At 40.3% G+C, this 57,671-nt stretch carries 50 protein-coding genes and 1 pseudogene (1 of these 51 running past the window's edge); 15 read left to right on the top strand and 36 right to left on the bottom strand.

The window, feature by feature from the left end:
- Nucleotides 1-41 precede the first annotated feature (41 nt).
- The 8 genes from SANK73390_RS05745 to SANK73390_RS05780 all read right to left on the bottom strand — a co-directional run bounded on the left by SANK73390_RS05745 (nt 42) and on the right by SANK73390_RS05780 (nt 8,774).
- On the bottom strand, nt 42-1,211 hold the full coding sequence (locus SANK73390_RS05745) for a cystathionine beta-lyase (protein WP_462764573.1): 1,170 nt from the start codon (nt 1,209-1,211) through the stop codon (nt 42-44).
- Between the two features lie 10 nt (nt 1,212-1,221).
- Entirely contained in the window at nt 1,222-2,136 is a 915-nt protein-coding gene (gene nudC, locus SANK73390_RS05750; protein ID WP_462764575.1) for an NAD(+) diphosphatase, read from the bottom strand.
- A gap of 159 nt (nt 2,137-2,295) precedes the next feature.
- Entirely contained in the window at nt 2,296-3,099 is an 804-nt protein-coding gene (gene nagB / locus SANK73390_RS05755) for a glucosamine-6-phosphate deaminase (protein ID WP_462764577.1), read from the bottom strand.
- Nucleotides 3,100-3,356: 257 nt separating this feature from the next.
- Entirely contained in the window at nt 3,357-4,490 is a 1,134-nt protein-coding gene (gene nagX / locus SANK73390_RS05760) for a transmembrane glucosamine N-acetyltransferase NagX (RefSeq protein WP_462764579.1), read from the bottom strand.
- A gap of 58 nt (nt 4,491-4,548) precedes the next feature.
- The gene (gene nagA / locus SANK73390_RS05765; RefSeq protein WP_462764580.1) at nt 4,549-5,673 is read right to left on the bottom strand and encodes an N-acetylglucosamine-6-phosphate deacetylase; all 1,125 of its coding nucleotides are present in this window, start codon (nt 5,671-5,673) and stop codon (nt 4,549-4,551) included.
- Nucleotides 5,673-6,584, bottom strand: coding sequence for an N-acetylglucosamine kinase (gene nagK / locus SANK73390_RS05770; protein ID WP_261592737.1), 912 nt, complete (start codon nt 6,582-6,584; stop codon nt 5,673-5,675). The genes nagA and nagK overlap by 1 nt, the downstream gene beginning before the upstream one ends.
- 269 nt (nt 6,585-6,853) lie before the next feature.
- Nucleotides 6,854-7,696, bottom strand: coding sequence for an isopenicillin N synthase family dioxygenase (locus tag SANK73390_RS05775; protein ID WP_462764583.1), 843 nt, complete (start codon nt 7,694-7,696; stop codon nt 6,854-6,856).
- A gap of 283 nt (nt 7,697-7,979) precedes the next feature.
- A complete protein-coding gene (locus SANK73390_RS05780; protein ID WP_462764585.1) occupies nt 7,980-8,774 on the bottom strand; it encodes a M48 family metallopeptidase in 795 nt (264 codons plus the stop codon).
- 170 nt (nt 8,775-8,944) lie between these two features.
- On the opposite strand from SANK73390_RS05780, the gene SANK73390_RS05785 reads away from it, so the two are divergent.
- Nucleotides 8,945-10,135: a Bcr/CflA family multidrug efflux MFS transporter gene (locus tag SANK73390_RS05785; RefSeq protein ID WP_462764587.1), complete on the top strand. Its 1,191-nt coding sequence runs from the start codon at nt 8,945-8,947 to the stop codon at nt 10,133-10,135.
- Between the two features lie 31 nt (nt 10,136-10,166).
- On the opposite strand, the gene grpE is transcribed toward SANK73390_RS05785, so the two are convergent.
- Together grpE and SANK73390_RS05795 are read right to left on the bottom strand one after the other, a co-directional pair.
- Entirely contained in the window at nt 10,167-10,763 is a 597-nt protein-coding gene (gene grpE, locus SANK73390_RS05790; protein ID WP_462764589.1) for a nucleotide exchange factor GrpE, read from the bottom strand.
- 57 nt (nt 10,764-10,820) lie between these two features.
- Nucleotides 10,821-11,765: an HrcA family transcriptional regulator gene (locus tag SANK73390_RS05795; protein ID WP_462764591.1), complete on the bottom strand. Its 945-nt coding sequence runs from the start codon at nt 11,763-11,765 to the stop codon at nt 10,821-10,823.
- Between the two features lie 85 nt (nt 11,766-11,850).
- On the opposite strand from SANK73390_RS05795, the gene nadK reads away from it, so the two are divergent.
- The 4 genes from nadK (at nt 11,851) to SANK73390_RS05815 (ending at nt 15,503) form a co-directional block, all read left to right on the top strand.
- Nucleotides 11,851-12,735 carry an NAD(+) kinase gene (nadK, locus tag SANK73390_RS05800; protein ID WP_261592731.1) on the top strand — a complete coding sequence of 295 codons (885 nt, stop codon included), beginning with the start codon at nt 11,851-11,853 and terminating at the stop codon, nt 12,733-12,735.
- 65 nt (nt 12,736-12,800) lie between these two features.
- Complete coding sequence (locus SANK73390_RS05805; protein WP_462764694.1) at nt 12,801-13,403, top strand: hypothetical protein; 603 nt, start codon at nt 12,801-12,803, stop codon at nt 13,401-13,403.
- Nucleotides 13,404-13,493: 90 nt separating this feature from the next.
- Nucleotides 13,494-15,167, top strand: coding sequence for a DNA repair protein RecN (recN, locus tag SANK73390_RS05810; protein WP_462764593.1), 1,674 nt, complete (start codon nt 13,494-13,496; stop codon nt 15,165-15,167).
- Nucleotides 15,168-15,356: 189 nt separating this feature from the next.
- Nucleotides 15,357-15,503, top strand: coding sequence for a hypothetical protein (locus tag SANK73390_RS05815; protein WP_462764595.1), 147 nt, complete (start codon nt 15,357-15,359; stop codon nt 15,501-15,503).
- Nucleotides 15,504-16,340: 837 nt separating this feature from the next.
- Here the strand turns inward: SANK73390_RS05815 and SANK73390_RS05820 are convergent.
- From SANK73390_RS05820 to SANK73390_RS05830, 3 genes are all read right to left on the bottom strand, one after another.
- Nucleotides 16,341-17,756: an FAD-dependent oxidoreductase gene (locus tag SANK73390_RS05820; RefSeq protein ID WP_462764597.1), complete on the bottom strand. Its 1,416-nt coding sequence runs from the start codon at nt 17,754-17,756 to the stop codon at nt 16,341-16,343.
- Between the two features lie 8 nt (nt 17,757-17,764).
- The gene (gene gltB / locus SANK73390_RS05825) at nt 17,765-22,219 is read right to left on the bottom strand and encodes a glutamate synthase large subunit (RefSeq protein WP_462764599.1); all 4,455 of its coding nucleotides are present in this window, start codon (nt 22,217-22,219) and stop codon (nt 17,765-17,767) included.
- A gap of 528 nt (nt 22,220-22,747) precedes the next feature.
- A complete protein-coding gene (locus tag SANK73390_RS05830) occupies nt 22,748-23,095 on the bottom strand; it encodes a Grx4 family monothiol glutaredoxin (RefSeq protein WP_261592725.1) in 348 nt (115 codons plus the stop codon).
- A 242-nt stretch (nt 23,096-23,337) separates the two neighbouring features.
- Between SANK73390_RS05830 and SANK73390_RS05835 the strand changes: the two genes are divergently transcribed.
- From SANK73390_RS05835 to SANK73390_RS05850, 4 genes are all read left to right on the top strand, one after another.
- The gene (locus SANK73390_RS05835) at nt 23,338-23,919 is read left to right on the top strand and encodes a Fe-Mn family superoxide dismutase (RefSeq protein WP_462764600.1); all 582 of its coding nucleotides are present in this window, start codon (nt 23,338-23,340) and stop codon (nt 23,917-23,919) included.
- Between the two features lie 202 nt (nt 23,920-24,121).
- On the top strand, nt 24,122-26,044 hold the full coding sequence (locus tag SANK73390_RS05840) for a PrkA family serine protein kinase (protein WP_462764602.1): 1,923 nt from the start codon (nt 24,122-24,124) through the stop codon (nt 26,042-26,044).
- Nucleotides 26,045-26,071: 27 nt separating this feature from the next.
- The gene (locus SANK73390_RS05845; protein ID WP_462764604.1) at nt 26,072-27,355 is read left to right on the top strand and encodes a YeaH/YhbH family protein; all 1,284 of its coding nucleotides are present in this window, start codon (nt 26,072-26,074) and stop codon (nt 27,353-27,355) included.
- Nucleotides 27,356-27,373: 18 nt separating this feature from the next.
- Nucleotides 27,374-28,879, top strand: coding sequence for a SpoVR family protein (locus SANK73390_RS05850; protein WP_462764605.1), 1,506 nt, complete (start codon nt 27,374-27,376; stop codon nt 28,877-28,879).
- 75 nt (nt 28,880-28,954) lie between these two features.
- Here the strand turns inward: SANK73390_RS05850 and SANK73390_RS05855 are convergent, their stop codons facing one another.
- Together SANK73390_RS05855 and SANK73390_RS05860 are read right to left on the bottom strand one after the other, a co-directional pair.
- A complete protein-coding gene (locus SANK73390_RS05855) occupies nt 28,955-29,926 on the bottom strand; it encodes a sensor domain-containing diguanylate cyclase (protein WP_261592720.1) in 972 nt (323 codons plus the stop codon).
- Nucleotides 29,927-29,930: 4 nt separating this feature from the next.
- The gene (locus SANK73390_RS05860; protein ID WP_462764607.1) at nt 29,931-30,935 is read right to left on the bottom strand and encodes a response regulator; all 1,005 of its coding nucleotides are present in this window, start codon (nt 30,933-30,935) and stop codon (nt 29,931-29,933) included.
- 221 nt (nt 30,936-31,156) lie between these two features.
- Here SANK73390_RS05860 and tpx point away from each other — a divergent pair, with 221 nt between their 5' ends.
- A complete protein-coding gene (tpx, locus tag SANK73390_RS05865; protein WP_462764609.1) occupies nt 31,157-31,738 on the top strand; it encodes a thiol peroxidase in 582 nt (193 codons plus the stop codon).
- A 375-nt stretch (nt 31,739-32,113) separates the two neighbouring features.
- On the opposite strand, the gene adk is transcribed toward tpx, so the two are convergent.
- The 4 genes from adk to SANK73390_RS05885 form a co-directional block, all read right to left on the bottom strand.
- On the bottom strand, nt 32,114-32,758 hold the full coding sequence (gene adk / locus SANK73390_RS05870; protein ID WP_261592717.1) for an adenylate kinase: 645 nt from the start codon (nt 32,756-32,758) through the stop codon (nt 32,114-32,116).
- A 155-nt stretch (nt 32,759-32,913) separates the two neighbouring features.
- On the bottom strand, nt 32,914-34,827 hold the full coding sequence (gene htpG, locus SANK73390_RS05875; RefSeq protein WP_261592716.1) for a molecular chaperone HtpG: 1,914 nt from the start codon (nt 34,825-34,827) through the stop codon (nt 32,914-32,916).
- Nucleotides 34,828-34,977: 150 nt separating this feature from the next.
- On the bottom strand, nt 34,978-35,580 hold the full coding sequence (gene recR / locus SANK73390_RS05880) for a recombination mediator RecR (protein WP_261592715.1): 603 nt from the start codon (nt 35,578-35,580) through the stop codon (nt 34,978-34,980).
- Between the two features lie 219 nt (nt 35,581-35,799).
- Nucleotides 35,800-37,566, bottom strand: a complete 1,767-nt coding sequence (locus tag SANK73390_RS05885; RefSeq protein WP_462764612.1) for an endonuclease/exonuclease/phosphatase family protein — start codon at nt 37,564-37,566, stop codon at nt 35,800-35,802.
- Between the two features lie 655 nt (nt 37,567-38,221).
- On the opposite strand from SANK73390_RS05885, the gene SANK73390_RS05890 reads away from it, so the two are divergent.
- The gene (locus SANK73390_RS05890; RefSeq protein WP_462764614.1) at nt 38,222-38,710 is read left to right on the top strand and encodes a DUF1579 domain-containing protein; all 489 of its coding nucleotides are present in this window, start codon (nt 38,222-38,224) and stop codon (nt 38,708-38,710) included.
- 183 nt (nt 38,711-38,893) lie between these two features.
- Here the strand turns inward: SANK73390_RS05890 and SANK73390_RS05895 are convergent, their stop codons facing one another.
- The 7 genes and pseudogenes from SANK73390_RS05895 to SANK73390_RS05925 all read right to left on the bottom strand — a co-directional run.
- The gene (locus SANK73390_RS05895) at nt 38,894-39,220 is read right to left on the bottom strand and encodes a YbaB/EbfC family nucleoid-associated protein (protein WP_462764616.1); all 327 of its coding nucleotides are present in this window, start codon (nt 39,218-39,220) and stop codon (nt 38,894-38,896) included.
- Between the two features lie 57 nt (nt 39,221-39,277).
- On the bottom strand, nt 39,278-41,575 hold the full coding sequence (gene dnaX, locus SANK73390_RS05900) for a DNA polymerase III subunit gamma/tau (RefSeq protein WP_462764618.1): 2,298 nt from the start codon (nt 41,573-41,575) through the stop codon (nt 39,278-39,280).
- Between the two features lies 1 nt (nt 41,576).
- Nucleotides 41,577-42,122 (bottom strand): adenine phosphoribosyltransferase, encoded by a 546-nt coding sequence (gene apt / locus SANK73390_RS05905; protein ID WP_462764619.1) that lies wholly within the window; start codon nt 42,120-42,122, stop codon nt 41,577-41,579.
- A gap of 161 nt (nt 42,123-42,283) precedes the next feature.
- Nucleotides 42,284-42,406, bottom strand: a complete 123-nt coding sequence (locus SANK73390_RS05910) for a hypothetical protein (RefSeq protein ID WP_261625799.1) — start codon at nt 42,404-42,406, stop codon at nt 42,284-42,286.
- 68 nt (nt 42,407-42,474) lie between these two features.
- Nucleotides 42,475-43,221, bottom strand: coding sequence for an HvfC family RiPP maturation protein (locus SANK73390_RS05915; RefSeq protein WP_462764620.1), 747 nt, complete (start codon nt 43,219-43,221; stop codon nt 42,475-42,477).
- Nucleotides 43,221-44,063, bottom strand: coding sequence for an HvfB family MNIO-type RiPP peptide maturase (locus SANK73390_RS05920; protein ID WP_462764621.1), 843 nt, complete (start codon nt 44,061-44,063; stop codon nt 43,221-43,223). The genes SANK73390_RS05915 and SANK73390_RS05920 overlap by 1 nt, the downstream gene beginning before the upstream one ends.
- Before the next feature lie 64 nt (nt 44,064-44,127).
- Nucleotides 44,128-44,352, bottom strand: a pseudogene (locus tag SANK73390_RS05925) (HvfA family oxazolone/thioamide-modified RiPP metallophore); the annotation flags it as partial.
- A gap of 154 nt (nt 44,353-44,506) precedes the next feature.
- Between SANK73390_RS05925 and SANK73390_RS05930 the strand changes: the two are divergent.
- Together SANK73390_RS05930 and SANK73390_RS05935 are read left to right on the top strand one after the other, a co-directional pair.
- Nucleotides 44,507-45,493, top strand: a complete 987-nt coding sequence (locus SANK73390_RS05930) for a tRNA-dihydrouridine synthase (RefSeq protein ID WP_462764622.1) — start codon at nt 44,507-44,509, stop codon at nt 45,491-45,493.
- A gap of 35 nt (nt 45,494-45,528) precedes the next feature.
- Entirely contained in the window at nt 45,529-45,882 is a 354-nt protein-coding gene (locus SANK73390_RS05935; protein ID WP_462764623.1) for a conjugal transfer protein TraR, read from the top strand.
- Between the two features lies 1 nt (nt 45,883).
- On the opposite strand, the gene SANK73390_RS05940 is transcribed toward SANK73390_RS05935, so the two are convergent.
- From SANK73390_RS05940 to SANK73390_RS05985, 10 genes are all read right to left on the bottom strand, one after another.
- Entirely contained in the window at nt 45,884-46,840 is a 957-nt protein-coding gene (locus SANK73390_RS05940) for a hypothetical protein (RefSeq protein ID WP_462764624.1), read from the bottom strand.
- Between the two features lie 99 nt (nt 46,841-46,939).
- Entirely contained in the window at nt 46,940-48,199 is a 1,260-nt protein-coding gene (locus tag SANK73390_RS05945; RefSeq protein WP_462764626.1) for a tetratricopeptide repeat protein, read from the bottom strand.
- Nucleotides 48,200-48,210: 11 nt separating this feature from the next.
- Nucleotides 48,211-48,825, bottom strand: a complete 615-nt coding sequence (locus tag SANK73390_RS05950) for an energy transducer TonB (protein ID WP_261592702.1) — start codon at nt 48,823-48,825, stop codon at nt 48,211-48,213.
- Complete coding sequence (locus tag SANK73390_RS05955) at nt 48,825-49,229, bottom strand: ExbD/TolR family protein (protein ID WP_261592701.1); 405 nt, start codon at nt 49,227-49,229, stop codon at nt 48,825-48,827. The genes SANK73390_RS05950 and SANK73390_RS05955 overlap by 1 nt, the downstream gene beginning before the upstream one ends.
- Before the next feature lie 14 nt (nt 49,230-49,243).
- The gene (locus tag SANK73390_RS05960) at nt 49,244-49,768 is read right to left on the bottom strand and encodes a MotA/TolQ/ExbB proton channel family protein (RefSeq protein WP_261592700.1); all 525 of its coding nucleotides are present in this window, start codon (nt 49,766-49,768) and stop codon (nt 49,244-49,246) included.
- The gene (locus SANK73390_RS05965; protein ID WP_261592699.1) at nt 49,768-51,132 is read right to left on the bottom strand and encodes a MotA/TolQ/ExbB proton channel family protein; all 1,365 of its coding nucleotides are present in this window, start codon (nt 51,130-51,132) and stop codon (nt 49,768-49,770) included. The genes SANK73390_RS05960 and SANK73390_RS05965 overlap by 1 nt, the downstream gene beginning before the upstream one ends.
- A gap of 6 nt (nt 51,133-51,138) precedes the next feature.
- A complete protein-coding gene (locus tag SANK73390_RS05970) occupies nt 51,139-51,909 on the bottom strand; it encodes a DUF3450 domain-containing protein (protein ID WP_261592698.1) in 771 nt (256 codons plus the stop codon).
- A 413-nt stretch (nt 51,910-52,322) separates the two neighbouring features.
- The gene (locus tag SANK73390_RS05975) at nt 52,323-52,952 is read right to left on the bottom strand and encodes a CatA-like O-acetyltransferase (protein WP_462764696.1); all 630 of its coding nucleotides are present in this window, start codon (nt 52,950-52,952) and stop codon (nt 52,323-52,325) included.
- Between the two features lie 77 nt (nt 52,953-53,029).
- Nucleotides 53,030-54,070, bottom strand: coding sequence for a Leu/Phe/Val dehydrogenase (locus SANK73390_RS05980; RefSeq protein WP_462764630.1), 1,041 nt, complete (start codon nt 54,068-54,070; stop codon nt 53,030-53,032).
- A gap of 323 nt (nt 54,071-54,393) precedes the next feature.
- Nucleotides 54,394-55,920 carry a fumarate hydratase gene (locus SANK73390_RS05985; RefSeq protein ID WP_261592695.1) on the bottom strand — a complete coding sequence of 509 codons (1,527 nt, stop codon included), beginning with the start codon at nt 55,918-55,920 and terminating at the stop codon, nt 54,394-54,396.
- Nucleotides 55,921-56,075: 155 nt separating this feature from the next.
- On the opposite strand from SANK73390_RS05985, the gene pabB reads away from it, so the two are divergent.
- Complete coding sequence (pabB, locus tag SANK73390_RS05990) at nt 56,076-57,425, top strand: aminodeoxychorismate synthase component I (protein WP_462764633.1); 1,350 nt, start codon at nt 56,076-56,078, stop codon at nt 57,423-57,425.
- Between the two features lie 9 nt (nt 57,426-57,434).
- Nucleotides 57,435-57,671 carry the start of an NUDIX hydrolase gene (locus SANK73390_RS05995; RefSeq protein WP_462764635.1) on the top strand. 333 nt of this gene lie beyond the right edge of the window, so only the first 237 of its 570 coding nucleotides appear in the window; its start codon is at nt 57,435-57,437; its stop codon lies off the right edge, out of view.

A 57,671-nucleotide genomic window follows, 5' to 3' on the forward strand; every position in this document is an offset into this window, starting at 1 on the left:
ATTAAGTGCGGCTTTTTGTGTAACTCTCTGAATTTGAGTATTTAACAGTTTTGTTCATATACCTTTAATGCTTGAGCTAAATCGGCTATTAGGTCATCCACATCTTCTAAACCGATATGCAAACGGATCACAGGCCCCTCATGCCAGCCTGTTGTGCTACGCAACCCTGACATTGTTTTATTTGCAGTAACCAAACTTTCAAAGCCACCCCAAGAAAAACCCATTTTGAAGTGCTCTAGCGCGTCTAAGAACGCATTAATTGCTTTTTGAGACCCTTTGTTCATGACGAACGAAAATAAGCCATTGCTACCGTTAAAATCGCGTTTAAAGAATTCATGCCCTGGACAGGTTTCCATTGCTGGATGCCTAACATGATCTACCAGTGGATGTGCTTTTACCCAGTTTGCGACTTGCAATGCTGCTTTCTCATGTTGAGCCAAACGCACTGGCATGGTACGAAGACCTCGCAATGCCAAATAAGCATCATCAGCAGATGTGCATTGACCTAACAAATATGAGTGCTCTCTAAGCTCTGGCCAATATGTCTCGTTAGCAACCGCAACGCCCATCATGACATCAGAATGCCCAACAATATATTTAGTGGCAGCTTGAATACTAATATCTACACCATAGTCCAATGGCTTATAGTGCCAACCATTGCCATAGGTATTATCAAGCATTGTGATCACACCGCGCTCTTTGGCAACCTTAACCAAGCTAGGTACATCCTGCACTTCCATAGTGATGGAGCCGGGAGATTCCAAGAACAGTACTTTAGTATTGTCTTGAATAAGTGAATCAATACCAGCGCCAATCATAGGATCATAATATGTGGTTGTAATACCTAAACCGGCTAAAATTTTATCGCAAAAATCACGCGTTGGTTCATAAGCTGTGTCCACCATCAATAAATGATCACCGGTTTTCAAAAATGATAACAATGACTGACTTATTGCAGCGGCACCACATGGGTATAGCGCACAACCTGCGCCATTTTCTAACTCTATAATTGCATCTTGTAACGCATAATGCGTATTAGTGCCACGTCGACCATAAAACAATGTACGGTTACCACGCTCTTTTATCGCCTCATGCATATCAGCAACACTATCAAATACCACTGTTGATGCTCTTTGCACCACTGGGTTTACAACACCTTGAGTATATTGTGCTTTGCGCCCTGCACTTACCAATTCTGTATTTTTTTTCATCTTTTTACCCTTATTGCGCACGCCAATACTCGACTAAATGACGAGAAATTGAATCTGGACGAGTGAGCTTATAGCCTGACGCTGAGTCACCCCACTGCCCAAAAGTGTTCAACTGCTCACGAGAGAACCATTGCGCATCTTCCAAATCATCTTGGTCAATTTTTATTTCTGTAGAGATAGATCTGCCGATAAAACCAAGCATCAGTGATGATGGAAATGGCCATGGCTGTGAGGCTATGTATTTAACATCCTCAACATCAATGTTAGCTTCTTCTTTCACTTCTCGTATAACAGCTTGTTCAAGCGTTTCTCCAGGATCAACAAACCCTGCCAGAGTAGAATAAACTCCTTCAGGCCAACTAGCTTGACGGCCCATTAAACAGCGCTCTATACCATCTTCAAAAATATGTGTGATTAGCATAATCACTGCAGGGTCAGTACGTGGAAAAGTCATATGTTGGCATTGCTCATTTTGACAACGCCTTGCATGCCCAGCCTCTACACTTTCATTGATATAACCACAGCGACCACAAAAGCGATGAGTTTTATGCCAATAACACAGCCCTCTAGCAAGGACGCCTACCGACGCCATATTCAAGTCCAATTGTATGCCGATACGGCGCATATCAACAAACTCTAACCCCGATTTTTTAAGTAAAACTGCAGTACTTGCGCTACTTGATACATCTAAAGCAAAGTAACTGAAATGCTCATCAACGCCCAAAAAAATAGCATTTTTTTTATCAAACTCACTCACATCGTCAAGGCTAAGCAACTGTAATTCAAAAGCTTCTACATTTACTAAGTTTCTATCTTTATCTATGAGCAACCAACGGCTATTGGTATTAATTTGATGTGTGATCCACTGCTGATCTTTGCGTTCATTAGATGCACGATTTAGGTGCATATGCGTGTAATGTAACAAAGCCTGATCCCTGTTGAAAATGTTTGTGTAAAGCTATCATATACCAGCAAAAACCTAAACTATTTACGCTGCATACCACATTTTTAATCACTTATAAGAAGCAATTTAGGAAAGCAAAAAAAAGCCCTTTCGGGCTTAAAGTTATAGTGTAACTCCACACTATACAGAGGCAAGAGACGCGAGGTAGTCTTGAAGCTTTTGGTTCTCAGCTTCAATATGTTGATAAAATTCAATATCCTTAAGCTTATTAGCAGCTTTAAGATCAATAACTACCACTGCATCTTTATGTAACTGTAATGCAGATGCTGGACAAGAAGCTGTTATTGGCCCTTCAACCATTGCTTGGATTGCATCAGCTTTGTTTTCACCCGTTGCAAGTAGCACAACTTTTTTAGCATCTAAAATAGTACCAATACCCATAGTAATTGATAAATGTGGTTGATATTCACCTTCTTCAAAAAAGCGCGCATTGTCTTCTATGGTTTCTTTGGTTAATGTTTTAACGCGAGTACGAGATGTAAGGCCTGATGAAGGTTCATTAAACCCAATGTGGCCATTACGACCAATACCTAACAACTGTATATCAACGCCACCTGCTGCCACCATACGAGCTTCATAATCTTGACATGCTGTGACTGGGTTTTTCGCATCTCCTGGCGGCACATGCGTATTGTCCATATCAATATCAATATGATTAAACAATTGTTCATTCATGAAATAACGATAACTTTGTGGATGCTCACCTTCAAGCCCAAGGTATTCATCTAAGTTAAATGTTTTAGCACTGGCAAAGCTTAACTCTCCATCACGGTTAAGGCGGATAAGCTCTTGATATAATGCAACTGGTGTGGAGCCTGTTGCCAAACCTAGTACTGACTCAGCTTTGCGTTTTAACTGTGTTGAAAATATGTCTGCGCCATAGGCTGCGACTTCAGCGGCATCATTTAAAATAACAATTTGCATAGTATAAGCTCAATGTTGAGTACAAAGAAAAATGGGATCTGAGCCTTACTTCGCGTGCAATCAAAGTAAGGTCAGATCAAACCTAATTGGGATACACTGTATTAGGCATTACCATTATGACAACGCTGTCATTATTATCAGAATAAAAAGTTTTGTAAAGTAAAAGTGAAGGAAATTTTCTCTATTTTGACTCCAAGATCTACAAAGCCCCCGTGAACAGAGGGCTTTGCTAGTTTAAATTTATTTCAGCTACGTTATTAAACGCTGACAAAAACCTTCCGCTTATACATCCAATGCAAAACCAAAAGCTGCACAAATAGCAATGCTAAGACACTCAATAAAGGTTGCCAATCAGAAGAAGCTATAGCAATCACGCCACCAAATACACTACGGCTAATATAGTCCCAGCTTACCAACGATGAGGCCAAATAAATAATGATTGAGTTTGCACCAATGATAATAAATGGGTAGACCAAGCGCTGAGTATTTAATAAATCTACCAACGCATAAAAAATTGCAAACAACATTGCACTCCAGCCAACGGTAACAAGCACAAATGAACTGGTCCATAACTCTTTATTAACAGGAAATTGCAAATCCCAAAGCCAGCCAAGTAATACACTTGCAAGGCCCGCACTAAAAAGCGCTGCAACACTTCGCCATTGCCCAAACTGCTGTGCTTGAGCAATAAAACGACCGACAAAGACACCTGCTAGCGCATTGACTATTGCAGGTAGGTTCGACAGCACCCCTTCTGGGTCTACCACTTTATTTTGATAGCTTATCCCTGGCAAAAAATACTTATCGAACCATGCATTCCAACTACCTGCCCCATTGGCGGCTAAATCTCCAGCGCTACCTCCAGGTACAGGAATAAAGCACAATAACAACCAATAAAACAGTAAAACTCCGATTGCCACAAAAGCCTGCGTACGCGCGCTGGTGTGCCAAACAAGCAAAGCGCAAAAAAACCATGCAATCGCAATTCGCCCTAATACGCTTGTATATCGCACTTCTCCAAGCGCAGCAGGTATACCAGTCCCCCATCCGTGGTTATATAAAATACCCAACAAACACAATAGCAATAATCTTTTTAACGCTTTTTGATAATAAGGCTGTCGCTGAGAAAAAGGTAAATGATCTATTCGTTTTGGCGCAAGACCCATGGCAACGCCTGAAAGGAAAATAAATAACGGGAAAATTAAGTCATAAAATGTGAAACCATGCCATGGACTATGTACTGTATGCGCTTCAAATAACTGCCATCCTTGCCAACCAGTCAATACGAATAAAGCGGCAAAAATTGACTGTCCTCCTAAAATCCAAAACATATCCATACCGCGTAATGCATCAAGAGAAGCTAGGCGTTTTCTTATTGTTTTTGTCGTCATTAAAACCTCATAAAAAAAGCCCCGTTATACTGCAACGGGGTTTTTATTCAGGGAAAAATTAAAGCTTCTGACCTGCAATATAGGTTGATTTTGCATAATAGTTATCATCTAACACAACAAAATCAGCATCTGCGCCTTCTGTTAAATGCCCTTTTCGTGTCAAATTCAAATACTGGGCAGGATATAAAGAGGCCATGCGCAAACTTTCGGCAAGCGACACGTCAAGATCATTCACAGTATTACGTACCGCACTTGCCATATCTAGTACACTCCCTGCTAACTCACCCGTTGTTGAGTTTAATCTGTCGCCAGTTCGGATAACTTTACGACCATCAAAAAAGTCAAACTCCATATCATCAGTGCCAACCGGAGGCATCGCATCGGTTACTAGCATCATCTTGCCACGTTGTTTAGTTCGAATAGCAAGCTTTGCTGATGTACTATGCACATGGTGCCCGTCAACAATTAAGCCACACCAACTGTTATCATCCCAAAGTGCTGCGCCCACAACCCCTGGCTCACGAGAGGTAAATGCAGACATAGCATTAAATAAATGTGTGAACCCATCTACCCCGGCTTGCAAGGCCCGCATGCTTGTATCAAAATCAGCATTTGAGTGACCAATACACACCTTAACGCCTAGCTTAACTAAACGTTCAATATCTTCAATTGGCACGGTTTCCGGTGCAAGAGTGACCATTTTTATTCCTAAGTCTTGACGAGCATAGATAGCAAACTCTTCTTCTGATATGGGGCGAATATACTGCTCACTATGAGTCCCCTTTTTAGGATAAGATAAATGTGGTCCTTCAAAATGAACGCCTACAATACCAGTTTGATTTTGCGCTAACGCTTGTGCCACACAATCAGCTGCTGCAGCCATCACTTCTACTTTGTCAGTAATAAGGGTTGGCATCAAAACAGTAGAGCCAAACTGCCCATGTGCTCGAACCATTTTTTCAAGGCAATTTGTGCTTTGATCTGCATTAAAAAATGCGCCTCCACCGCCATTGACTTGTACATCAATAAAACCAGGTACGACTAAACCATTAAGTTCCTCAACTAAACCGCTCTCGTCACTTGTGTCAAAACTAATTTGACCTTGCGCTATTGAAAAAGTGATATTTTCCTTGAAACGATAGCCATCAAATAATTTTTTTGCTCTGTATAGTTGCCTAGTCATTAATTTACCTTTCCAAGGGTTTGTTCAACATTACGAATAGCAAAATAGATGGCACCCATTTCAGGTGGCTGTTTAGGTAACTCTACATGCTTTGCAATTTCAGGGTCTAACCATTTATTTAATGGTTCAGCTAATCCACCTATCATCGACAAGCGGGGTGGATTATTTTCAAGTAACCTCTTTGCTAAGTGGCTGATATAATCAGCACCTTTAGTAACAATCGACAAAGCAACTTCGTCTTGGTGTTCAGCTGCATCAAATACAAAACGAGCTAACTTTGCATAAACGCTAGACGGTTGACCTGCCATATGCTCAGCAATTCCCATTGCTGTAAGCGTATTAAAATGAGATTTAAATATTGCGCTCATTTTTGTAGCTGGGCCTAGTTCATCTAAATCAAGTAATGCGGCTTTTACAGCTTCTAAGCCCATCCAAGCACCACTGCCAATATCACCTTGTGCAAAACCATGGCCTCCATAGTTTACAGATTGACCATCAACGATAGAAAAACCACAAGAGCCCGTCCCAGTTATAATTACAGCTCCATCTTGCCCTTCATGTGCACCGATGCAGGCGGTGTGTAAATCGGTAGTTAAATACATTTGTTGAAATGGGTGGTCCCATTGCACGATTTTGTCATAAAGTGCTGGTAGGTTTACGCCAGCAAGTCCCATTCCGGCATTTAGTTCATGCACTTGTTCTACTCGTAAACCAGCATCTTGCAAAGCCAGCTGTGTAGATACCATGATTGACTCTAACGTACGTTCAAGACCATGAAGTGGATTTGCTGGACCTCCCAGCCCAGTGCCTAACACACCGTGTTGCTTTGAGAAGATAGTAGCACGGCATTTGGTTCCTCCGCCGTCTATACCTATATATAACTGGTCTTGTTGTACCTGTTTAGCCATCATGTAGCGACCTCTATCGATTGGGGTTGGCTCAATTTTATAATTATTGCTGAGCATTCAGTCGTGTTGAATTAATGTTACACACAAAATGACAGCGTTGTCATTAATTTTTTGCCAATTTTGCTCGACAATGAAAAATTCTAATATTGCATAGAATTTTAAAATTGTCAGCGTAAATTTACTTTTTGTATTTATATAGAGGCAGTTTAAAAATGCTAGAATTAATAGTAACAATATGAATTATAAATAAAAAAGCGGCGTAGCCGCTCTTTTTATTTAACCCCTAACTCTGCCAGTCTTTCTTGTAAGTAGCTATCTGCGGTATAACGCTCTGATAGAACTACATCTGGACGAGGGTGTAAAAACAAAGGTAATGATATTCGAGATTTAGTTGATGCCTTACCTGTTGGGTTAATCACTCGGTGAATGGTCGACGGAAAGTAGCCCCCTGATGCTTCTTGTAACATATCACCGATGTTAATAATCAAAGAACCAAAATCACATGGCACATCTAACCAGCCGCCTTCTTTTGTTTGTACCTGCAAGCCTGGTTCATTAGCCGCAGGTAATACCGTAAGTAAATTAATATCACCATGTGCAGCCGCACGAATAGCACCAGGCTCTTCATCACCTGTCACTGGTGGGTAGTGCAAAATACGCAATAGAGTTTGTTCTGAGTTTGCGATCATATCTTTGAGGTCAATTGAGAATTTAGCACTTACATCTTCAGGTGCTTGTGCTTGCACCCAGCTTAATAATTCAGCTGCAAATTCATTAGCTAACCGGTAATATTCACGGATTTGTGCTCCTAATTGAGCTGGTACACGTCCTTTAGGATATACATGGAAGTATTCTTTAATATCTTTTACTGTAAACCCTTTTGCAACTTCAGAGACATCAGGTGGAAAATACCCATCTTGTGTTTCTTTATCGAACAAAAACTGATGTTTTTGCTCAGAATTAAAAAACACTTGCCAGTTTTCGTAGATAGACTCAACTAATTGCTGCGGGATGGGATGGTTTTTCAAAACACCAAAACCAGTATTTCGTAAAGATTCGACAAACTGTTCCGCTGCGTCTGGCGCACGGTAATCGACTGTAGGTAATTGTTGCATAATGATTCCACTTGATTATTGCTTGAGTTCACTCATAATAAGCAATCGGTATCTAAACCAGCCTATCGTAGTGCTTTAACTCTGTAGATAGCTGGCGAGCATAGTTAAATAAGCCCCTTCAGATAAGGACTTTTGTCCTCTTCGGGCGTTAGTTACGCACTATTTTGAGCCTGATCAAACTTACCAAAGCACTGCTTATATTTTCCACAAACCTAATATAGTATTGCTTGCATAATGTGTATGCCCAAGGTAATAGCATACACATTGAATATGGGCACGTTCGCTATTTACACTGTGGCTTATGCCCTGCCTGCCATGCAAGTTGTTTAAGCTCATTAGCGCTAATCATACCATTTTCCAAATTAGCAATCCGACTTTGCGGTGCAGGGTGCGTAGACATAAATTCAGGTGGGCGCTCACCAGATACAGCCGCCATATTTTGCCAAAGTTCCACTGAGCCTTGAGGTTCAAACCCCGCTTTTGCCATCAACTCTAAACCTATTATGTCCGCTTCACTTTCATGTGAACGGCTAAATGGTAAAGCAACACCAAACTGTGCGCCTACGCCTAAACCTTGCATTATTGCATCTCTATATTGAATATCACCCATTTGCAACGCTACATTACTTGCTTGCAAACCAAACTGCAGCAAACTATTTTGCGATACACGTTCATTTGCATGTTGAGCAATCACATGCCCGACTTCATGGCCCATAACAGCTGCTAGTTGATGTTGGTTTTTAGCAACCTCTAACAATCCAGTATGTACCCCTATTTTTCCACCTGGTAATGCAAAAGCATTGGCACTGTCATCTTCAAATACGACGACTTCCCATTGTTGATTTGCATATTCTGTAGGAAGTTGTGCAATTAGGTTATCAGCAATGCATTTCACATAACTATTGATCGCTTTGTCAGTTTCAATAGCTTGCTGCTCTTTCATCTGTGCAAAGCTCGCCACACCCATTTCATCCATTTTCTGTTCTGAATAGAGAGTAATTTGTGTTCGCCCTGTCGGAGATGTTTTACACCCAGTCAGCACAAGTGTGATTGCCAAGGCAGTTAATATTTTTTTCATGCAGTTAATTCCTAATAACATTAAGCGTATCGCTAGTGTAAAACATCTTAGCTTTGACTCAAATATAGTAATACAGTAATTAAGCTTAAATATTTGCAATTTGCCTATTAACGTAAGCTTATTTTGTTAGATATTGGTACAATATAGAAAAGCTACAATTTTGGAAACTTGTGCAACACTCTCACCCACTTGGTAAATTATTTTTACCACTATTAGCCAGTATCGTGGCCCTCACGCCTTTAGCTATCGATTTATATTTACCAGCCATGGTCGCAATTGCTCAGGATTTAAATACCTCGCTTGAGCAGGTGCAAATCTCCTTAAGTAGTTACCTGGCAGGTTATGCTTTAGGGATGTTAATTTTTGGCCCTCTTGCAGATCGATTTTCTCGTACTCACTTAGCTCGCTTTGGGCTGTTTGGGTTTGCTATCAGTTCAGTACTACTGGCTGTAACCACAAATATTGAGCTCTTCAACTTTTTACGTATCGTGCAAGCTTTTACCGGGGCAGCGGCAAGCGTTGTTGTTCCTGGAATTATTCGTTATTACTATCAAAAAGATACCGCTAAAGGCATGTCATACGTTACGATGATCATGATGCTTGCTCCTTTACTGGCACCTAGTATCGGTGCAGCTTTAATGCTGATGTGGCATTGGAGTGCCATTTTTTGGGTGCTTGCAGCATACGCTTTTGTGGTACTTGCATGCTGTTTGTATAGCAATATCGATGTACCAAGATTTAATACCAGCAAAATATCCATGGCATTTTTTTTAAAGAACTACCGTCAAGTACTATCAAATAAACATTGCCGCATGGATATACTTACTTCCATGGCAGCTTCGTTTGCATTTTTTTGCTTTTTAACTTCAGTCCCTTTTGTCTATCTTGATTACTTCTCTGTATCAGAGCAATTATTTGGCATTTTATTCGCATTAAATGTTATGGCGCTGATGTTTGGTAACTTTCTTAATACCCGCTTAGTGCCAAAGCTTGGGTCAAGACAAATGCTCAATATAGGTTTAGCCATTGGGTTAATTACAGGTACAGCGCTAATTATAGAAAGTATGCTGCCTACAAATATATGGCTATTTGCAAGTACTGTCGCGCCATTGATGATGAGCTTAGGGATCATTGCCAGTAATGCTGACGCACTTATCTTAATCGCTTTTGAAGAACATACAGGCACAGCGACAGCAGTTATCGGCACACTACGTTTTGGCAGTGGTGCCTTAGTCGGGCCTATATTAGCACTGCTTGAACCGACAAACGCACTGCCTTTTTCAGCACTAATGCTCGGCGCCGTTTTACTATGCTGCAGTTATCAATTAATACAAAAGTCACGCATAAAAAAAGCCGAATAATATCGGCTTTTTATTACCTAAATGCAGTGCATTATTCAGCTTCTTTAGATACCATCACCATTGCTGGACGCAACAAGCGACCATTCAATGTGTAGCCTTTTTGCATCACTGCAAGTACGGTATTTGGCGATACATCGTTGCTTGGCTGAATAGACATTGCTTGGTGCAAATCAGGGTTAAATGCTTCACCTTTTGGATTAACAGTCTCAACACCAAACTTAGCAACTGCATCAGAGAAGCTTTTAACCGTCATATCTATCCCTTCAAGCACCGGCTTAAGTGTTTCATTTTCTCTATCAGAAAACTCAATCGCACGCTCAAGGTTATCAATCACTGGTAAAAGCTCATTAGCAAATTTTTCTAGTGCAAACTTATGTGCTTTTTCTACATCTTGAGCAGCTCTTCGGCGTATATTTTCAACATCGGCAGCAGCACGTACAACACCATCTTGTTGATCTTTAATAGTTTGCTTAGCAGCTTCTAGCTCTGCATATAAACCAGCTATTTCTTCTTCAGGGCTTAACTCTGTTTGCGCTTCTTCTTGATTTACTTCTGGTGTTTCTACTGCTTGCTCTACGTGCTCAGCAGCTTCTTGTTCATGTTCAGGGGCATTAGTTTGCTCAGACATGTAAATTTCTCCGATTCTTTACAACTGTGGCTAATTATGGGGATTGAAATTTGAGATTCAAGCCCCTATTGGCGTGATTTGAGAAAATTGTGTAATGATTGCTTCTATTGGCGCATTTGTAGGGCAAATAACACAAAAGCGGCTTTGATATTCACCATTTTGAAAGTAAGGCACACTCAGAACTATCGACTGTTTCACATTTAGCGTACTCAATTCAATACCCAATAAAACCGACACACCATTTTTAAACGCAAGTTTATCCTCTACTTGATGTAAAAATGAAACACCTATATTTAGCCCAGAATCTATATCTAAACTTTGGTATAAAAAACGCTCACCCACAACAATGCTGTTGTCTGTACCTAATTGATGGTGTAACTCACGCGTCCACTGTGCCAATTGATCACGACAGCTCTCAGGCGCACTATGAGCCATAGCTCTCATGCGGTGTAACCCCTCAATTAACGTTTGTTGACTAAATACCGTGTTCATCCATGCAGCAAATAAATAACGATGCTGATCGCTGTCATCTTTGGGTTTATTAATACATATATTTTGAGACTGTCCTGCTTTATCAATAAGCAACACCAACCAAGAGCTACTATCAAAAGCTAACACTTCCACTCTAAACACTAGCTGTGAGCTTGCCTGCGGTAAACCAACACAACAACAAACATTAAATTGCTGACTAACACTGTGAGCAAACTCTATCAATTGATTTTGCTGTGGCTGCCAATAGTTCGCAATTTCAGTCAACGAAAAATACTCATCCAGCCAGTATTTAAGTCCAGAATCAGTCGGCACCCTACCAGCAGATGTATGTGGTGAATACAATAACCCAAACTTTTCTAGTCGAGCCATTGCATTACGCACAGTTGCTGAGCATACAGCCATACCTTTTTGCTTGGCTATTTTGCTAGAAGCCACAGGGTGCCCTTCACCATTACAGTATAAACTCATCACTGCTGAGAAGATTTGTTGGTCGCGTGCTGTTATATTCATATTATTTATGTGGTGACATCATTTGTCAGTTTCAAGTACCGACTTTTTAAGTTAGTCTTACTTTATAATTATCAAGGAACTCGACATGACGACTCCCTTCAAAACCATAGGCCTCATTGGAAAGCCTAACCATGAAGGCGCGGCGTTGACCTTACAACGCTTATACACCTTTTTGCAAGCACTTGGTTATACTGTTTTGGTAGAACAACGCGTGGGCGCGCAAATATCAAATGTTGATAACAATTCACTAACAGAACTCGTTGAATTAGGTAACCAGTGTGACTTAGCTATCGTCGTTGGCGGAGATGGTAATATGTTAGGTGCGGCTAGAGTGCTCGCTCGCTTTGATGTCGCTGTCATTGGTGTGAACCGGGGTAATTTAGGGTTTTTAACCGACTTAGACCCTGAAGGTTTTGAAGCAAGCCTAGAAGAAGTGTTACGCGGTGAGTTTATTGCTGAATCGCGATTTTTATTAGAAGTAGAAGTATATCGGCATGCCGAACTTAAAAGTGCCAATTTAGCAGTTAACGAAGCGGTACTTCACGCGGATAAAGTGGCTCATATGATAGAATTTGAAGCCTTCATTAACGATGAGTTTGTCTTTTCTCAACGTTCTGATGGATTAATTGTATCAACGCCCACAGGTTCTACCGCATATTCACTCTCCGGTGGTGGCCCCATACTCACACCACAACTTAACGCAATGTCACTCGTGCCGATGTTTCCACACACGCTATCTAGTCGACCCTTAGTTGTCGATGCAAATAACGAGATTAGGCTAAAACTTAGTTTAGAAAACACCGATAGTTTGCAAGTTAGTTGTGACAGCCATGTAGTTTTGGCTCTGCTTCCGGGTGACGAAGTGGTGATAAAAAAAGCAAATAAAAAATTGCGACTAATTCACCCAAAATCATACTCCTATTACAATGTACTTAGACAAAAATTAAATTGGGGCAGTAGGCTTTACTAATGCACCTTATATACCGCAGAATAGGCAAAATTATTTTTCTAATTTAGGAAATTTTCGTTGTTATGATCAATTATATTGTTTTTGTCACTTTGCTACTGCTAATCACACTACTTGGAGTGTACTTAGTGATAGAAAATAATCGAAAAAAAGCACGAGAAGCAAAAAAGAAAGTATTTAATGACCGCTTAAAAGAAATCACCGATCACTTTAAGTTCAAAACTGCTGAGTATGTAGATGCTAAGATATTACGTCCCAAATATGCGCCTAAAATTAATTCAATTGTTAGTAACTTTTTTGTTGTTCAGCCTCATACAGAAGAAAACCTAAGCCAACTTGAATTAGTCAGTGAGCAATTTACACGGGCAGTTGGCACTGAGTTAGGTAAAGCTCATATTACAGGAAATAAAGAACTACTTGCAGAACAGTTACAGTACTTTGTTGCAGAGCTACCCTCTTCTGGCATCGCTTACAATAAAGGTTTTTACTATGAGATACTGCCTGCTCTTATCACTTTAATTAAAACCCCAGATGTGCCTGACGCTATTTTGCAAGAAAATGAAGCGCAAGAAGAGAAAAACAATCAGGACGATGATACTGACTTAAACGATAAGACAAACAACATAGAACAACAAATGACAGCTGCAAAAGAAAGGCTCACAACTAGTTAAACTTTTAAATTATGTATATTTAAAATTCAAGTTGCATTTTTAACGCATACTGTATAAATTAACAGTATAACCACTGTTTGGATACACAGTATGCTTATCAACTTAGAAATTAAAAATTTTGCAATCGTTAATGCCTTAAATATTGAGTGGCAAGCTGGCATGACGGCCATTACTGGTGAAACTGGTGCTGGTAAATCAATTGCCATTGATGCTTTGTCACTATGCCTTGGCGAGCGTGCAGACCCTGCAGCCATTCGCCCTGGTACAGACAAAGCCCAAATTAGCGCTCATTTCGATATTTCGAAATTACCCGTCGCAAAACAATTTCTAAAAGAGCATATGCTCAACAATGAAGAGCATGATTGTATTTTACGCCGTGTGATCAGTAAAAGTGGACGCAGCAAAAGCTATATTAATGGTATTGCTGTTACCGCAGGACAACTAAAAGACTTGGGCCAATATTTGATTGCTATTCACGGTCAACACGCTCACCAGTTATTGTTAAAGCCAGAACACCAATTACACCTTCTGGATGCTTACGCGGGCCATCACTCACTGTTAAATGCCGTCACTACACAATACAACCATTTTAACAAATTACAACGCGAATACAGTGAACTACAAAAACAACAACAAACACAGGCTGCAAAACAGCAGTTGCTAGAATATCAGGTAGCGGAGTTAGATGAATTTGCGCTAGAAGACGGTGAATTTTCAAATATTGAGGCTGAACATAGCCGACTTAGCCATAGCCAAACTATTATAGAAACCTGCCAAAGAGAACTTGCTTACCTTTATGAGGGTGACCAAACAGTTCTGAGTCAACTACAGCAAAGTGCGCAACAGTTCAGTGAATTAGCAGGTTATGATAAGCAGTTAAATCCAATTGCACAGATGCTTGAAGAAGCAGCTGTACAAATTGATGAAGCATGCCGGGAAGTGCGAAGTTACAGCGAAAGTATTGACCAAGACCCTATGCGCCTTCAAGAGTTAGAAGAGCGCCTTTCCAAGGCGATGGATTTGTCTCGTAAACATGCCATAAAACCGCATGAAATTTATGCTTTTCATCAAAAATTAAAGCACGAATTAAATGAAATAAGTTCAGATTTTCAACGTCTAGATGACCTTGAACAAGAAATCGCAGATGCCATTCATGCCTATAATATTGCAGCTAAAGGACTCAGTGACAGCAGGCTGACGGCTGCTAAGAAACTCAATTCGCTTATCAGTAAAAGCATGTCGTCACTGTCTATGGAAAATGGTCGATTTGCAATTGAGCTAACACAAAAAAGCCAACAAAAACCCGCAGCAAAGGGGTTTGATGATATTGAATTTTTAGTCACCACCAACCCTGGCCAACCACTACAACCGCTAGGCAAAGTGGCCTCAGGAGGTGAGCTTTCGCGTATAAGTTTGGCAATTCAAGTGATCATTGCACAACGCGTTACAACGCCAACGCTCATTTTTGATGAAGTCGATGTCGGTATTTCTGGCCCTACTGCATCACAAGTTGGCAAGCTACTTAGGCAACTGGGTCTGTCTACTCAAGTTATTTGTGTGACACATTTGCCACAAGTTGCATGTAGTGGCCATCAGCAATTTTTTGTTGCTAAAACAGTAGACGGTGGTGAAACATTCACCTCAATGAAACCACTTCAGCATGATATGAGGGTGACAGAAATAGCGCGCCTTATTGGCGGTGATAAGATAAGTGAAACAACAAAAGCCAGTGCAAAAGAGCTGCTTACTGTGCAAAGTAATTAAAAAACAACTAATTTACTAGTTATAAATGCTTCACTATATCACTGATATATTTTGCTCTGTAGTTTATAGATAACATCTAGATATTTATACATTTGTTACTTTTAAGTTGAAAAAACAAAAACACCTTGCTACTATAAATTTACGGGTACAGACCTGTATTTTAAATCACAAAAAATAGGGAATATTAAAATGAAAAAAATAAAGCTAAACTTAAAAAAGAAGAAAGTAAAAAAATTAGTTAAAAATGATGAGGTTAGTTTAAATCAAACTTATAGAATTGCTGGCGGAAATACAATTGGCTCAACACAAACTGAGTGGGAATGTGAGTCTTATTGATATCTCAAACCCAAATAGACATTGGCTTTAATTAGTGTGTTATTAATTTTATTCTAGCGATGAAAAGCAGCGCCAGTTAATTAATAGATTAATTCTTTCTAATATAAGCAATGTATTTTATTGCGTATCGTTTCATTATTATTAATAGTAAAACGATACGTTATCAAACCCCTGCGTATAAAAATATCAGGCAATGATTAAAACCATCAAATATACTAGTTGATAATATCGCCACTTGATTTTTAACCGTTTATAAAAAGCCTTAAAATCTGACTTTTAATCTAGATCAAAATCACCAACTCTGCCTTGACTCAAAAATATGATTTTATACTTCTTTTCTAAGAGGTACTCTTATGTTTAATACCTAACTTTTAAAATATCAGACTCATTATCTTCATCATGTATATAAAACATTGTTTGGGAGTATTTTTCAGACTTTTGATCAGGCCAATTGTTCATCCCTAAATACACCCGGGCCTAAACTTAAAACTAAGGATAGAACTGATGAAACACATTTCTTACTTTTAATACTAACCCCTTCCTGAAGGTTGTGCTAGTGCCACTACATCAACACCTCTTTAGGTAACTGTCAAGGCTTTGGCTCACCGAGCATCAATATTATAGTAATGGACTCTCTGAATGAGAATGTCCCTTTGAGTGAAGTTCAGGTTACTGTAAACACTTTTATTTTTAATGATTATAATGCACACCAGTCATTGACTCTGTAATTGGTGCAACCTTTACCCTAAAGGCACCTCTTGTCTATAAACTTATTCATAAAAAAGCCCGCTAGTGCGGGCCCGATGGTCTTACTACTTAGTTTGAAATCATTACTTGCTATACATCTAAATAGTCCAAAATACCCTCAGCGGCATTTCTGCCCTCAAATATTGCAGTTACAACAAGATCAGAGCCTCGTACTGCATCACCTCCGGCAAAAATTTTCGGGTTGCTTGTTTGGTGTGTGAATGCCCCTTGCTCAGGTGCTTCAATGCCACCCCAATGGTTAATTTCAACATCATAATGAGTAAGCCAGTCCAGACTATGAGGTTTAAAGCCAAAAGCAATTAATACAGCATCAGCGTCTAGCACATGCTCAGAACCTGGCACCTCTTGGACTTTTTGCCGCCCATTCTCGTCAGGTTCACCAAGCTTAGTTTGTACCATTTCAACACCACTAACCAGCCCATTTGAATCGATTAAGATGCCTTTAGGTTGTAAGTTAAACTTAAACTCAACCCCTTCCTCTTTGGCATTTTTAACCTCCTTGCGTGAACCTGGCATGTTCTCTTCATCACGGCGATAAGCACATACAACCGATGCAGCGTTTTGCCTGACAGAAGTACGAACGCAGTCCATAGCTGTATCACCACCACCTAACACCACCACTTTTTTTCCTGCCATATCAACAAATGGTTGCTTGGTTTCGTCATAGCCCATTACTCGATTGGTATTGCCGATTAAAAATGGTAGCGCATCGTGTACACCTGATGCATCTTCATTAACTAGCCCACCTCGCATACTTTGATAAGTACCTACTCCAACAAACACCGCATCGTATTGGGCTAGTAATTCATCCATGCTGATATCTTTGCCTACTTCGGTATTTAACTTAAAATCCACCCCCATTTCAGCAAATACTTCTCGACGCTTTTGCATCACTGACTTTTCAAGTTTAAATGATGGTATGCCAAAGGTAAGCAACCCACCAATCTCTGGGTTGCGATCAAATACGACAGGCTTTACACCGTTGCGTACCAAGATATCGGCACAACCAAGCCCTGCTGGCCCAGCACCAATAATAGCCACTTTTTTATCGCTCCAAACCACATAAGACATATCTGGCTTCCAGCCTTGCGCAAATGCGGTATCCGTAATGTACTTTTCAATATTCCCGATAGTAACAGCACCAAACTCTTCATTTAGCGTACATGCGCCTTCGCACAGCCTATCTTGAGGACATACGCGACCACACACTTCTGGCAGACTATTGGTTCTGTGAGATAATTCTGCAGCTTCAAAAATGCGTCCATTTCGGATCAATTTAAGCCACTGTGGAATATAGTTATGAACTGGACACTTCCACTCACAATAAGGATTACCACAATCTAAACAACGATCTGATTGTGAGTTAACCTGACTACCCGAAAAAGGCTCATAAATCTCGACAAATGACTGCTTACGAGTTGATATTGGCTTTTTACGCGGATCAACTCTTTGCACGTCAATAAATTGATAAACATTCTCGCTCATACTTCCCCCTACTGAGCCTGCACACGAAGCTCTGCGCTACTGCGCGCCCTATGCCCTAATAGGCCTTTAACGTCACTTGATTTTGGTTTTATCAACTTAAACATCGGTAAATACAAATCAAAGTTAGCAAGTACTTGCTCAGATCTTGATGAACACGTTAAGTCTGAGTGCTCAGCAATAAGACCACGTAAATGCTCTTGATGAGACGCTAACTCTGTAAGCTCAACGACTTCCACTAGCTCTGGATTGATACGCTTTTCAAAATCATTGCTTTCATCCAAAACATAGGCAAAGCCCCCCGTCATACCTGCGCCAAAGTTCACACCAACAGCCCCAAGTACACACACAACACCACCAGTCATATACTCGCAGCCATTATCACCGAGCCCTTCCACAACAGCCTGAACACCAGAGTTTCTGACAGCAAAACGCTCCCCAGCTCGACCCGCTGCAAATAGCTTACCGCCCGTTGCACCATACAAGCAGGTATTACCCATTATAGTGGCTTGATGACTTGCAAAACTAGAGCCCATTGGAGGACGGATAACCAGCTTACCGCCAGCCATACCTTTGCCAACATAATCATTAGCATCTCCCACCAGCGTCATCTCTAAACCACCAGCATTCCAAACACCAAATGATTGGCCTGCAGTACCATGTAATTCAATTGCGACAGGGTCCGCTGCCATGCCTTGATTGCCATATTTACTAGCAATATACCCTGACAATAAAGCGCCTACGGAACGATCTGTATTAGCGATGCGATTAACTAACGAAGTCCCTGATTTTGTATCAATCGCTTGCTTCGCTTTGTCTAACAACCGCTCATTTAGCTCGCCTTGATAGTGTGACGTATTGACTGCACTGCAATAAAACGTTTCACCTGAGGGGTTATTTGGTTTTGCTAATAAGTTAGATAAATCAAGCTTGTTTTGCTTGACTGTACGACCTTCGATTACATCTAATAACTCTGTTCGACCAATTAAATCAACCAACCGTTTTACACCAAGCTCAGCCATTAACTCACGCGCCTCTTGTGCAATAAACTTAAAGTAGTTCATCGCCATTTCGGGTAAACCGTGGTAATGCTTTTGACGTAATGTTTCATCTTGAGTAGCCACGCCCGTTGCACAGTTATTTAAGTGACAAATTCTGAGGTATTTACACCCTAAAGCAACCATAGGGCCCGTACCAAAGCCAAAACTTTCGGCACCTAGAATAGCTGCTTTAATAATGTCTAGGCCTGTTTTTAAGCCACCATCAGTTTGTAAACGAATACGATGACGTAAGCCATTTTCAACCAATGCCTGCTGTGTCTCCACAAGCCCAAGCTCCCAAGGACTACCGGCATATTTTACAGACGTCAACGGACTAGCACCCGTCCCTCCATCATAACCGGCAATGGTAATGAGATCGGCATAAGCTTTTGCGACCCCTGTTGCAATGGTCCCCACTCCTGGTTCAGATACCAGCTTTACGGAAATCATGGCTTTGGGGTTGACTTGTTTTAAATCGAAAATGAGTTGGGCCAAATCCTCAATAGAGTAAATATCATGATGTGGCGGAGGTGAGATAAGGGTCACGCCCGGTACAGAATAACGCAACTTCGCAATATACGGCGTTACCTTTTCACCCGGCAGCTGGCCTCCTTCTCCTGGCTTTGCGCCCTGCGCTACTTTAATTTGGATAACATCAGCGCTTTGTAAATAATGCGGTGTCACACCAAAACGACCTGACGCTACTTGCTTTATTCGCGAGTTTTTTTCAGTACCAAAGCGTTGTTTGTCTTCACCACCTTCACCTGAATTTGAACAGCCGCCCAAACGGTTCATCGCAATGGCTAACGCTTCGTGGGCTTCTGGAGATAATGCTCCAATGCTCATAGCTGCGGAGTCAAAGCGCTTATATAACTCTGTGGCAGGTTCTACTTCATCTATACTGATCGGTGTTTGAGTTTTTAACGCAAGTAAGTCACGTAAATTAGTCACAGGTCTATTATTGACCAATTGCGCATATTTTTGATAATCGTTGTAGTTACCCGAGCGAACCGCCACTTGAAGTGTTTGCACAACATCAGGGTTATAAGCATGGTACTCACCATCATGTACATATTTAAGCAACCCTCCATGGCTCAACAACTTTCTTCGACTAAACGCCAATTTGTGCAACTTGACTTGATCGCTTTCAAACTCCTCAAAACAAGCACCTTGAATGCGATTTGCCACACCTTTAAAACAACAGCTAACCACGGCATCCGATAAACCAACAGCTTCAAACAGCATAGAACAACGGTATGAGGCAATGGTGCTAATCCCCATCTTCGACATGATCTTATATAACCCCTTGTTAATCGCATTGCGATAGGCAAGCGTCACTTCTCGGTAGGTCTTTTTGATAATCCCGTCATCACACATAGCCACTAGCGATTCATAAGCAAGATAAGGATAAATAGCGGTTACACCAAAACCAAGTAACACGGCAAACTGATGTGGGTCTCTTACACTGCCAGTCTCTATAATAATATTTGAGTCACAACGCAAGTTTGTATCAGCTAATCTTCTCTGTACTGCGCCTACTGCCATAGCTGCAGGCACTGGCAATGTACTCTCACTGATATCTCGGTCACTCAATACCACCATTACACATCCAGACTGCGCTTTTTGCTGTGCCTCGTCACAAATGCGGTTTATCGCATTTTCTAGCCCTTCATCGGGAGAATAGTTAAGCGACACTTTGCAAATAGAATAATGTTCATCATCAGCACTGCGAAGCTGCTGCATATCTGAATATGACAATACTGGTGATTCAAACTGCAAACGTTTAGCGTGCCCAGTTGTTTCATTAAATACATTTTGTTCACGACCAATGCAAGTAGCCAACGACATCACATGGTTTTCTCTTAAGGGATCAATAGGTGGGTTTGTGACTTGCGCAAACTTTTGTCTAAAGTAGTCAAATAACGAACGATAGCCTTCTGATAATACGGCAAATGGTGTGTCATCGCCCATAGAGCCCGTCGCTTCTTGACCATTTTGACCCATTACCCTTAGTATTTGGTCAAGTTCTTCATTAGAAAAACCAAACAATTTTTGATAAGTAAGCAGCGCCTGTGCATCTAAATCCCTACCACCCGCTTGCTGTTCGTCAAGCTGCTCAAACGGAGTTAGGCGTTTTACATTTTGCTCTAACCAAGCTTTATAAGGATGACGCGATTTTAAATCTTGATCAATTTCATCTGATTGCCAAATTTTGCCATGCAGAGTATCAATAACTAATAATTCACCAGGCCCTACACGCCCTTTATCTATCACCTCATCAGCTGCGTAATCCCAAATACCCACCTCTGATGCGAGTGTAATAAAGCCATCTTGCGTTAGCACGTAGCGAGCGGGTCTTAAGCCATTTCTATCGAGGTTACATGCGGCAAAGCGCCCATCAGACATAACGACACCTGCTGGACCATCCCAAGGTTCCATATGCATAGAATTAAAATCGTAAAAGGCACGTAAGTCTTCATCCATCGCACGGTTTTTTTGCCATGCCGGCGGCACAAGCATCCGCATTGCTCTAAATAAATCCATGCCACCAGCTAAGAATAACTCAAGCATGTTATCTAAGCTCGATGAATCAGACCCTTCCTCATTGACAAAAGGTGCCGCTGATTGCAAGTCTGGTAATAGCGGAGATGAAAATTTATACGCTCTCGCTTTTGCCCACTGGCGGTTACCGGTAATCGTATTAATCTCACCATTGTGTGCTAAATATCTAAATGGCTGAGCCAAAGGCCAACGTGGCTGAGTATTAGTGGAAAAACGCTGATGAAAAACGCAAATTGCACTTGTCATACGCATATCAGCCAAGTCAAGATAAAAATTAGGCAGATCAGCAGGCATCATCAAGCCTTTGTATACGGTCACCAAACCCGACAAGCTGGAAATGTAAAACTCCTTATCATGAACGAGCCGTTTTTCAATTCTGCGTCTGGCAATATACAGTCGACGCTCAAGATCTTTTGGTCGCCAACCTTCTGGCGCACTCACAAATACTTGCTCAAAGAGCGGTAATTGTTGTTTAGCAATTGGCCCTAACATAGACGGGTCAGTCGGCACCTCCCGCCAACCTACTAGTGTTAATGTTTCTTTTTCTAGTTCTTCATCAACCACTTTTCTCGCGGCTTTTGCAAGCTCACTATCCGTGTTCAAAAATAACATGCCTACGGCATAGTTTTTACCTAAGCGCCACTGTTGCTCTGCAGCAATTGCACGAAAGAAACTATCTGGCTTTTGTAATAATAAGCCACAGCCGTCGCCTGTTTTACCATCGGATGCAATACCCCCTCGGTGTTGCATCCGATCTAATCCTGTTATCGCCGTGCGAATGAGTTTATGGCTAGCTTGACCATTTACATGTGCTATCAAGCCAAACCCACAATTATCTTTTTCTAGTGCTGAGTCATATAACATGGACCCCTCCCCTTGCTACAACTGCCGTTGGTTTCACTTCAAACGAGATTTTTGGCAGATAGTCAAAATTAGCGATGTTTTAAATGCGAGTCAATACAATTATGAATACATATTCATGAACATGAATATTTCTCAATGGTATGACAAGTTAATCCGAAATTAAACCCAACCGAAAAACCCATACAAAAGAACCAAAAATCCAGCATGACACCAGTGTCATTTTTAAATGAAAAGTTAATCACACAATCTATAGATTACAGTTTACGTAAACGTAAACGAGGCGCTTTTTGAATAAAAATTCAAAAAGCCGATGTGAAATAGTGTTATTTTGAGGTAGGTACGTGCATATTATTCAGCCAAGTTTATTATTGGCAGGATAAAATAAAGTATTTTATGCCAACCCAATCACATAATGGCTTACGCTAGCGTCAACTAGGAAGTTAGAGTGAGGTTCGTCTTTTAAATAAAGTAAAAAAAGCCCAACACACGGTTGGGCTACATAACTTAAATTTACGACAAATTTATACGTTATTCAGGCGAATCTGCCTCTTCAGTTTTATATTTTGCAGCGGCTTCTTGAATTAATGGTTGTAATTCACCTCGCTGAAACATTTCAATAATAATATCACAGCCACCTATTAACTCGCCTTCAACCCACAGCTGTGGAAATGTTGGCCAATTAGCATAATGTGGTAACTCTGCGCGGATATCAGGATTAAGTAAAATATCAACGTACGCAAATTGCTCACCACATGACATCAAAGCTTGTGATGCTTGCGATGAAAAACCACAGTTAGGCAATTTAGGAGAGCCTTTCATATATAAAAGAATCGGGTTTTCAGAAATTTGCTGTTTAATTTTATCAATGGTTTCCATCTTTAACCTCAAAGTGACGATAGCATTTGGTCCGTGATAGCAAAGTATGCTTGAAATATCACCATTAAGACCATATTTACGATTAGTATTAAGGCAACGCCATTGCTGTTTGCCAAAACTTGAGTAAAATACTCAGGAATTATAGTATCACTATAATGCCAACTCGTATAGAACAGCACTGTTTAAGTGCAATAGTGTTTGATACTTATATTTGGCATTCACACAACAAAATGGAGATTAAAATGGCATTTGAACTACCGTCACTACCTTATGCAATCGATGCACTTGAGCCTCACATTTCACGCGAAACTTTAGAGTTTCACCATGGTAAGCACCACAACACTTATGTTGTAAAGCTTAATGGTTTAGTCGAAGGCACTGAACTTGCTAACAAAACTTTAGAAGAAGTTGTATGTAGTTCAGAAGGGGGTGTTTTCAATAACGCTGCTCAAATCTGGAACCACACATTCTACTGGCATAGCCTATCACCAAACGGTGGTGGTGAACCTACAGGTAAGGTTGCTGAGCTTATTAACGCAAAATGGGGCTCATTCGCTGCATTCCAAGAAGCATTTAATGATAAAGCAGTAAATAACTTCGGTTCTAGCTGGACATGGTTAGTACAACTTGCAGATGGCTCTTTAGATATCGTAAATACGTCAAATGCAGCTACACCGCTTACTGACTCAGGTGTTACCCCAATTATCACTGTTGACCTTTGGGAGCATGCTTACTATATCGACTATCGCAACGTTCGTCCTAATTACCTAAAAGGTTTCTGGTCATTAGTTAACTGGGAATTCGCAAATAGCAACATTGCTTAACAAAACCCCCGTTATTACGCGATAATATTATTGCAATAAAAGGCACTGTCAGTGCCTTTTTTATTACCTCCCTCTTTTCTCCTAATGCATTAAAATTTTAGAATTTTTAGGCAAATTACTAATATCAAGACTAAGCTTAAAGTAACCTTTTTTCTTTGTAGACAAATCAGCTTTTTGAGTAAGCAGGTTACTGGAGGTCGTTATGACGATATTTGAACACTACCAAGCCAGATATGAAGCAGCACAAGAAGAAGAGTACAGTATCGCCGAGTTTCTTGAGATCTGTAAAAAAGATAAATCGGCCTACGCGAGTGCTCCTGAACGCTTATTGATGGCAATTGGCGAACCACAAATGATAGATACTGCGAGTGATGCTCGCCTAAGCAGGCTTTTTTCAAACAGGGTAATTGCACGTTACCCCGCTTTTAATGAATTTTACGGAATGGAAGATGCAATTGAGCAAATTGTGTCGTATTTAAAACATGCTGCGCAAGGACTTGAAGAATGTAAACAGGTACTTTATTTATTAGGTCCTGTTGGCGGCGGTAAATCGTCAATTGCTGAAAAACTGAAATATTTGATGCAGCAAGTACCCATATACGCCATTAAAGGCTCTCCTGTTAATGACCACCCCCTCTCATTATTTAACCCTATTGAAGATGCTGAATTACTAGAAAAAGAATATGGTATAAAACCGCGTTATTTAAAAACTGTTATTTCTCCGTGGGCGTCAAAAAGATTACATGAATTCAATGGTGATGTTAGTAAATTTAAAGTGGTAAAACGCTTCCCATCAATTTTGGACCAAGTTGCCATCGCTAAAACAGAGCCTGGAGACGAAAATAACCAAGACATTTCGGCTTTGGTTGGTAAAGTTGATATAAGAAAGCTTGAACATTACGCCCAAAACGACCCAGACGCCTACTCTTACTCAGGCGCATTATGCCTATCAAATCAAGGGCTTATGGAGTTTGTAGAAATGTTCAAAGCCCCTATTAAGGTACTACACCCGCTGCTGACTGCAACCCAAGAAGGAAACTATAACGGGACAGAGGGGATTTCTGCATTACCGTTTAACGGTATGATCTTGGCTCACTCAAATGAATCCGAATGGCAAACATTTAAAAACAACAAAAATAACGAAGCATTTTTAGACCGTGTCTATATTGTCAAAGTACCTTACTGTTTACGCGTTTCTGAAGAAGTGAAAATATACGACAAACTAATAGAGAACAGTGAACTTGCTTCTGCGCCATGTGCGCCTGGCACACTCGAAACATTGGCTAAGTTTGTCTCACTATCACGCATTAAAGAGCCAGATAATTCAAGCATTTATTCAAAAATGCGAGTGTATGATGGAGAGAGCTTAAAAGACACCGACCCTAAAGCTAAATCGTATCAAGAGTATCGAGATTATGCTGGAGTAGATGAGGGTATGACGGGCCTTTCGACACGGTTTGCTTTTAAAATCCTTTCCCGCGTCTTTAACTTCGATCATGCAGAAGTGGCTGCTAACCCAGTTCACTTATTTTATGTGCTTGAGCAACAAATTGAACGCGAACAATTTAATGCAGAAATACAAGAGCGTTATCTAAGCCACCTTAAAGGTTACTTAATTCCTCAGTATGTAGAGTTTATTGGTAAAGAGCTGCAAACTGCCTATCTTGAGTCTTATTCAGAGTACGGTCAAAATATTTTTGACCGTTATGTCACCTACGCCGACTTCTGGATACAAGATCAAGAATATAGAGACCCTGATACCGGCCAGTTATTCGACAGGGCCGCATTAAATGCAGAGCTTGAGAAGATTGAAAAACCCGCAGGTATTTCAAACCCTAAAGATTTCCGTAATGAAATCGTTAATTTTGTACTGCGCGCAAGAGCACATCACAATGGCCAAAACCCAGTTTGGACCAGCTATGAAAAATTGCGTACCGTTATTGAAAAGAAAATGTTCTCTAACACTGAAGAGCTGCTACCTGTTATTTCATTCAATGCAAAAACCTCTGCTGAAGATCAGAAAAAGCATGAGGACTTTGTGAATCGTATGGTTGAAAAAGGGTATACGCAAAAACAAGTAAGATTACTCTCTGAATGGTATCTAAGAGTTAGGAAATCACAGTAACACGATTAGAAACTGAGAGGGTGATTTATGGCGCATTTTATAGACCGTCGCCTGAACGGTAAAAATAAGAGTACCTTGAATCGACAACGCTTCATTAGGCGCTATAAAAAGCAAATAAAAGAAGCGGTGTCAGACGCTATTAACAAGCGTAGTGTCACTGATACTAGTAGCGGAGAGAGTATTTCTATTCCGCAGCGAGATATCAGTGAACCGACTTTTCATCAAGGTAAAGGGGGTGATAGGGATATGATCCACCCAGGCAATGACCAATTTAGTACTGGTGATAAAATACAACGCCCTCCTGCTGGCCAAGGTGGAGGGTCTGGACCTGGCGATGCTAGCGATCAAGGTGAAGGCGAAGACGACTTTGTATTTTCTATTTCAAAAGACGAGTATCTGGATCTACTATTTGAAGATTTAGAACTTCCGAACTTGCAACAAAGTCAACTTGATAAACTCGTACAAATGAAAACGCATCGAGCAGGGTTCTGTAACGATGGTATGCCTAGCAATTTAGACATCGTTCGCTCTTTAAGAGGTTCTTTAGCTCGCAGAGTTGCTATGTCAGCAAGTAAGAGAAGAAGATTAACACAAGCGCAAGAAGAACTGGCTGCATTGCTAAAAGAGCCTGTTCCTCCTCAACAAAAAATTACCGAGCTTGAAACTGAAATTGCTGAACTTAAGCAAAAAATTGCTGCGGTGCCATTTATTGATAACTATGATCTTCGCTTTAGAAATTATGAAAAAAAACCACACCCAACGAGCAAAGCAGTGATGTTTTGCTTAATGGACGTATCGGGTTCAATGGACCAAGCGACTAAAGATATGGCAAAACGTTTTTACATTTTATTATATCAATTCCTTACTCGAACTTATAAAGATATTGAGGTTGTGTACATCAGGCATCATACACAAGCTAAAGAGGTAGATGAGCAAGAGTTCTTTTACTCGCAAGAAACCGGAGGCACCATTGTATCTAGTGCACTTAAGCTGATGGATGAAATAGTTAAAAAGCGATATTCGCAAGGCGATTGGAACATATACGCAGCACAGGCATCTGATGGGGATAACTGGGCTGATGACTCACCGCACTGCACAGAGATTATGACGAATAAACTGCTTAAAGCTGTTAGGTATTATGCTTATATCGAGATCACAACGCGTGCACATCAAAGCCTATGGCGAGAATATCAAGCAATTGCGAACACACATGACAATTTTGCTATGCAACATATTCGTTCCGTTGAAGATATTTATCCAATCTTTAGAGAACTATTTAAGAAAAACCGTCAACAACAAGGCGCAGCTTAGCCACATTGGAGGGAGCTTATGAGTTATAACCCAATGAATGATGGGCCTGATTGGACATTTGACTTGCTCACAGAGTACCAAACAGAGATTGCCCGGGTTGCAGAGCATTACAGATTAGACACATACCCAAATCAAATCGAGGTGATAACCGCCGAACAAATGATGGATGCATATTCCAGTGTTGGTATGCCAATAGGTTACAGCCATTGGTCTTATGGCAAAAAGTTTATTTCAACAGAGCAAAATTATAAACGCGGACAAATGGGCTTGGCTTATGAGATTGTCATTAACTCAAACCCCTGTATCGCTTATTTGATGGAAGAGAATACTTTGCCCATGCAGGCGTTGGTTATGGCCCATGCATGTTATGGACACAATTCATTTTTTAAAGGTAACTATTTATTTAAAACTTGGACCGATGCTTCATCCATTATTGATTACTTAGTATTTGCCAAAAACTATATTGCTCAATGTGAAGAAAAATATGGTATCGACGAAGTTGAAAATCTTCTCGATTCATGCCACGCATTGATGAATTATGGCGTTGACCGCTACAAACGACCACAACAAATTTCAATGTATGAAGAGCAAAAAAGGCAAAAAGAGCGGGAAGACTACCTTCAATCACAAGTTAACGAACTATGGCGTACCATTCCAGTTAACCCTCAAGAAGAGCGTATGAAGAAGGTTCGCTTCCCTAGCGAGCCTCAAGAAAACATTCTGTATTTTATCGAAAAGAATGCGCCTTTATTGGATTCTTGGCAACGTGAAATCATTCGTATTGTTAGAAAAATTTCGCAATACTTCTACCCACAACGCCAAACACAAGTAATGAATGAAGGTTGGGCTACATTCTGGCATTACACTATTTTGAATCACCTGTACGATGAGGGGAAAATATCAGATGCATTCATGATAGAGTTTCTGCAAAGTCATACCAATGTAGTTTATCAACCGCCATACAATAGCAAGTTCTACTCTGGCATAAACCCTTATGCACTGGGCTTTAACATGATGGTTGATATTAGACGAATTTGTGAAAACCCAACTGAAGAAGACACAGTATGGTTTCCTGAGTTTGCTGGAAGCAATTGGTTAGATACACTACATTTTGCCATGGAAAACTTTAAGGATGAAAGTTTTATCAGCCAGTTTTTATCCCCTAAGTTAATTCGTGAGTTTAAATTGTTTACCATTATTGATGACCATAAGAATCCACACTTGGAAGTTGGCGCAATACATAATGATGAAGGCTATCAAAAAGTAAGATCTTCTTTATCGGCTCAGTACAATCTGAGTAACAACGAGCCAAATATTCAGGTGTACGATGTCGATGTTAGAGGTGACCGCTCTCTCACATTAAGGTATGTACCTCATAATGGCATTCCATTGGCTGAGTCCAAAAGTGAAGTTTTAAAGCACCTATACCGACTTTGGGGTTTTAATGTCAGGCTTGAACAAGTAGATGAAGAGGGTAAAAAACAAATTATTGCACAATGCCCAGTTGAAGGTGGTGACGATTAAAAAATAAGTGGCACTATGTAAGCCAGTGCCACAAAGTCATTCAAATAAATAGTTTTGGTTTTCCACTTTGCTAGGCTATTTTTTCAACTCTGACGTAAATTGCGTAACTTGATTTCGCCCGTTCTCTTTAGAGTGATACAAAGCCATATCAGCCGCTTCAATCCATTGCTCATGTTTACTAAAGTCATCACTATAGGTCGCAAACCCCACGCTTACTGTAATGTTTATTTTTTGTTCATCATAATAAATAGAAGACTTTTCAATTAGGCTACGCAATCGCTCAGCAAATATCATTGCTCCTTCAGCATCAGTATCAACTAAAGTAACAGCAAACTCTTCTCCTCCATATCGACCTGCGGTATCTGTTTCACGTAATGTTTTCTTCAGCAGATCCGATATGTGTCTAATCGCTTCATCTCCACCACTATGACCATATTCATCATTAACACGCTTAAAATGATCAATATCAAACATTAACAAAGAGCTAGAACCTTTACTGCGCTTAAGGCGCATGAACTCGTTGCGCAATCCCGCCTCCCAATAGCCTCGGTTAGAAAGCTGCGTTAAACTATCTGTACGACTAATTCGCTCAAGCTCTTGGTTTACTTTCTCTAGTTCGACTTTATTCATCGCTTCATCAGTTACATCGTAAATGATAATACAAATATGCCCTACTTCACCAGTTAACGTAGACAAAGGAATAATGGTCGAGTTTTGGTACATATAATCCGCTTTACCAGTTATCGGCCGGTAATTTTTAAAGCGAAAAATATAAGGTTGTTGCTCCCATATAGTAAAAGAGCGGTTTTTTAATACAAACACCGACTCGGTTTTAGAACGGAACCACTGCTCATCAATACTAGGAAAAATATCAAAAATATCTTTATCTTTTACTGCACTGGGTAATAACCCTGAATGATTTTCCATAAAACCATTCCACACACACACCCGATACTGTCTATCCAACACCACTAAACCAACATCAACGGTATTGAACATATCCATTAACCAGTGTATTTCATTCATTTCAAAATCAGCAGAGGGCATAGTTTTAATCTTCTAAAAGGTAAGCAACTTTGTATTTTAATGTTTTTAAAGAGTCTTCCGTAAACAAAAGCATTAAGTCACAATTAATGTTGTGGTTTTCAATACCATAGCTTATTTCTATTGCCAATGTACGCTTCCACCTGTTTTTGTTTGCTTTCACTAAGTCTGACACATCACAGTGTTGACCCAAAACCACAGGATGCCCTTGACTAAAAGGCATATCAAGCTGCTTCGACAGACCAGTTAAAATAGCACCAATCAAGATGTTACTAATATCCATTAGCAACTCAAGCTCTACTTTATCAGTTAATTCACCATGGTAATTCATTAATGACGCAACTTCTTTAAAGCTAGAATCATTAAGCAACAATAGCGCCTCTCCTGACACACCACCGCCAATAAAGCCTTGGCATACACCTGATGTACTAGCACTTGCATCAATCGCTTGCAAGGCCATGTGTAATTCACTCACTTCCAAAACATTAACATTAGGAATAGGTAGTTCTACAAACACATTTAGCAATCGCGCCAATAGATCGCCGGCTTGCCCCATCGCCACATTTGTTAACTCTTGGTAGATGTCTCGGATTTCCGGCTCAAGTTGCTCACCCAGTTTATGAACTAGGCTTTCCCTGATTGACCTATCGCGAATGCCATGGTGCTCAATAATCTCAATCAATTTATTCGCATCGCATGGTTTGCGAATAAAGTCTATCGCACCCAGCTCGATAACTCGCTGATGTGCATTGGGCTGAATGTCACCAGATACAACCACGGTGAGCACATTCAAATCTTGATCTCTAACAGCCTCTAAAACACCGTAACCATCCATTTGCGGCATATTGAGGTCGAGAAACAGGATTTCAGGTGAGAATTGTTTAATTTTTTCTAGGCAATCAATACCGTGCTCAGCAAACTCCACTTTTATATCCCAATCATTGGGCAACGAACGCGCTAATTGTCGGCGCGCTAATTTCGAGTCATCACATATTAAAACCAATGTTGACATAAAAGCTCTCTTACATTGACAAACCATTCCACCAATGAGATGTTATGCAATGGTTGCATTTGTTGTTTTTAGGTTACGATAATAAAATATCGCTTGTTTTAGCAGCTCATGTTAATAAATTCATCATTGATTTACAACGTAATTCCTACCATAAGCTTGGTTCACAATTAACAGTATAATACACTCTTATAGATTACGATAATTGACTTAGGACTCAGATTATGAATAAAGCAGTAATTTTTGCGCTCACTTTAATCTCTACCCCATTGTTTGCTATAGATTTAGGTGAAAACCAAATTGATAATGCTAAGGTGAGTGCAAATGGCAAGCATGTTACCTTACTAGGCAATGGTGTCGAAGTTGGGCAAAAAGCACCTAACTTTAAAGTAGTTGATGACTCATTTGTCCCAGTTACACTTGATAGCTTTTCTGGAAAAGCGGTTTTGATCAGTGTTGTGCCAAGCTTAGATACCGGTATTTGCAGTTTACAAACAAAACACTTTAACGAGAAGGTAGCAGGCGAATACAAAGGTGTGGTAATGCTCACAATAAGTGCAGATCTGCCTTTTGCCCAAAAGCGCTTCTGCCAAGCACAAAACATTGATAAAGTTCAGACCTTATCTGATTCCGTATGGCATGATTTTGGGAAAAACTATGGTTTGTATATTAAAGATATGGGCCTGCTAAGCCGCGCCGTATTTATACTAAATAAAGAGCACCAAATTGTTTATAAACAACTCGTTGAAGACTTAGCAACCGAGCCTAACTACGATAATGTAATTACCAAACTAAAAGCACTATAAATTCAATATCAACTACCATACAATGCTCGTCTTTACGGGCATATTTTTTATTATTTGCTAAACATTAACACTTAAAATGTCTGTTTTATGGCTATTGCAAGGAAAAATATAGATGTCGTAAAGTCATCACAAAAACAGTCTTTGTCACAACCACTAAGTTGAAACCGCACTGCTATAAACTTGCTAAGTAGAAGTATTTTTAAATACGCTCAGATAAAGCATGAACGCTTAAATACTCTACTCGTTATTATTTTTAACTTTATAAAAAATTTCAGCTAATTGAAAAAACCTGTAAATAGTTTTTTATGATAAGTTTATAGTGAGGATATTAACAATAAGCATGTGCAAACAATGCACATGCTTATTAGCTATTTGTTAGCCTAGCAATTGTGCTAGTTGCTGACTTACCGCGTCAACGGCCTGAGTACCATCAAGCCTGTGGTATTGAGTATTGCCAGCGTCAGCCTCCGCTTGATAATAAGATACCAGTGGTTTAGTTTGGTCATGGTAAATACCTAAACGCTTACGTACTGTTTCTTCAACATCGTCATCACGAATAATTAAATCTTCGCCTGTTACGTCATCTTTGCCTTCAACTTTAGCTGGGTTGTAAACAACATGATAAACACGACCAGAACCTGGGTGAACGCGACGTCCACCCATACGCTCTACGATGATTTCATCCGCTACATCAAACTCAATCACATGATCAATACTAATGCCATTGTCTTTCATTGCATCTGCTTGAGGAATAGTACGAGGGAATCCATCTAACAAGAAACCCTTTGCACAGTCTTCTTTAGTAATACGCTCTTTTACAAGACCAATGATAATTTCATCAGAAACCAATTGACCTGCATCCATTACTTTTTTAGCTTCTAGACCAAGAGGTGTTCCCTCTTTAATAGCAGCACGTAGCATGTCACCAGTAGAGATTTGTGGAATACCGTATTTGTCCATTAAAAACTGTGCTTGAGTGCCTTTACCTGCACCCGGCGCGCCTAGAAGGATAATGCGCATAATTATGTTCCTCGTATCGGGGTTTGTTTGAAATTGTCTAAATTTTTTCACATGCGTGTAAGATTCTCAAGCGACTTATACTAATTGCTGAGTTTAATATTAAATTAGGCACAAAAAAGGGGCTACTTAGCCCCTTTCAATACTTTTGATAATGCTTATTTACTTAAATCAAGCATTAATTTATTCAAACGCGTCACAAACCCAGCTGGGTCTTTTAGACTACCACGTTCAGCGAGTAATGCTTGGTCTAGCAAAACTTCAGACCACTGAGCAAATTTATCTTCGTCTTGCTCTACATTTAGATGCTTAACCAATTGGTGCTCAGGGTTTAGCTCAAATACAGGCTTTGAATCTGGAACAGCTTGGCCCACTGACTCCATTAATTTTTGCATTTGAGAACTCATGTCATGCTCATCAGCAACAACACAGGCTGGTGAGTCAGTTAAGCGGTGAGTAAAACGCACTTCTTTTACTTTATCCGCAAGTACTGTTTTAACACGTTCAACTAAACCTTCTACTTCTTTTTCGCTTTCTTCTTGTGCTTTTTTAGCTTCTTCATCATCTAAGTCGCCTAAGTCTAAATCACCACGAGTAATTGACTGGAATTGCTTTTCAGCAAACTCAGTTAAGTGGCTCATCATCCATTCATCTACACGGTCAGCAAGTAATAGTACTTCGATGCCTTTTTTACGGAAGATCTCAAGGTGTGGAGAACTTTTAGCCGCTTCAAAGCTATCTGCAACCACATAGTAAATTTTATCTTGGCCTTCTTTCATACGCTCAATATATTGCTCAAGTGATACATTCTGAGTCGTTTCATCGGTATGTGTTGAACTAAAGCGTAATAATTTAGCAATAGTTTCTTTGTTAGTTGCATCTTCTGCTGGACCTTCTTTGATCACTTGACCAAATTCATTCCAGAATGTTTGATACTCTTCAGCTTTGTTCTTACCCATACGCTCAAGCATTTTCAGCACACGTGACGTACAACCCTTACGAATTGCCTGTGTGATCTTATTATCTTGTAATATTTCACGCGATACGTTTAATGGAAGGTCGTTTGAATCTAATAAGCCCTTAACAAAACGTAAGTAACTTGGCATAAACTGCTCAGCGTCATCCATAATAAATACACGCTGTACATATAGTTTTAGGCCGCTCTGACGTTCGCGGTTAAACATATCAAACGGTGCTTTTTTAGGAATATAAAGTAAACTTGTATACTCAGTTTTACCTTCTACTTTGTTATGTGCCCATGTTAATGGCTCTTCCCAATCATGGCCTACATGCTTGTAAAACTCTTTATACTCTTCTTCACTGATTTCAGACTTATCGCGAGTCCACAGCGCTGTAGCACGGTTAATTGCTTCCCACTCACCAGGTACTGCTTCAATTTTTTCACCTTCAGGACCTTCTGACTCTGGTACAGGCTCTTTATACATTTCTACAGGAATAGAAATATGGTCTGAATACTTAGTAACAATACCGCGTAGTCTAAAGTCATCTAAAAACTCTTTTTCGTCTTCACGAAGGTGCAGCACAATATCTGTACCACGACTGTCTTTGCTAACTTCAGCAATAGTGTAATCGCCTTCACCTTTTGAGTGCCATTCAACCGCAGTTTCTTCACCTGCTTTGCGAGTCGTTACAGTCACTGCATCTGCCACAATAAATGCAGAATAGAAACCAACACCAAACTGACCAATTAGTTGCGAATCTTGCGCTTGGTCACCTGTTAGGTTTTGAAAAAACTCTGCTGTGCCAGATTTTGCGATAGTACCGAGTGCACTAATCACTTCATCGCGTGTCATACCAATACCATTGTCAGAAATAGTAATGGTGTTGGCGTCTTTATCGATGCTTACGCGAACACGAAGGTCTGCGTCACCGTTATATAAATCGCCGTTTGATAAGGCTAAAAAACGTAATTTGTCTGCTGCGTCAGATGCATTTGACACCAGTTCACGTAAAAAGATCTCTTTGTTTGAATACAAAGAATGGATCATTAGGTTTAGTAATTGTTTGACTTCTGTTTGAAAGCCTAATGTTTCTTTTTGAGCTGCGGTCATTGTTCTCTCCGATATAACCAAGTAATGCACAATTGATATACCAAGGGATATGGGGGAGAGTTTTTTAACTTCAAGGGACTTATAAAAATTAATTTAAGAAGTTAAGCGTTCAATACCAAAAGTGACATCAAACGCCAATCAACATAGCTATTAATCTAAATTACGACGACCAGAAAACGCATGCATCAGTGTCATTCCATCAACTAAATCAAGCTCTCCGCCTACTGGCATACCATGAGCAATACGTGACGCTTGTGCCTGATACTTTTGACATAGCTCATTTATAAAGTGCGCTGTAGCCTCTCCTTCAACTGTAGGGTTGGTCGCCAAGATCACTTCATCAATATTACCCAGTGATAGCTTTTGCTCCAAAACATCCAAGCCAATCTCTTTTGGCCCAATACCATCAATAGGAGACAAATGCCCCATCAAAACAAAATATAGTCCTTGATATTGACCGGTTTGTTCTATCGCCAACACATCAGTTGGAGACTCAACTATACAGAGCAAACGGCTATCTTGGCGTTTAATACTTTGGCATATATCGCACTGCGCACTTTCTGAGAACGTTCTACATGACTCACAATGACCGATTGTTTGCATCGCTTTGGTCAAACAATTACCTAACTGGGTACCGCCATCGCGGTCTCGTTCTAGTAGGTGAAAAGCAATTCTTTGCGCCGATTTTGGGCCAATGCCCGGCAAGCAGCGCAACGCTTCAATAAGTGCGGTTAAACTAGGTGATAATTGCATAAAATAGAGTTTTCTAATTGGTTCTGCTGAGCTTATCAGCAAAGCATTAAATAATACTGCAAAAAGTACCATAACCATTGGCTAGAGTACACCACACAGTCAATAGCCCTTCAAAGTGACGAAGTTTTAGACTAAAAATAACGAGGCTTTAAACAAGAGAAAGTGAGCCAACATTACGTTAACTCACCAACTTATAATGAAAAATCAGTTAAAGATGGATCACTGCACTGAAAAGCTAGTTTCGGCTAGCAATGTATAACCGTTGTTCTCGAACACTCTTAATGAATACTCGCCAGCTGCAAGCCCTACAAAGGTACGACTCCCTGAGGTTTCACCATTAATATATTGCCAATCAATAGAGTATACAGAGCCATCACTTGGGTTACCCTTGTAATAAATACCAAGCCAATCTTGAGGATTACCCGGTGCATGAGTGAAGTTTGCAATAATACTTTCGCTTTCTGTGTAAATACTTTTCGAGGTCTTAATTGCAGTTGCAGTATTATTGCCTAAATCAAGCACAGCACTCACATCTGACCAACTCAATTCGTATACCGCATCAACCCTAGGTGAGGCGCCGTTTTTATGAAATAAACGCAGTTGAATTTGTTTTTGCTCAAAATTATTCACTAAGAAGCTATTTGCAATAGTAAGTGAGAACGTTTTATTTACCTGTGTACTATCAACTAAAACACGGCCACCGCTGCTATCTGACGGGCTTGCACTATCAGTAGACACATTAACGTAGTAATCGGTGTCGGCCCCAAAGTATTGGGTATTTGTTAAAGTAAACCTAACTTGTAAATCTTTACCCTCAGCCTTTAATGCAACACCGTCAAACTGCACATTTCGATCTAGTGAGTCAGCCGAACTCTGATTAGATGGAGTTTTAATCACAAAAGTGCTTTGGTACCACAAGTGATCAGAAGGAAAGTCATAAATTTCGTACTCTGGTGTTTGAGTGACGTTGTTTACCAATCTTCCAACATGTGGATCCTGCCAATTATAATGATTATCTTGACCATCGGGCCCTTTAAAATAAGTACTAAAACGAGGCCCTACAAATGCTGCACTTTTTAACGCTACACCTTGAGTGTCTTTATTATAATAAATAAAATCGATTCGATCTCTGTCATCTAATGCTCTGCCACACTCTTTAATGTAAGTGCTGCCTTTGGTCCAGCTATCTTCTTGTCTAAACGGCCACGTTATCCCGGGATGAGTAACAGGATTTGGATAAAGCTTGCGGTAACTGTCGGTTAGGCCGCCTGCACGAATGATACGATGAGATTTAAAGTCATAAACCGTGCCTTTATGATCAAACATATTTGCTGTCACAGGCGTCCAATCTAAACCGCTTGGCTCGTTGGTATCTCCACCCATTATCACCGGCATGCCACTTGCTATGTATGGCGTCAAAGCGCCCAGTAAACTAGCAGCTTGTGCTGGGCGCTGTGACTGGTCATTAAGCCCATCCAACTGACTACTATCACTAACAGCATTACAGTGTTTTCTTGCTTGCCAATTACTGCCGTTACCACCGCGTGCATCATAAGAAACATATTGCGTGTAATTCCAGTGGTTTGACCAAACGGCAACATCTCTGCCATTAACATCTAAAATGGCACCTATATGGCTGCCGCTTACATCACCCTCTAGCACTCGCTTAATCGGAAATTTTGATAAAATACCCAACGAGCTTGTTGAATGATCGCCTTGCCATAAGTTCATATCTAAATCTTTTGCCAACCTCGCATTGGCCCCATCGGCTTCTTGAGTAAAGATAATATCGGCATCCAAATGTTTAAACTCTGCAACGCCTACTTGGTAATAGTGCGCTTTTGAGCTTAAGTCATGCCATAAATTGGCAGTTACAACTTTTACTTCGGTATCATAAATTAACGGCTGTGCTTGTGATGGTATAAAATGGGTCAATCCTGCCAAAGCAAGTGCTGCGGCAAAACAGGTTGAAAGAGGCTTTTTCATTGGTACGTCTACTTCTTGGTGAACGACTAAAATTAACAAGTCGCACAAGATACAGACTGATTATTACCTTTTATAAAACAAATAATGACGAAATCACGATACTGTAGTGACGACACAGTGACGAAATTATGACAAGCAATTGCTAAGCCCAAGGTCATTAGCAAAAAATGATACTATCGATAAAACGTTCGCTTTTCTTTTTAAGAGGCCCATACGCAATAATTAATCATAAAACAAGTGATTTGACCCCTTTAGTTATTTCAAGGAGTTTAAATCATGAAATAACCTAAAAGGGTTTATGACAAGAGACCCACATATTGCAGAGTCCTTGGTATGGTTCAGCTTATTACTTGTATTCGTAAAGCGGTTTATCTGCCATAGTACAAGTCGTTAATATAAAAGAGCAGTATCTCCCTGTGTCAGGATAGTTGTCGCCTCAGTTTATCATAAGAATTACCTCTAACGGGGATATTCACTCAAACTTAAAAGTCCTAATACTGTATCTATGCTGCAAGTTCTTCAACATCATTTCAATATGAGCCTAAGTGCCCGCCGATGCTTTTGAGCCTTTATTATACGCAGCAAATAACTGTACATAAATACAGTTGCATGTGTAATTCCCTGAAAAATTATTCAACTAATTCATAGGGAAATTATGCAAACAGGGCTAGAAGCAAACGCACCAAAAGACTTTGACTTTATAATGGGTGATTGGACTGTAAATCATCGAAGATTGAAAGAGATACTCAATGGCAGTAATGAGTGGACTGAATTCAAGGGAAGATCATCAACAATAAAGACGCTTGGTGGCTTTGGTAATTTAGAAGATGTATATCTTGAATTCCCAGATGCATCATTTAGAGCCGTTGCACTTCGCTCTTATAACGCGGAAACCAATTCCTGGTCAATTTGGTGGCTGGATAGTCGATTCCCAGACGCATTGGATGTCCCAGTTATGGGTAGCTTTAATGAGGGAGTTGGACTGTTTTATGCTGATGATATTCTCAATGGAGTAAGAATAAAAGTTAGGTTTATGTGGGGTTCATTAGTCCCAAGTAAACCTCGATGGGAGCAGGCTTTTTCAAAAGATAATGGTAAAACTTGGGAAACCAATTGGACAATGGAGTTTTTAAAAAGCCAATAGCGTGCAATACGCTGCGAAATTACCAGCAAGAGCTGGGCAAATACAAATTAACTTTCGTTTAAAATAAAGACCAACTGCATTTAGTTAAAACTTCATTTAAACCATAAATATAACAGCTCTTTGCTACCCCAAATTTCAGACAAAAAAATAGCGCCAAACGGCGCTATTTTATATAATTCTTAATTAGAACGGCATTTTCATACCTGGTGGTAACTGCATACCACCGGTTACTTCAGCCATTTTCTTTTCTGACTCTTCACCTACACGACGTACTGCATCATTTACTGCTGCTGCCAGTAAGTCTTCGATCATGTCTTTGTCGTCTTCCATTAGGCTTTCGTCAATTTCAACACGGCGTACATTGTGGCTACCTAACATAGTAACTTTGACTAAACCTGCACCAGCTTCGCCAGTTACTTCTAAGGTTTTAATGTCTTCTTGGGCTTTTTGCATGCGCTCTTGCATTTGCTGCGCTTGCTTCATCATGTTACCCATTCCACCTTTAAACATAATATGCTCTCTTACATAAATTTAATTTGGCTAAAAGATAAGGGCTATTGTAACTGATTACAATGCCTGAACTGTATTTTCGTCGACCGTTGCATCAAATTCTTGTACAAACTGGACAATATTTGAGTCTTGATTAATGACATCAACGGCTTGCTGATAGCGCTCAGCATCAATTTTTTGTTGTATTAAATAAGGCGAATCAATTACGCCGGGAGCAAAACTAATATCAATCTGTATCTCATAGCCATAGATTTCACTAAGTGAAGCAATCAATTTTTGCCGCAACATGGGGCTATCTAAGTGTTGTTGGCTTTGATCTACCTCTAACTTAAATTGGTTTTGATCTTTGGTAAAAATAGAATGCAGTGCAAATTGACGCATTCTACCACCCAACCCCATTCGCTTAATTAAATGTGCCCACTCGTCTTGTTGATGAGCAAATTTGATTTCGCTGATCGGGCTACTAAAGTCATTTGGTACTGGAATGCTTGGCTCAACAGGCTCAACTTTTTTACTGTTAGTAGTTGGCGCTATTTGCTGTAATAGCTCAGGTGCTAACTTGCTTTCATCCGTTTTATGTCGCGTTTTAAAGTCAGGCTTTTTCTTAACCGGTGTTGTTTGGCTTGTTGGCGCTTGCTGCGCCTGAGGCTTTTTTGCCTCATCACCCTGCCCTTGCAATAACTGCCCCGCCCCTGAGATTTTTCTATTTTGCAAAATACGCGCAATAGCAGATTGTGCTTGTTGCTCTTTGTCTGCGATATGTGGTGCAACATCTTGCTGCTGAGCTTGTTCACTTTGCCCAGTAGAGGGCTCCGGGCTCAGGCTAGGCGTTTGATGTTGGTTAGCTGCTGCATTATCTACAAAGCCCTGTTCATTCGCTTGTGCCATCACTTGTTCATATTGTACAGCGTACTCTTGTTGCTGCGCACGCTCATCATCACTTATATCGTCATGCTGCGGGTGTTCTTGTTGTAGAATATGATTTGTAGCTGCACTTTGCTCAACCGTTTGCGATACAGTTGCTTTTTGTAGATTACCTTGAGACTCTGTCTCTGGAATAGTTTGATTGGTTACCGACTCTGATACTTCTGTTGGTTTAACAGTCGCAGGATACATATCTTGCTCTTGTATCATTTGCTGAGTTGTGGATTGCGTTGTGTCACTCATTTGAGTGGCGTCGCTAGATTTATTTAACAACGCACGCAATCCACCCACTTTATTGTTTGCTTGCTCAGTCGATGATACTTGTTCAACTGAGGCACTGTGTAAATTTGTCTTTTCAAAAGCTAACAAACGCAACATCAGCATTTCAAACCCAAGCTTCTGCTCTGGTGCCCATTTTAAGTCTCGTTTGCCATTGAGCAATAATTGATAGAAAAGCTGTACTTTTTCAGGACCAATTTGTTGCGCTAACGTTGTTACATCCTGTGGGTCAAAATCACTAAGCCTTGCAGCTTGTGGCACTAATTGAGCTAGTTGCATGGCATGTGTTAATGCAATCAAATCATCTAGCACACTGATAAAATTACCATTTTGAGTTGCGATATTGTCAACTGCTTGCATTAAAGCTTGTGCTTCTTGGCAAATAATAGCTGAAAGTAAAGTTATCGCATGTGCACCGTCCATCAAACCCAGCATTTGTTGAACTGCACTCAATGTTAAATCGCTATTAGTTTGTGCAATTGCTTGATCGGTTAAGCTCAGTGCATCTCGCATACTACCATCAGCGGCTTTGGCTAATGCATGCAGTGCTTGATCTTCAAATTTAACTTGCTCTTTGGGCAATATATCACTCAGCTGGGTGATGATGTCGTGCTGCGACATTGCATTAAGGTTAAATTGCAAACAGCGAGAGAGAATCGTCACTGGCAGCTTTTGTGGGTCGGTCGTAGCGAGCAAAAACTTCACATGCTCTGGTGGCTCTTCTAGGGTTTTTAATAAAGCATTAAAACTGTGCTTGGAGAGCATGTGTACTTCATCTATCAAATACACTTTGTAACGGCCACGTGTCGGTGCATATTGCACGTTATCTAAAATCTCGCGAGTGTCTTCAACTTTTGTACGTGACGCGGCATCAATTTCAATTAAGTCAATAAACTTACCAGCTTCAATATCTTGACAACTACTGCACTGCCCACATGGGTTTGATGTAATTCCTTGGTCGCAGTTAAGGCTTTTGGCAAAAATACGGGCGATGGTAGTCTTACCAACGCCCCGAGTCCCAGTAAATAAGTAAGCGTGATGCAATCGCTGTTCATTCAGCGCATTAACTAATGCCTGTTTGACATGCTGCTGACCTACCAATTGATGGAAGGTTTGTGGGCGCCACTTTCTAGCTAGGACTTGATAACTCATATTATTCGCCTTCGAACTCAACAAGCTTTAGTACGTTAATGCCCATATCGACAACACGCTTTTCACCACCGAGCTCAGGTAAAGATACAACGAACGCAGCATCTGTTGCATTGCCACCAAGGCGTGATACTAATTTAGCCGTTGCTTCAATAGTGCCACCTGTTGCAAGTAAATCATCAACCAGTAACACTTTGTCACCTTCAACAACCGCATCAGTATGTAACTCTAAAATATCTTCGCCGTATTCAAGTTGATAAGCTTGAGAAATAACCTCACGTGGTAACTTACCTGGTTTACGTACTGGAATAAACGGAATACCTAAGGCATACGATAAAGGCGCACCAAAAATAAAACCACGAGACTCTGTACCAATGATTTTAGTAAAGCCTTTGTCTTTATATGCTGCAACAAAACTGTTTATGGTTGCTTGGAACGCTATGGGGCTAGCCATGAGCGTTGTTACATCACGAAACATAATGCCCGGCTTTGGGTAATCAGGGATCGTAACAATACTGTCTTTTATTATCGACGAATTAACTTGTGTCATGTTAGGCACGCTTTGTTAAATAAACTTTTAAAAAACTGATTATAACAAGATTGACCAAACATGGAATGCTATGAGCAGGGATTCTCGAGTAAACGAGGCAGAACGCCTTATAAACATACAAAAAGGCTGCAATTGCAGCCTTTTCAATAAAAAATAATGCTTTAAGCAGCCAACACACTCGCCCAGCCAAGAATTGCATTTAAGCATCCAATCCCAACAAAAACTGCCAAGAACGCAATAAAGTATGTTGCATTGAACGGGTCTTTAAATTCACCTTTAGACATAATACTACCTTAATTAAGCACGACAAAACGGCGCACATAATAATCGATAAGCCAGCTAGGATAAAGTGCTATTGTGCGTTTTTGCTGGCAATAATGTCCATTTTTGTAAATGCAGATAAAGTTTGCTCTGCGCCACCATACAACTGTTCATAACTAAATTGTGGTAGCTGATGGTGCACTTGCCCCACCAAATCAGCCAAGCTAATTGCTGGGTTTTGCTCAATGATTTGCAATAGCATCGCAGTCATTGCATTTGAAGACAAAAAGGTCACCTCCTCCTCTTCATCACGATAAATCACAAAGTAATAAGGTTGTTCGCTTGCCTCTTGCGGCTGAAACTCAGTGCTTACCTGATGTACAGGAAACGAATAGCTTAAGTTTCTTGCTGTATCTTTAAAGTATAAGGGTTGTTGCTGAATATCGGTTACTGGTACATAGTCGTTTGTACTTTGACAAACTGCAACATCTAACTCTGACCACTCATAGTGTGCCAGTTCCAACATAAATACGGGGTCAAAAGAAGTTGGCTCATATTCAAACTGTAAGAAATGTAAAAACTCTTGGCTTATTTCAAGAAAATAAGGAGACTGGCAGTCATGATCAACAAAAAACTGGCGAATCAAGGCTCGCCAAGTAGCTTCACAATATAAACTTTTTAGTACAGGGAATGCTGAAGAGACAAAACCTTCAATGTTATTAAAAAATAGTTCTCGATAAATATTAAGACGCCTATCTTCAACATCATTTGGGGCTTTGGCATGCTCGGGGTTACGAATATGCGCCATAAATTTACTTTGAACATCGATAAAGGACACTATGCTACTCCTTTAACTTGACCTAAAAATGGTTTTTGCAAGTGCTGAATATGCAAAAGTTCACTTTGTAGCTCTGTTATATTAGGAATATTAAAGTCTCGTTCAAGTAACGTTGAAAAAACACCATGATGCTGATAAGCCTGCTGCAGTAATTGCCAAACGGGATCGCATACTGGGGCACCATGCGTGTCTATTAACAAGTCTTCTTCCTCTTGGTAATGACCGGCAACATGGCCATAAACAATACGCTTGGTTGGCATTGCTTTTAAAAACTCAAGCGCATCATAACCATGATTAATACTGTTAACATAAATATTGTTAACATCTAACAATAAATCACAGTCAGCTTCCTCTAATACTGCTAATGTAAAAGCTTGTTCCGACATTTGCTGACCTGGCGCGGCATAATAAGAGACGTTTTCCAGAGCAATTCGCTGCTCTAAAATATCTTGTACTTGCTTAACCCGCTTTGCAACATGCCTAACCGCCTCTTGCGTAAATGGGATTGGCATTAAGTCATACATATGTCCTGTTCCTGAGCAATAACTCAAATGCTCACTGTAAAGCTCAATGCGATGCTCGTGGAAAAACTGTTTAAGCGCTTTGACAAATGCAATATCTAACGGTGCTGGAGAACCTAAAGATAATGATAAGCCATGGCAAATAAACTTGTGCTTATCGGTTAGTTGTTTAAACTGTCGTCCATATTTACCACCCATTTTAAGCCAATTTTCTGGCGCAACTTCGAAAAACCGAGCCTCAGAGGGAGTGTCAACGAGAAAGTCATCAAGCATTTCTCTTCTGAGCCCCAGCCCAATATCGCCAAGCTTATTTATTTGCATTACTTACCTCATAAAAAGCCAGAGCAACCAAAGCTGCTCTATATGCAGTATTTATTAGCGATTAATTAGAACCACATTTGCCTTCGCCGCACTTGCCTTCTTTTTTACCTTTGCTTTCACCGCATTTACCTTCGCCGCACTTGCCTTCAGCACCATCTAGCTGATAACCAGCAGTCATAGCTTCAAATGCAAATGGGTTAGCTTGTGCTTCACCAGCAGTTAGACCAGCAGTACCAATAACAACAGCACCTAACGTTAACGCGATAGAGTTCTTTTTAATTGTATTCATGACAGATTCTCTTTTTAAAATAAACGATTCATTGAACAAGACCATACGTGAACTAAAAATATTTCACCATAAACTTAAAAAAAGCAAATTTACACTTAGAAAATATCTAAGACTCGTTTAGAATAGCCGCCTTTTGGTCCACATATTGAGCAACATGAAACTAGTATTAGCCCCAATGGAAGGCGTTGTAGACTTTAAAATGCGTCAGTTACTGACCGATCTTGGCGGCTTTGACTTATGTGTTACTGAATTTATCCGTGTAGTAGATTTAACGTTGCCCAGACGTGTTTTTACTAGATACTGCCCTGAGTTACTCAATCAAGGCAAAACCAGATCAGGCACCCCTGTTAGAGTACAGTTATTGGGGCAAGTACCTCATGCACTCGCTGCAAATGCAAGAAAAGCGGTGAAACTCGGCTCTCATGGTGTTGACCTAAACTTTGGTTGCCCGGCCAAAACCGTTAATAAGAGTAAAGGCGGTGCAGTCTTGCTTAAAGAACCAGAACAAATGTATCAAATAATTAAAGCCGTTAGAGAAGCTGTACCGAATGAACATGCGGTAAGCGCAAAAATACGTTTGGGTTTCGATGACGACAGCAACAGTAACGAAATCGTTGATGCAGTACAAAGCGCTGGCGCTTCAAGCCTTGCTATACATGCAAGAACCAAACGTGATGGTTATAAACCACCTGCATATTGGGAGAAAATTCCCCCTTTATTATCTAGGGTTCACATTCCTGTTATTGCCAATGGTGAAATTTGGCAGGTAGAAGATGCCCTGCTGTGCCAACAAAGAAGTGGCTGTGAAGATTTAATGCTGGGCCGAGGCGCACTTGCAATGCCTGATTTAGCAGCAAAAATTAAAGCAAAAATACATAATCACACCCACAATACACTTAGTTGGGAAAATGTGATTTATCACATTTTACATTCATCAATGCATCAAGACTCAACTGTAAGCGAAAAATATTTCTCAGCACGTACCAAACAGTGGTTAGGCTATTTGAAACGCCAGTACCCTCAAGCACATGAGTTATTTGATGAAATTAAAACCCTAAAGTACAAAGATGATGTCGTCTTAGTGCTTGAGAAATACGCAAAATGTCCATCTCTTGATTCAAATCATAATAACTTTTTTTAAAGCTGATGATAATAGTTGCTCACAGGAGAGCAACTATGAATTCAAAGCAAACAAGACACTTTCAAGACCAGTTAGAGTGCGAATTATTTACTGTTAGACAAGCATTGTTAGCTGAACTGAAACAGTCGAGCCAAAACTTTGCAGGCGAACTTGCAAAATTGTTAGAACAAAGTTCGCCCGCAAAGTGGCTAGATATTACTGCTGAGCATATAAACCCACAGCAATACCCACATGTTCAAAGACTTTTAAAACTTGAAGCTGCCCTTTGCCAAATTGACATAGGGCAATTTGGCTACTGCTGTGATTGTGAAACCCAGCTAGACGCCAATGCTATCCAGACCGACCCAACTATTCAAAGATGCAGAAAATGCGCCCTAAGGCACACATAGATTAGATTGCAGCTAAGAAAGTTAATATACTGCCTGGGTAAAGGGCCGTATTTTCTATTAAAGCAGAGACTTGCTTATCTGTTATATGCAACCTAGAGCCTAACGTCAGACTTGCTTGTTTATATGACCAACCTTGGTAATTTATACCTAGGTCTATCTCCATTAATGCTAATAACATCTTCTTGGTTTCATTGGTCAGCATTGGCTTGCAATCAGCATATGTTCCAGGCAAATGTACATACTTGTCAATCCAATTCAGACCCGGTATTAAATTATCACAATATTGCTTAAGTACACTCAGCGCAAATGGCTCGACAATATCAAGTTTGATATCGCTAGACGCTTTATTGCGACTCTTAGCCAGCTTTTCCTGAACTTCATTGAGTAACATATTCGGCGCAACAGCCTGTGTGTAATAAAAGTTTAGCTTACTTTGGTACCACTCTTTTCCATTGGGGATTTGATAAAGCCCAATGCCGCTTCTAGGCTTGTATTTCTCTAAATATGCCTGTAAAGCTTCCCCCATAGATACATCAGTTAAGTAGCTTTTTAAAAGACTTAGTTCTATGCGAGACAAATAAATCTTGCTCTGTTTAGCCTCCTCTAATCTTGCTATAACTTGTGTCATCCACTGCTTTATTTGTTGCTCACTTGCTTGCTGCATCAACGCATTATGTAACACATTGACGTGTGCAGGCCAAGGCAAATAACGTTCTGGATAGCGCTCTTGAATTTTTAAATAGTTAAGCTCGCTTTGCTGGTTTTCGTTTAAGCTACCTGCTGAGAGTCGCTTATAAATCTCATGCCTTTTCTCTAAATACGTATCGGTAAAAGGCAAAAAAGCCAAGCCTTCCTCACGCTCTGATGGTATTAGAGCCAAATTAATCGAGCGTACTTTTTGTTCCGCTATTTGGTAGCTAATTTGTTCAGAAACTTGATCACATCCAACTAAACTCAAAGAAACGGCAACGCATAATAGAAATATTTTTAAAATGGTGGTTTGCATATATTTAAGGTTATTTTAGGTAATAAAAAAGCCCCTTGCGGGGCTTCTTTGTTAGATCTTAACACCGTTGCGCTGGGCTTTGTCTTTTATAAACGTAGCCCAAGCTCTTGCAAATTTACGTGTTCTTGGATCTTCTTGTGCTTTAACAATCGCTTGGTATGCTTGCTTATATTTATCTTGATATAAGTAAGCCTCAGCTAAGTCAGAGTAGGTGCTCCCTTTCTTGTCTGTACCAAGTTCAAGCGCTTTATTTAATTGAACAACCGCTGCACTGAACTTTTGTTCAGTTAATAGTAGGCTACCCGCTTTTCTATAAAGCTCAGCATCATTGTCAAACTTTGCAGCTTCTTCATAGTAATTCGCCGCGTCAACTAAATGCTTAGCTTGATGGTAGTAGCTTGCCGCTGCAGTTACATTCTGTTTAGTTCGCTCGACTTTTCCATCCTTCAGTGCTTTTTCAAAAACAACAGCAGCTTTGTATGGGATATCATTAAGCGAGTAGTAGCTGCTCAGAATTTTATAGTGATTTTCTTTATCGAAGTAACCTTTATCATACGCTACTTCCATTACAGTTAGACCATCAGAATAATCTTCAGTCTGCATGTAAAAAGAGCCCAGTTGAGTCCACACCTTTGGATCTTCTGGAAACAGTTTCACTAATGTTTCTGCAACTTTTACTGCTTCTTTATACTGCTTAAGTTCAAAGAAAGCACCAATCTTAAGCATGTGGTATTGCTTTTCAGGCTCTTTCTCTAATTCAATCGCTTTGTCAGCTGGCTCTACAACTTTGTTGTATTGCTTAAGCTCATAAAAACCTTGAGCTATTCGTGCATATACTTTTGAATCTTCTTCACCAGTGAAGTCCATCCAATCGCGGTATGTCTTAATAGCTTCTTGGAATTTACTTGTTCCAGCGTATAAATCACCTAACAGTTTAAATAAATCAGCTTGGTCTTTAAAGTTCAACGCGTCAGGGGCAAGAGCTAAGCGAATATATTTAATCGCGTCGTCATACTGCTCTTTTTGCGCATACATGTTGCCCAAGTAACGATTAACTGTCGCTTTATCAAAATCATCAGATGGGTCAAGTTCACGAAGCTCTGCGATCGCCTCGTCAATTTTGTCCTCATTGTACAAATCAAAAGCTTTTACGACTTTCTTACCTGTACGTTCACCCATAATTTTGGTTTTGGCGTTTTTACGTTCTTCAATCTTGGCATAGTCAGGTGCAGCAGTAGCCGCAGTACTGTACACAGTGCCTGATAAAGACATAAGTAGCGCAAGAGCAGTTGCTTTCTTAAAATGCGTCATTTCTTGCCTCCTTAACCTTGATTGAGTTTGAAATCTAACTGAACAGTAATACCAGGTTGTCTTTCAGGTTTCCCATCAACAATCTTTGGTCGGTATTTCCATTTACGTAAAGCTCTAATTGCTTCGCGATTGAAAATACGCTTAGGTTCAGCATCAATAATTTCTACATCTTCAACACCACCAAGTTCGTTAATCGTAAAGGAAAGTTGTACCCAACCTTCTTTACCATCGCGTGCTGCTTGAACCGGGTATTTAGGTTCAATACGAACGATAGGTGTTGCGTCACCGTCACGGCCAAACTCACCAGGGCCACTTAGACCGCCAGCAGTTCCCCCTAAGTCGATGCTTGGCATGTTAAAACCAATAGCACCCGCTGCAGGGTTAGCATTTTCAGGTTGAGGCGGCTGCGGTTTAGGCGGCTGCTTCGGTGGAGGTGGCGGCGGAGGCGGAACACGCTTCCGCTCCTGCACCTCTGATTCAGGTGGATTCGTCAAAATTTCGACCACTATCTGTTCTTTTTCATCTTCAGCCCTATCAGCTCCACCGGAGATCAGGTATGACATAAAAAAGAATAAGCCGAAAGTAACTGCCCCACCTGCAATCAGTGAAAACAGAACACGAATCATTACTTAGCTCCAGCAATTGAAATTTTCAGGCCGTCATCAGTGGCCTTGATCTGATCCATTACTTTTACAACTACACCGTGCTTAGCACCCTTATCCGCTTGGATAATAATAGCCTCAGTTGGTTGTTCAGCAAGAATACTCTCAAGGTTTGCACTAACACGCTCGACATCTACTTGACGCTTGTCCATCCAAATTTCACCATTCTCACGAATAGCAATAAAGACGTTAGCATTTTTAGTCTTTTGAGCTTGAGCAGCCTTTGGCTTCTTAACTTCAATACCCGCTTCTTTTACAAACGAAGTGGTTACGATGAAGAAGATAAGCATGATGAATACGATGTCAAGCATCGGTGTCATATCTACTGCTGCTTCTTCTTCCTCACGAAAACGTTGTTTACGTGCCATATTAATATCTCTCTTTAGTGATGAGGCAAACTATCTACCAGCTTTTCTTTAGCCATTTTCGCTCTTGCTTCAAGACGAGTGCTAAAGAATACACCTGATAGTGCCGCAACCATTCCAGCCATTGTTGGTATCGTTGCCATTGAAATGCCTGAGGCCATTAAGCGTGCGTTACCAGTACCTTGAGTTGCCATCGTTTCAAAAACGCTGATCATACCCGTTACTGTACCTAGTAAGCCAATTAATGGACACATGGCTACCAATGTTTTGATAATCAACATGCGCGCTTCTAATTTTTCAGACGCTTCAGAAATCCATGTATCACGGATTCTGTGTGCGTACCAAGACGTAGTGTCTTGGCGGGCATCCCACTTAGCTACAATATCCGCTTTCATTTTCGGATACTCAGCGAGTAGGAACCAATAGCGCTCTATCATTAAAACCCACATTAGAAAGAGTGCTATCGCGACCACGTATAAAACCTGGCCGCCTGTGCCAACAAAATCCCTGATAGATTCCCATATCTCCACCAGGACTAGCATTAGGCTTTCTCCTTCTCCGCATGCGAAGCAACGATACCTGCGCTTTGCTCGTCAAGGATGTGTAGTACTGCTTTACTACGACCTGCAACGATTGCGTGTACTAAAATTAGAGGTAGCGCAGCAATTAGACCTAGAGCTGTAGTTACAAGCGCTAGAGAGATATTACCAGCCATTAGTTTCGGGTCACCCGTACCAAATAACGTAATAGTTTCAAACGTTTTAATCATACCTACAACCGTACCTAATAGACCTAGTAATGGTGCAATTGCGGCCAAGATCTTGATAATATTAATGCCAGCATCAATACGAGGCGTTTCACGTAGAATCGCTTCATCAAGTTTAAGTTCAAGGTTTTCAACGTCTTGGTTTTTATTATCATGATATACTTTCAAGATACGACCAAGTGGGTTGTTTTCGTTAGGTGTATTGATGTTTTTGATTTGCGCTTTGATTTTAGAGCTAACTAACATTAAGTCAACAAATCTTACTAACGCAATTAACGCACCTACAGCTAGTAAGAAAGTGATTACATAACCTACTTCCTCACCTTGATGCCAACGCTCTTCAGGCGTAGAACGCTGAGTGTTCAAACGAAGGATTGCGCCACGTGCAGGGTCAACGTAGAATGAATTATACTCACCCGCTTTAGTGCTAAGTAAATCACTTACTGAAGCTAATACATAACCGTCAGGCTGCTTAGGAAGTGGTACGATTGACTTGTTAGCCGCATCATATATTACGTAGCCATCTTTAGTTACTAAGTTGAAGTTACCAACACGAGTAACTTGCTTAACACTAGTTTCACCACTTAGTTCAGCAACTTGAGCTTCAAAAGTAGACACTTTTGCAGATTCAGTCATTTCTGTTTGAAAAGCAATCCAAAGTTCTTCAAGCTCGCGAGTAGTAGGTAGTTCTTTTGCCGCAGCAAGAGAGCGCAATACTTCAGCACGTCCTGGCTTTTCAGCACTTACTAGTGATGCTTCAATTGAACCGATAGCTTCTGATGCAGAACGACGAACAACACCGAACATCTCACCTAAAGTACCTGTAGCATTTGCAAGCTCAACTTCTTTCTCAGCTAACGTGATTTCGTTTTGTTTAAACTCTTTGTTTAAACGCTCACCACGTGCTTTTTCTGAAGCTAATTCACTCTTTGCTTTGTTAAGCAATGATTGCTGGTTTGAACGCGAAGAAAGAAATTCCTGCTCACGTTGCTTATTAAGTTTACCTTCAGAAATACGGTTTTGTTTTACTTCTTGTAAGATTTTATCAAGAGCTTGCGTATTAGCGTGTGCATTTAGCGCGGCACCTGCAGAAACAGATAGCGCAGCAGCTACTGCAAAACCTTTAAATAATTTTCTCATTATTTATTACTCCGCGCCAAAAATTGGTAGTGCTAACAGTTCAGGCGCAGCCTGACCACGTGCGATACGAATGAACGTTTTAACTGGCTTTAAGTACTCATCGCCAAGTTCATCCCACTGCTTAGTTGTATTGTTCCAAACCCAAGCATGTTTTAAGTCGAAAGACTGTGCAACGTAAGCTATGCGGCCAAGACGTGCAAAATCAACGTTAATATTTTTGCCATTGATTTCAAGCGTACCTTGAGATGCAGCCTGAGTTGAACTGTAATCAGTTTCAATCGTGTATGCTTCAAGTACTTGACGGAATTTTTCAGATGTAGTTACGCTAGAACTAGAAAGTAAGTCACGTAGTTTTTCTACGCGGTTCATGCGTGTTTCTGTCTCAAACGGAACGTCCGCTTTGATGAATTGCTCAAGCGTATCGATCATGCGATACATCAAAGGCACAACGTCCTGTTTTGTCTTTTCAATTGTTCCGATCTGACGATCAAAAGATTCGATGCCAGCTCTTTGGTCAGCGACCAAACGGGCAACGTGGTCGTTATAAACCTTAAGCAGTTCAGTTTCATCAACAACGCTGCGGTACTCGCCGATCATTTCTTGCGTTTGACCAAAGATGTTGTCGATTTTTTCTTGAGACTTTTTAGCAGCCTTTTGAGTTTGTTGACCTACTTTTTGTACGTCGTTCAAAGGATCTGCAATCACATTGCTGCTTGCAAATGCCGTTGCGCCTAGAAGCGCAGTAGCTACAAGACTCTTTCTGATTTTAACAGACATAGTTCCCAACCAATTAAGTAATGTTACTTTTATAATTTTATCACCCCCTATAAGGGAGCAACCCTGATAACTTTTAACAGATATCAACTGTCCAATAATGCTAAATGCAAGTCGCTGTGTCAACTTCACTTGCAAAACAAATTTTTCAGTCTTAAAAAAATAAACCCGATATAAAACAAAAAATTAACATGGTTTTTTTTTCTCCCCGCTTATAAGCATTGATAATAAAGCAGTTAAATCACAATGTTTACATTTAATTACAACACAAGCACTCAATGTAATAGTCTCTTTAATTTTGCAATTGTGATACTTAAGCAACTGAATATATAGAAAAATAAAAATTATAGATGAAAAACAATTGTTATTTTTGCATCATTAATTAAAATCTTTCCATCTGCCTACATTTCAACCACTTAATCTGTTAATTCAAAAATAACCTGTTTAAGTGTAGTCAAAAATTGCGCAACATGAACACCATCCATTAATGCATGATGCACTTCAATATTCAGCGGCATCAAACCCGTATTATGCTGATACTGCCCAAACACGAATTTTGGCACACCCGAACAATGGTTAGTATCGTGTGCCGCGTGGCTAAAACTTGTAAAGTTAAACCATGGCAATACAGAGACATGAATTTGCGATACCTGCGTTTCTCTGAGTTCAAATTCTTGTGTTAATAATGCTTGATTCATGTAATACGATTTTTGCTCATGAACATGTTCACAAAATTCACCTAGGTTTTTTTTCAAGTACAAAGGCGTAAACCGAAATGTCTCATCCCCTTTTAAAAAAACCGTACTGGCCATCAGTTCATCTACTTCAACGGGCTGATCATCTACAATACGGTAACGCATCGGTGTACATTGATTAACCGCTTTTAATAAGCAATATAAGTAGCTTTGGGTAAATGAGTAGCAATTTGTGCGTGCAAATTGATAGAGCGATGAAAAATCAACATGAGTCGTAATGTTAAAATGTGGTTTATCAAAACCTTTAAAAAAATGAAAGTGCTGAGCGCGGGGCCATGTGTCTAAATCAATTTTTTTTCATATCGTCATAAAATAAAAAGGGTATGCTCAAAGCATACCCTTTCAAATATTTTTTTCGAATAAAATCGTTATAAACCTTGTTCGATAATTTCTTGCGCTAATTCATCTGCGATGATGTGTGTCGACTTTTGTTCACTCTCAGAACGAGCAAATATTTCAGTTAATGTATCATAGATACCTTCAACGTGTTTTGTCGCATCAACCTCATTGTAACCATCAGGTTTAGTTTCGTAATATACATTGATGATACCACCTGCATTAATTACATAATCTGGCGCATACAACACACCTTTTTCACGTAAAATCTCACCATGGCGAGATTCAGCAAGTTGGTTATTAGCGCAACCTGCAATGATGTTTGCTTTGATACGTGGAATCGTATTGTCATTAACCGTCGCGCCTAATGCGCAAGGTGCATACACGTCAACGTCTAAGTCATAAATTTCATCAATGCCAACCGCTGTTGCACCAAAGTCATTAACCACTCTATCTATTGACGCTTGGTTGATGTCTGTTACAAATAGTTCAGCGCCTACCTCATGTAAATACTTACATAACCCGTAAGCAACTGCACCTAAACCTTGAACAGCCACTTTCACGCCCGCTAAGTCTTGATGACCACGCTTATGCTGATAAGCCGCTTTGATACCTAAAAACGTACCTAGAGCAGTAAATGGTGAAGGATTACCACTTTTACCTTCTAAACCTAACACATAATTAGTTTCTTTATGCATCATCATTACATCACCTGTGGTGATGTTAACGTCTTCAGCAGAATAGTAACTTCCACCTAAACGCTCAAGATGCTTACCAAATGCTCGAAATAAGGCTTCTGATTTTATTTCTTTTGCATCGCCAATAATGACGGACTTACCGCCACCAAACGGCAAACGTGCAACCGCATTTTTGTATGTCATGCCTTTAGATAAGCGCAGCACATCATATACCGCATCTTCATCTTTAGCATAGTGCCACAAACGGCAGCCACCTACTGCAGGGCCTAGCTTAGTGCTATGTACCGCAATAATCGCTTTTAAGCCAGATGCTTCATCCGCACAAAAAACCACTTGTTCATGATTATCAAATTCAACTTGGTTAAATACAGCCACTTTAATATTCTCCGAAATGTCTCACCCTATGGGTATTGATAGCGCTGAAATTGGCAAAACTCTATCACTAACTCAGCATGCATGCCAGAAAATGAGATGATCATCCTACTATCTTCAATTAATTTAAATAATCAAGCCTTTATTTTATTTAAAATTGAATATATAAACCACCAGAGAATAAATAATCAGTTAATATAGTTAAGATATCTTAATTATTCGCAAGGGATGTTTACGTAAACGTAAACCACTCCTGTATTGTACAATTATAGTTACAAAAAAGCCGCAAGCTAAAGTGCATGCGGCTTTATACAATCTAGGCCGTATTATCTGAGCTTGCTATCTAGCTCTTCAATTTTAGCTTTCCAGATAGCAGGGCCTTGTTCATGTGCATTTGCACCAGTGCTATCAACCGCAACGGTAACCGGCATATCTTCTACTTCAAATTCATAAATGGCTTCCATACCAAGGTCTTCAAAGGCAACTACACGCGCTTTCTTAATCGCTTTTGCAACTAAATAAGCTGCGCCACCCACTGCCATTAAATAAACTGATTTGTTATTCTTGATTGATTCCACCGTTTCAGGACCACGCTCAGCTTTACCAATCATACCCACAATGCCAGTCTTTTCTAGCATTAGGTCAGTAAACTTATCCATACGAGTCGCAGTTGTTGGACCAGCTGGACCTACAGCCTCATCACCAACAGCATCCACTGGGCCAACGTAATAAATGAACTTGTTATCAAAGTCCACGCCCTCTGGCAAACCTTCACCAGAATTTATCATATCTTGCAAACGCTTATGCGCAGCATCACGACCTGTTAAAATTTTACCTGATAGTAAAACGGTTTCACCCATCTTCCAGTCATGTGTATCTTCTTTGGTTAAAGTATCTAAATTTACACGACGTGTATCTTCACCTACTTCCCAAGTTACTTCTGGCCAATCTTCTAGTTTTGGTGCTTTTAAATCAGCAGGGCCCGAGCCATTAAGCGTAAAGTGAACATGACGTGTAGCAGCACAGTTAGGGATCATTACAACTGGCTTTGAAGCGGCATGAGTGGGAGCGGTTTTAATTTTAATATCAACAACCGTTGTCAAACCACCTAAGCCTTGAGCGCCGATGCCTAATTTATTAGCACGTTCAAAAATCTCTAAACGTAGTTTTTCTTCAGCTGTCTCGGCACCACGCTCCATAAGTTCGTGAATATCTACAGGGTCCATTAACGACTCTTTAGCAAGTACGGCAGCCTTTTCTGCAGTTCCACCGATACCGATGCCTAACATACCCGGCGGGCACCAACCAGCACCCATAGTTGGTAACGTTTTCTCTACCCAAGCAGCAACATCATCCGATGGGTTCAACATCACCATTTTTGTTTTGTTTTCTGAACCACCGCCCTTAGCTGCAATCATTACTTCTACTTCAGTACCTGCCACCAAATCAATATGCACAACTGACGGTGTATTATCTTTGGTGTTTTTACGACTACCTGCAGGGTCTGCAACAATTGATGCACGTAAAGGGTTATCAGGGTTTAAATATGCTCTTCGAGTACCTTCATCAACCATTTGTTGAACTGTTAGATCTGTCTTATCCCACTTAACATCCATACCTACTTTTACAAAACAGGTCACAATCCCTGTATCTTGACAAAGTGGACGCTTACCTTCGGCTGACATTCTAGAATTAATCAAGATTTGTGCAATGGCATCCTTTGCCGCTTTACTTTCTTCTTTGTGATACGCTTTTTCTAAAGCTTGAACAAAGTCCAGTGGGTGATAAAAAGAGATATATTGCAAAGCATCTTCAATACTGTCGATGAAATCTTGCTGACGGATCATGCTCATGACGGTTCCTTAATTTGTGTTATTTAACGCATCGGTTAATAACTGAATACATCTAAAAATAGTGACAATTAAGCTAAAACGTAAGCCACTATAGAAAAATAGATAAGTATGATAACCTCCCCGCCCGTTTCGGGCTAGTTTTCAGGTTCAAGTAAATGGTAAATGAACAGATCAATTGTAAAAAATTAAACATCTCACTTTCAGCAGAAGTTGTTTTTGAGCACTTTGCACATCTCCCTCATGCCGTTTTACTTGATTCTAGTAATGCAAAACATATGAATAGCCGGTTTGATCTCATCAGCATAAACCCAATACATCGTTTAGAAGCCAAACAAGGCAAAATCTATCTTGATGATGCTTTGCAAAATGATGATTGCTTTAGCATCATGAAGCAGCAGCTGAATAAACTTTGTGCAACCAAAGCACCATACGGATTGCCATTTAGTGGTGGTTGGCTCGGTTATTTTTCCTATGACTTAGGTCGCTACATAGAAAGTTTGCCCAAAAAATCTATACGTGACATTGCGCTACCCGAGCTAAGTATTGGTTTATACCTCGATGCATTAATCTTTGATAATCATAAAAAGCAGTGGTATTACGTATCGCAACCTAATGTTGAGCGTGCTGACGAATATATGAATTATATCTTAGGTGCAGCACCAGAATACGATGAATTTGCTCTCACAACACCGTGGCAGTCAAATATGACACAACCACAATACACAGAGCGTTTTGAAAAAATTCAGCAGTACCTACTAAGTGGTGATTGCTATCAAATTAATTTAGCGCAAAGGTTCAGCGCTGGATATACTGGTGCACCTTGGCTGGCGTATAAAAAACTTCGTGCTAGCAACAAAGCACCATTTTCTGCGTTCATTAATTTAGAGCGCAATGCAGTATTGTCAGTCTCGCCAGAGCGCTTTTTACTCGTCGACAAAAAACAAGTTGAAACAAAGCCCATTAAAGGAACATTACCACGATTAGATGACCCAAAAGAAGATGCCTTACAAGCTCAAAAGCTGGCTAGCAGCACCAAAGACAGAGCTGAAAATGTCATGATAGTTGACTTACTGCGTAATGATTTAGGCAAAGTTGCCAAACCAGGAACCGTTGCAGTGCCAAGTTTATTTGCCATTGAAAGCTTTCCTGCCGTACATCACTTAGTCAGTACAGTCACTTGCCAATTAGCTGAAGGAAAATGTGCCGTAGATCAACTTGAAGCAGCTTTTCCCGGAGGCTCAATTACCGGCGCACCAAAAATTCGAGCTATGGAAATTATAGAAGAATTAGAGCCTCATAGACGCAGTGTATATTGCGGTGCTATTGGTTATTTAAGCGCCTGTGGTAGGATGGACACTTCTATTACAATTCGAACTTTAGTATGCAGCCAACAGCAAATATATTGTTGGGCTGGCGGTGGCATTGTCGCAGATTCACAAGTCAATCTTGAGTATCAAGAAACCTATCATAAAGTAAATAAAATTTTACCAACTTTGGAAAAATAAGAGCATAAAGTGACATTAAACGAGGTAATTACACGCTTTAACACCAGTGCAGTACAACAAAATAAGCCGCATATGGTTGCCCGTCAATCGGTCAAGTCAAGCGCGGTCTTAATCCCCTTGGTAGAACAAGATGGACAAGCTACTTTGTTATTTTGTAAACGCGCAGCTTACCTCACTCATCACCCTTCGCAATTGTGTTTCCCCGGTGGCAAAGCTGAGCCGCAAGATAAAAACTTGGTGATGACC

This window comes from Pseudoalteromonas sp. SANK 73390, assembly GCF_054966645.1.

Coding starts and splice junctions, on each gene's coding strand:
- SANK73390_RS05745 (WP_462764573.1), bottom strand. CDS start 1,211: ATGAAAAAAAATACAGAATTGGTAAGTGCAGGGCGCAAAGCACAATAT.
- SANK73390_RS05935 (WP_462764623.1), top strand. CDS start 45,529: ATGAATTCAAAGCAAACAAGACACTTTCAAGACCAGTTAGAGTGCGAA.
- nagX (WP_462764579.1), bottom strand. CDS start 4,490: ATGACGACAAAAACAATAAGAAAACGCCTAGCTTCTCTTGATGCATTA.
- recN (WP_462764593.1), top strand. CDS start 13,494: ATGCTTATCAACTTAGAAATTAAAAATTTTGCAATCGTTAATGCCTTA.
- SANK73390_RS05920 (WP_462764621.1), bottom strand. CDS start 44,063: ATGCAAATAAATAAGCTTGGCGATATTGGGCTGGGGCTCAGAAGAGAA.
- recR (WP_261592715.1), bottom strand. CDS start 35,580: ATGCAATTATCACCTAGTTTAACCGCACTTATTGAAGCGTTGCGCTGC.
- nadK (WP_261592731.1), top strand. CDS start 11,851: ATGACGACTCCCTTCAAAACCATAGGCCTCATTGGAAAGCCTAACCAT.
- SANK73390_RS05895 (WP_462764616.1), bottom strand. CDS start 39,220: ATGTTTAAAGGTGGAATGGGTAACATGATGAAGCAAGCGCAGCAAATG.
- SANK73390_RS05930 (WP_462764622.1), top strand. CDS start 44,507: ATGAAACTAGTATTAGCCCCAATGGAAGGCGTTGTAGACTTTAAAATG.
- SANK73390_RS05955 (WP_261592701.1), bottom strand. CDS start 49,229: ATGGCACGTAAACAACGTTTTCGTGAGGAAGAAGAAGCAGCAGTAGAT.
- SANK73390_RS05860 (WP_462764607.1), bottom strand. CDS start 30,935: ATGTCAACATTGGTTTTAATATGTGATGACTCGAAATTAGCGCGCCGA.
- SANK73390_RS05820 (WP_462764597.1), bottom strand. CDS start 17,756: ATGAGCGAGAATGTTTATCAATTTATTGACGTGCAAAGAGTTGATCCG.
- nagB (WP_462764577.1), bottom strand. CDS start 3,099: ATGCAAATTGTTATTTTAAATGATGCCGCTGAAGTCGCAGCCTATGGC.
- SANK73390_RS05970 (WP_261592698.1), bottom strand. CDS start 51,909: ATGTCTGTTAAAATCAGAAAGAGTCTTGTAGCTACTGCGCTTCTAGGC.
- SANK73390_RS05795 (WP_462764591.1), bottom strand. CDS start 11,765: ATGAATATAACAGCACGCGACCAACAAATCTTCTCAGCAGTGATGAGT.
- SANK73390_RS05855 (WP_261592720.1), bottom strand. CDS start 29,926: ATGCCCTCTGCTGATTTTGAAATGAATGAAATACACTGGTTAATGGAT.
- SANK73390_RS05985 (WP_261592695.1), bottom strand. CDS start 55,920: ATGAGCATGATCCGTCAGCAAGATTTCATCGACAGTATTGAAGATGCT.
- SANK73390_RS05830 (WP_261592725.1), bottom strand. CDS start 23,095: ATGGAAACCATTGATAAAATTAAACAGCAAATTTCTGAAAACCCGATT.
- SANK73390_RS05945 (WP_462764626.1), bottom strand. CDS start 48,199: ATGACGCATTTTAAGAAAGCAACTGCTCTTGCGCTACTTATGTCTTTA.
- tpx (WP_462764609.1), top strand. CDS start 31,157: ATGAATAAAGCAGTAATTTTTGCGCTCACTTTAATCTCTACCCCATTG.
- SANK73390_RS05835 (WP_462764600.1), top strand. CDS start 23,338: ATGGCATTTGAACTACCGTCACTACCTTATGCAATCGATGCACTTGAG.
- grpE (WP_462764589.1), bottom strand. CDS start 10,763: ATGTCTGAGCAAACTAATGCCCCTGAACATGAACAAGAAGCTGCTGAG.
- SANK73390_RS05890 (WP_462764614.1), top strand. CDS start 38,222: ATGCAAACAGGGCTAGAAGCAAACGCACCAAAAGACTTTGACTTTATA.
- apt (WP_462764619.1), bottom strand. CDS start 42,122: ATGACACAAGTTAATTCGTCGATAATAAAAGACAGTATTGTTACGATC.
- SANK73390_RS05840 (WP_462764602.1), top strand. CDS start 24,122: ATGACGATATTTGAACACTACCAAGCCAGATATGAAGCAGCACAAGAA.
- SANK73390_RS05780 (WP_462764585.1), bottom strand. CDS start 8,774: ATGAAAAAAATATTAACTGCCTTGGCAATCACACTTGTGCTGACTGGG.
- pabB (WP_462764633.1), top strand. CDS start 56,076: ATGGTAAATGAACAGATCAATTGTAAAAAATTAAACATCTCACTTTCA.
- SANK73390_RS05845 (WP_462764604.1), top strand. CDS start 26,072: ATGGCGCATTTTATAGACCGTCGCCTGAACGGTAAAAATAAGAGTACC.
- htpG (WP_261592716.1), bottom strand. CDS start 34,827: ATGACCGCAGCTCAAAAAGAAACATTAGGCTTTCAAACAGAAGTCAAA.
- SANK73390_RS05775 (WP_462764583.1), bottom strand. CDS start 7,696: ATGCAACAATTACCTACAGTCGATTACCGTGCGCCAGACGCAGCGGAA.
- SANK73390_RS05910 (WP_261625799.1), bottom strand. CDS start 42,406: ATGTCTAAAGGTGAATTTAAAGACCCGTTCAATGCAACATACTTTATT.
- dnaX (WP_462764618.1), bottom strand. CDS start 41,575: ATGAGTTATCAAGTCCTAGCTAGAAAGTGGCGCCCACAAACCTTCCAT.
- SANK73390_RS05885 (WP_462764612.1), bottom strand. CDS start 37,566: ATGAAAAAGCCTCTTTCAACCTGTTTTGCCGCAGCACTTGCTTTGGCA.
- SANK73390_RS05965 (WP_261592699.1), bottom strand. CDS start 51,132: ATGAGAAAATTATTTAAAGGTTTTGCAGTAGCTGCTGCGCTATCTGTT.
- SANK73390_RS05815 (WP_462764595.1), top strand. CDS start 15,357: ATGAAAAAAATAAAGCTAAACTTAAAAAAGAAGAAAGTAAAAAAATTA.
- gltB (WP_462764599.1), bottom strand. CDS start 22,219: ATGTTATATGACTCAGCACTAGAAAAAGATAATTGTGGGTTTGGCTTG.
- SANK73390_RS05950 (WP_261592702.1), bottom strand. CDS start 48,825: ATGATTCGTGTTCTGTTTTCACTGATTGCAGGTGGGGCAGTTACTTTC.
- nagA (WP_462764580.1), bottom strand. CDS start 5,673: ATGACTAGGCAACTATACAGAGCAAAAAAATTATTTGATGGCTATCGT.
- SANK73390_RS05850 (WP_462764605.1), top strand. CDS start 27,374: ATGAGTTATAACCCAATGAATGATGGGCCTGATTGGACATTTGACTTG.
- adk (WP_261592717.1), bottom strand. CDS start 32,758: ATGCGCATTATCCTTCTAGGCGCGCCGGGTGCAGGTAAAGGCACTCAA.
- SANK73390_RS05960 (WP_261592700.1), bottom strand. CDS start 49,768: ATGCTAGTCCTGGTGGAGATATGGGAATCTATCAGGGATTTTGTTGGC.
- nagK (WP_261592737.1), bottom strand. CDS start 6,584: ATGATGGCTAAACAGGTACAACAAGACCAGTTATATATAGGTATAGAC.